Raw genomic sequence first — 55,688 nt, 5'->3', positions numbered from 1 at the left:
AGAGCCTCAGCAGCCCTGGCGGCGGTGGCTACAACGAGCTGCGCATCGAGGATCGCAAGGGCCAGGAACAGATCTTCGTCCATGCCCAGCGCGACTGGGACGAGAACATCGAGCATGACCAGAAGATCCGCGTCGGCCACGAACGCCACGACACCGTGGAGGCGAACAGCTACAGCGAGTTCAAGGCCGAGGAGCATCACACCGTGCACGGAGAGCGCAAGGTCGAGCTGAAGGCCGATGACCACCTGACGGTCGGCGACAGCCAGCACGTGAAGCTCGGTCGTGCCTACCTGGCCAGGGCCGGGCGCGAGATCCACCTGAAGGCCGGGCAGAAGATGGTGATCGAGGCTGACAGCGAACTGACGGTGAAGGCCGGCGGCAGCTTCATCCGGCTCGACGCAAGCGGCATCGCCATTAGCGGCCCGTTGGCACGGATCAATGCAGGCGGCGCGCCGGGAAGCGGCTCGGGGATCGCGATCAAGATGCCGCGGGTGCCGGGCATGGCCGACCAGGACAGCTCCGGCGCGCCACCCGAGGCGGTCGCGGCCAACCTGCCGCCGCGGCAACCGGTCTGCGAAGAGTGCCTGCTACAGGCGAAGAAAAGAGGCCAGGCGCTCGCCGAGCGCTGAGGAACCGCGATGACGCCGAACCCCCGCCATTGGGCCCGCGAGCTGTGGCAGCGCTCCCGCGATCGCGGCTTGCAGACCCACATCGATGTATTGGTCGATGCCACCGGGCTGGACGACTATCCCTTGCTCGCCGAGCATGCGCGGCAAAGCGATCCTCCGGCGCTGTTCAAATTGCTGGAGCAAACCCCGGAGGCCGCCCTGGCCGACGAGGGCCCGCTGCTGCTGCGCCTGGAAGACGGCCACGCGGCCTGGCTGGACGAACTGCTCGAACGCATCGACTGCCGCCGCCACCTGATGCTCCTGTTCAGCCCCTGGCCGTTGCCGCGCCTGGGCGAGCACCTGCGCAGCTGCACCCAGGCCGAGTGGAACCAGGGTCGTTCCAGCGGCGTACTGCGTTTCTACGAGCCGGGCCTGTTCATGGCCGTCAGCGACATGCTCGATCCCCGGCAGAGCCGTTATCTGCATGCCCCGGTTTCCAGCTGGCACTGGCTGGACCGCGACGGCCGGCCGAGGGCGCTGGCCGGTCATTACCAGGCCCACGAGACGCCGCCGCTGCAAGCGGCCCTCCGCCTGGAAGCGCACCAGGTCGCTGCCTTGCGCGCCTGGAGCGAGGCCGAAGCCTACCGCCGCGAATACTTCGTGCTGCCCCGCGAGTATGGACTGGGCAGCCAGGAAAGCCTGCTCCAGCATCTGGTCCAGGCGCACCTGGCCGCCGACCGCCAGGGCTTGCAGGACTTCGACCAGCGCGATGCCTTCGTCGCCCAATGGCTACGCGAACAGACCCCCGGCCCCGGCTTTTCCCCGGCGGGAACGAGTCGCGCATGAACGGGCGCGGCATCGGCCTTCCCGCCCTGCTTCCGGGGCCCCTGCTGGCCGCGGGCTGCCAGAGCGGGCCGGACATGCTGGCGGCGCCGGTGATGGGTTACAACCATACGTCCGCGGCGATCAATTGGTTTTCGGTGAATGGGGCGGGTGGACCGCGTTTAGGCCCTTATCAGGGGGATGGTAGCCAGGTTTGTTGCGGAGTGATTCCAAAGAAGTGGAATCCAAATTTGAAAGCTGTCGTGGAATGGGAGAAAGATCCCAAACCGCACGCCGCTATAAGGCGAGATAAATATGGACGGCTGGATAAAGATGATTACTTGAGAAATGCCTCAAGCTACACCCGACACAAGATGATCGTGGATGTACCTAGATATAGTGAAAAAATATGCCTGTTGCAGGTGCATTTCCTCCCGTGCTACCAGGTCGTGGTCTCAACAACCTATTACAGCCAGGGGCATCCAGAGTATCCAGATAGAAAGTATTTTCAGAAGAGAGCCTTCATGCAAAAGCTCTTGAATGCAAAGGGGTTAAGGACACCTGTTTGGCTGATTGCTTTACTGATAGGTTTTTTGTTTTTACAAGCGTGCCAGGCAGGCCCTGATATGGTGTCTACTCCTATCGGAGGATACAACCATAATTCGGCGGCTATTAACAGATTCAGTGTAAATGGTGCTGGCGGATTAAACCTTGGTCCATTTCAGGGGGAGCAGGGCAGGTATGTTGTGGTGTCGTTCCTAGAGTTTGGAAGTCGGGCTTGAAGGCAACCGTAGAGTGGGAGGTGGTTCCTGAGCCAGGGGCTTATAAAGACTGGCCGGAAAGATATTTTCAGATGGCTGGAGAAAACGTATGAGAGAGCATGGGCTCTTGTATGTTCGTCATAAGGAAGCCGTCGATATACCTCCTTGTGATAGTAAGGAGATTTGTTCGCTAAAAATGCACTTTCTTCCATGTGATAAGGTTGCTACTTCAGTTGCCTGTTATACGCCGTTTCATCCTGAATATCCGAATAAAGGTTACTTTTATATGAGGGGTATGTCATGCAGAAGTTGATGAACTTGATCTGTGTGGGAAATAAAAATTCCATTGGGCTGGTGGTTTTTCTCAGCACCTTCTTTGGGCTGGTGGCATGCCAGGCTGGGCCTGAAGTGCTGTCTACACCTATCATGGGTTACAACCATACTCCGGCGGCGATTAACGAATTTACGGTGAATGGTGCTGGCGGACCGAACTTAGGTCCTTATCAGGGAGATGGTAGTCAAGTTTGTTGTGGGGTAATTCCAAAGAGATGGAATCCAAATTTGAAAGTTATTGTGGAATGGGAGAAGGATCCAAATCCCCGTGCCGTTATAAAACGAGATAAATATGGGCGGTTGGATGAGAGTGATTATTTGAGGCATGCCTCAAGTTACACCCGTCACAAGGCGACTGTGAATGTGCCTAGGTATGATGAAAAGGTGTGCTTGCTGCAGGTGCACTTCTTGCCGTGTGACGAGGTGGCTGTTTCTACGACTTGTTATGGGCCAAATCATCCAAAATATCCTGATAAGGCCTATTTCGAGATGAGAAAGTCAACGATATGTCCGGCTAACTGAAGGCAGGTGGGAAGATGCCTAATTTTGGATTTCATATAGCACCCACCCATCCTGTGGCAGGGCGCCTGATTTATGATTCTAAAAAATTATCAGAAAATATATTAAAGCAGCAGAGTGATGAACGGGTTTTTTCAAGGGCGCAAGAGCAAAAAAGGCTTTCTGAAGGTGACGTAGTCGGTGGTGCGCCTTGCTGTAAAGCTATCCATATTACACTTGGTTTTGATGGGACTAATAATAACGATAAGGCTGATGGTTCATCGGTTTCTCCATCTTGCAGTAATGTCGCTAGGCTAATTCATGCAAGTATTGGGAGCGGCGATGATATAAACAGTAGGGGGATTTTTAAGTACTATTGCCCAGGTGTGGGTACGGTGTTTCCGGATATTAAAGAATTTACGCCTTCAAACATGGGGTTAATTGGTGCTGAGGGAGGCGAAAATCGAATAAACTGGGGGCTGGTTCAGTTAGTTGATGCTCTTTTCTATACTTTATTAAAAAGTAGGCTTAAACTAAATGAGGTTCAGGACCTAGTAGAAGAAATGTCCACTAACTGGACCGTCAGTACGCTCACTGGTGGTTTATTGGAAAACGGCGAGAAAAAACGCCGAGCTGCCTTGGAGCCAAAACTCAAGGAACTGGAAGAAAAGCTTCGACAGCGTCAGAACTCTGGACAGAAACCGCATATCCTGGCCATGCGCTTGTATGTCTACGGATTCTCCCGTGGGGCGGCAGAAGCACGAGCCTTTGCCAACTGGCTGCAGGAGCTAACCCGGGTCAGCGATGCCGATGGTCGGGTGGAATATCGCTTTGCCGGTCTGCCGATCTCGATCGAGTTCCTCGGCCTTTTCGATACCGTGGCGGCAGTTGGGCTGGCGGATAGTGCGCCGTTCGCTGCCGGGCATATGGATTGGGCCGATGACACCATGCGCCTGCCCGATGAGGCCCTCTCCCAGTGCCTGCCGACCATCCTGCCGGAAGACTGTTCTTTTCTGAAACGTTGCGTGCATCTGGTTTCCTGTCATGAGCAGCGTGCCAGTTTTCCACTCGATTCGATCCGCCGTCGTGACATGGATGCCAACGGACGTCGGACGGGGCCCTCCTGCTACCGGAAGTGGACGGTGGAATATGCTTATCCTGGTGTTCACTCGGATGTTGGTGGCGGTTATGGCGTCGGCAACCAGGGGAAAGCTGTGGGAGGTTCGGAATTTCTACTATCCCAGATAGCGTTGCAGCATATGTATGCGGAGGCTTTCGAGGCAGGTGCTCCTTTGCAAGTTCCAGCACCTGCCGTCCATCCAGACTTTCATGAAGATTGGCGGGTAATGGTGCCCAAGATTGAAGCGGAGTTCAGCGTCTCCGAAGAACTCGCCACCCGTTTCAACGCCTGGCAGGCCCAAGCCCAGGCCAAGGCCGGCCCCCTGGAAGAGGTGATCCGTCGCGAGACCGCGTTGATCACCGCCTGGCGCATCGACCGCTATGCCGGCGGGCTGCGCAACAAGGCGTTCTTCGCCAATGTCCCGCCGGACATGCCGGAAGCCCAGCAGAAGGCCTGGGAGGCCCTGCACAAGCGGCGTAGCCGGGAGTACGCGGCCGCCCAGCAGGGCGAGCCGCTCCCGCCGATGAGCGCCGCCGAACAGGCGGAGTGGGATCGCAACGTGGCGCTGATCGGCGGCGAGGACAAACTGCGCGACCTGCGGGTGGAGAAGCAGTTCGATCCGCCGCTGGACCAGCGCCAACTACTCGGCGCCGCCGCCGAATTCGCCCATGACTACAAGGGCGACTGGGGCGTGCTCGACGACGGCATGACGGTGGGCGGAGTGATCGACCTGCTGCTCGGCGGCACCGTATTCCTGATCAACGAGGAAGACGAAGCCGAGGAATACAGCCAGATCCACCGCGACGGTAGCGCGCGCTACCACCAGTTGTTCAGCGCTCCCGACCGGGTGGCGCCGGGCCAGGAAAAGCTGGTGGCGCTGTTCGACGAACAGGTGCACGACTCCCGCGCCTGGTTCATGAACACTTCGGCGATAGGCCCGCGAGAACCCTTCACCGACTACTTCCGCTATCGCCTGGTGCATTTCGATAACGAGTCGAACAAGCGGCTCTCGGTGCTGGCCACCGCCGGGCGGGTGGTGGGCGTCGGGGTGATGCTGGCCAGCGTCGGCCTCAGCGTCAAGCGCCGCGATCCGCGGATGCTGCTCGGGCTGTTCCTGCCATCGCTGGCGCGTCCGCTGCTGAGCGGCAAGGTCGGCCTGCCGGAGATCAGCGCCTTCGACCCGCTGACCGGGATCGCCTTGCCGATGGTCGGCGGGGCGGCGCTGGACAACCTGCGGGCCTTCACCCGCGAGCCTGGCGACAAGGTCGAGCAGATCGGCCAGTTGCCGCCACCGCCGCCGCTAGCGGTCGCGGCGGTGCAATCGCCCGCATTGCAGCAGGTGCTGCTGGCTCAGCAGACCGTGGAGGCGCTCAAGGCGCGCGACCTGGGCAGCCTGGCCGGGCTGGTGGCCAAGGCCGAACTCACCCAGGCGCCCGCGGCGGCGACCCCGGCCTGGCTCGCCGAGGCGAAGCAGGCCTTGCAGGACATGGGTACGGAGCGGGCGCAACCGCCGGGCCCCGGCTCGGCGCCGGGCTGGCTGCAGCGCGGCAAGGACCTGATGGAATCGCTTTGAACCTCGACCGGCGAACGCGGCCGACCTGTCGCCCCGGATCATTCGGTGCGGATGTCGAACCCGCTGCTGGCCTCGCTGACGATACGGAAGCGCGCGTTGCCGTCCGCGGCGATCCGGGTTCTCAGCTCGCGGTTCAGCAGGCCCTTGCCGCAGAGAGTGTCGTCCTGGGTATCGATGCCGATACCGACCACATGCTCGCCCGCCGGCACCTGGAAGCTGGCTTCCTCGCCGACGCCGATGCGCGCGGCGACCTGGCGGTCGATAAGGAACGCCACGTAGCAGCCGCCGCCCAGGTAGCCATAGTCGCGGTGGACTTCCAGCCGGCCGCCACCGCTCACCGGTTGCTGGTAGCCGAGCAGGCGTTCGGCGGGGATCGCCCGGGTCTTCTCGGCGGGAACCGAGGAACAGCCGGCCAGGAGGAAAAGGATCGCTACGGCGTACATCGGGCGCATGAAGGCTCTCCGTCGAAAGGTTCCCTCAGGCTAGCCCAGTTTCGCTGGAGCGCGGAGCGACGGGGCGGAGTGGGCTAGAATGCCTGGCCTGTTCTTCCGGAGCCGACTACCGATGCGCCAGGCCCTGCTGATCGTCGACGTGCAACCCTGTTTCGCCCCGCCGGACTGGCTGCTGGAAGGCATCGGCCAACTGCTCGGGCGGATGCCCTCGGTGGCCAGCGTCGAGCGCCATGACGAATCCCGTACGCCGTTCCAGCGCCAGCTCGGCTGGCGACCGCCGCTCGACGATGCCTGCCTGGTGGCGGCCGACCGGGTCTTCGTCAAGCATGGCTACCTGCCGACGGCGGAACTCGTCGACCATCTGCGTGCGCTGCGAGCGGAACGGGTGCTGGTATGCGGCATCCAGGCCGACACCTGCGTGCTCGCCGCCGGCTTCGCCCTGTTCGACGCCGGCCTGCAACCGACCCTGATCGGCGACCTGGTGCTCGGCTCCTCGCTGGATCGCTCGGGGGAGCTGGGTGTGCGCCTGTGGAAGCATCATTTCGGCCAGGTCGTCAGCCTGGCCGAGGTGCTGGCGGATTGAGGCTCAGTGGGGCCGGCTGAGCAGCGCGACCGTGGCCTCGGCATTCATCATCCGCGCCGCCGCCAGCGGCGTCAGCCCGGCGGCGTCCTGGGCGTCACGACGGGCGCCGTGGGCCAGCAGGCTGGCGGCGACCTCGGCCTGGTTGAACATGGCCGCCATCATCAGTGCGGTCTTGCCGTCGGCCGAGGCGCCCTCGACGTCGGCGCCGCCGGCGAGGAGCAGTTCGACCATCGCCAGGTCGCCCTTGAACGCAGCGCCGGCCAGCGGTGTCTGCCCGGCCAGGTTGCGCAGGTCCGGGTCGGCCTTGTAGGCCAGCAGCAGGCGTACCGTGTCGGCGTGGCCATGGTAGCTGGCCAGCATTAGCAGGCTGTCGCCCTTGTGGTTGCGCAGGTTCGGCGGCAGGCCCTGTTGCAGCAGTTGCTCGAGGCGCTGGCTGTTGCCCTGGCGGGCCAGGTCGAACAGCTGGTGGACGAACTCCTGGGTTTCCATATCCAGTTCTGGACGAGGGCTATCGGTCATGGGGCTGCTTCCTTGTGAATACCGGGTTTGCCGAATGATAGGCGGCCTTGCCGAGGTGGGCTGTTGAGCATTGCCTATGGGGCGGGTTGGCAAATTCAATCGATGGTTGGGGTGGGAAGGTGCCAGCCTGCTGTGACCGGAAGCCGGCCTGGTTGCGTCGTCTTTACAGTTCGATACGGATATCGGTGGCGAAAACGGGGAAAATAAACCGATCGTGCGCCTATCGGCTGTGCCCGGCGCGCACTCTGGAATATCCTTGGCGCCTTCGATACCACTGAGCGGTGCGCGCGCTTGCCGAAGCGAGGCGGTGGCACACTGCGCAATGGCCGACCTTGCCCGGGCCCTGTACGAAAGCGCGTCGCCAACGTCTTTTCGTAGAGCGCCCGGCATCGCCGCGAGCGAACCCGTTTCCGGTGCCGGCCCCAGGCGGGCACCGCTATGCCTAATCGGCCCCGTTCGACGGCGGCCCAGCGAGAGAAGAGGAACAACTGTGCATAAAGCCGTCATCAGCGGAACCGGTCTTTATACTCCGCCCTACAGCATCTCCAACGATGAGCTGGTGGAGAGCTTCAATACCTTCGTGCGCCAGTACAACGACCAGCACGCCGAGGCCATCGCCAAGGGCGAACTGGAGGCGCTGGCCGAGTCCAGCTCGGCGTTCATCGAGAAGGCGTCCGGCATCAAGAGCCGCTTCGTGATGAACAAGGAAGGCATCCTCGACCCGCAGCGCATGGTTCCGTACCTTCCCGAGCGCAGCAACGACGAGTGGTCGATCCTCTGCGAGATGGCCGTGGCCGCCGCCAGGGAGGCGCTGCAGCGTGCCGGCCGCAGCGCCGCCGACATCGACGGGGTGATCGTCGCCTGCTCCAACCTGCAGCGCGCCTACCCGGCGATCGCGGTGGAGGTGCAGGCCGCGCTGGGCATCCAGGGCTACGGCTACGACATGAACGTGGCCTGCTCCTCGGCCACCTTCGGTATCCAGGCCGCCACCACCGCGATCCAGACCGGCCAGGCGCGGGCGATCCTGATGGTCAACCCGGAGATCTGCACCGGCCACCTGAACTTCCGCGACCGCGACAGCCACTTCATCTTCGGCGACGCCTGCACCGCGGTGATCGTCGAGCGCGCCGACCTGGCCGTGTCGAAGCACCAGTTCGACATCGTCAGCACCAGGCTGCTGACCCAGTTCTCCAACAACATCCGCAACAACTTCGGCTTCCTCAACCGCGCCGACGAGAGCGGTATCGGCAAGCGCGACAAGCTGTTCGTCCAGGAAGGCCGCAAGGTGTTCAAGGATGTCTGCCCGATGGTCGCCGAGCTGATCGGCGAGCACCTGGCGGCCAATGAAATCCAGGTCGCCGAGGTCAAGCGCTTCTGGCTGCACCAGGCCAACCTGAACATGAACCTGCTGATCACCCGCAAGCTGCTCGGCCGCGACGCCGAGGCGCACGAGGCGCCGGTGATCCTCGACAGCTACGCGAATACCAGTTCCGCCGGCTCGGTGATCGCCCTGCACAAGCACCAGGATGACCTGCCCAGCGGCGCCATCGGGGTGCTCAGCTCGTTCGGCGCCGGTTACTCGATCGGTAGCGTGATCCTGCGTAAACACTGATCGTGGCGGCGCCTACCGACTCCGAGCTGCTGCCGCGCCTGCTGGCCGGCGAGCAGCGAGCCTTCCGCGAGCTGGTTGGCGCCTACCAGGGCGCCATGCGGGCCGTGGCCTGGGCGATCATCGGCAGATCGCATACCGAGGAAGTGGTGCAGGACGCCTGGCTCGCGGCGGTTCGCGGGCTGGACGGGTTCCAGGGGCGTTCGAGCCTGAAGACCTGGCTGCTGACCATTACCGCCAATACCGCCAAGAGCCGCTTGCGCCAGGTTCGCCGGGAAGTTTTCCTCGACGACCTGCCGGGGCCCCATGGTACGGTGGATGACCAGCGCTTTGCCGCCGACGGTCACTGGAGCCAGCCGCCGCACGCCTGGCACGAGGATTCGCCGGAAGCCCTGCTCGCCGAGGGCGAACTGCGCGATTGCCTGGACAAGACCCTCAACGGTCTGTCCGAGCTGCAGCGCAGCGTGCTGACCCTGCGCGAACGCCAGGGCTTGGAGCTGGAGGAAATCCGTGATCTCCTGGATATCACGCTTTCCAATGTCCGGGTGCTGCTGCATCGCGCCCGCCTGAAGGTCTTCGCCACCCTGGAGCATTTCGAGGAGACCGGCCAATGCTGAGTTGCAAGGAACTGGTCGCCCGGTCCAGCGACTTTCTCGATGGGCAACTGGACTTCCGCGGACAACTGGCGGTGCGCAGCCACCTGCTCATGTGCCGGCATTGCCGGCGCTTCATCCGCCAGATGCGCCTGACCCAGGCGACCGTGCGCCATCTGCCGGAGGGGCAGGGGCCGGAACTCGACCGTCTGGCCGCGCATCTCTCCGAATTGCGCAAGGACGCCGCGCGGCGCTGAGCCGGGGTATCCTCGACACCAAGCCGCCGCCCGCGATTCGTGGGCGGCGGCTTTTTCGTTTCCGCTATCCGGCGTGGGCGAACCGAACCCGGCCTGGCATGGGTGGCTCTCCCTTCCGCGTGACGAGGTCGAGGAGTGTGGCTGGGCTTGGCGGATATCGCTGCGCGATATGCACCCTACGGAGGGGCGGCAATCCGTTTCGCTGGGCGAGCATCCGAAGTTGAGGAGAACGCCTGGGACCTGGCGAATATCGCCGACCGATATTTCTCCAGCAGGGGCAATCCCTGAGTTCAGGCAAAGGGACGGGAAATTTTTTTCGACTCCGCTGTAACGCCGCCAGGGGTGCTCCGTCCATTGGAGCGAGGACGCCATACCGGCGCCCGCTACCAACTTCAGGAGTTACCCATGAAAAAGATTTCCCTCGCTTCTTCCGTCGTCGGCGCTGCTCTGCTCGGCGTAGCCAGTGTCGGCGCGCATGCCGCGCAGAATCCCTTCGCCGTGCAGGAGCTGAGCAGCGGCTACAGCGTGGCTGCCGCCGAGAAAGCCAAGGAAGGTTCCTGCGGCGAGGCCAAGTGCGGTGCCGACAAGGGCAAGCGCGAAGCCTCCAAGGCCGGTCATGAAGGCAGCTGCGGTGCGGATCGCAAGGCCAAGGAAGGTTCCTGCGGTGGCGAGAAGAAGGCCGGCGAAGGCAACTGCGGCGCCGACAAGAAGAAGTCGTAAGGCCTGAGGAGACGGACCATGCAACGGGAATTCGTCAGCGGCGCCGGGCTAGGCCTGCGTCGCGCGCTGCTGGAGCCGCTCGGCGCCGGCGATGGGGTCCGGGTCGACTTCCTCGAGGTCGCTCCGGAGAACTGGATCGGCATCGGCGGCCGTCTCGGCCGCCAGTTCCGCGAGCTGACCGAGCGCCTGCCGTTCCTCTGCCATGGTCTGTCTCTCAACCTCGGTGGCTACGCCCCGCTGGACATGTCGTTGCTGCGCGCGATCAAGGGTTTCATCGAGCAGCATGACATCCGTGCCTACAGCGAGCACCTGTCGGCCTGCGCCGACGACGGCCAGCTCTACGACCTGATGCCGCTACCGTTCAGCGACGAATCGGTGCGCCGGGTCGCCGAACGGGTCCGGGTGGTACAGGACGTCCTCGAGCGGCCGTTGATCGTCGAGAACGTCTCGGCGTATGCGCGCTTGCCGGGCGAGCTGGAAGAGGTCGATTTCGTCCGCGCGGTACTGGAGGAAGCCGATTGCCAATTGCTGCTGGACGTCAACAACGTCTACGTCAACGCCTGCAACTTCGGTTTCGACGCACACGCCTACATCGCCGCGATGCCCAGCCGGAGGATCGCCTACCTGCACATGGCCGGGCACGACGAACAGGGCGCCAGCCTGAAGATCGACACCCATGGCGCGCCGGTCTGCGATCCGGTCTGGGAACTGCTGGCACATGCCTATGCCTGCCATGGCGAACGCCCGACGCTGCTGGAGCGCGATTTCAACCTCCCGCCACTGAGCGAGCTGTATGCCGAAACCGATCGCATCCGCGAGCTGCAGCGGCGCAGCGGTGAAGCGCAACTGCGCAGCCTGGGGTACGGCACATGAACCACACGACCTTGCAACGGCGTTTCGCCGCACGTATCCGCGATCCGCAGCAGGCCTTGCCGCCCGGCATCGCGACGGAGCGCATGGCGATCTACGAGGAACTGTTCTTCAACAACCTGGACGGTTTCATCAGCAGCGGTTTCCCGGTCCTGCGCCAGTTGTTCGACGAGCCGCGCTGGCATCGCCTGGTGCGTGCCTTCATGCGCGAGCATCGCTGCCGCACACCGTACTTCAGCCAATTGGGCGAGGAGTTCATCGGCTGGCTGCAGGACGGCTACCGCGCGGAGGAGGGCGATCCGCCCTTCCTGCTGGAGCTGGCTCACTACGAGTGGGTCGAGCTGGCCCTGTCGCTGGCCGAGGCGCCTGTCGAGACGCTGCCGCAGGCCTGGTCGTGGTCGCCACTGGCCTGGCCGCTGGCCTATCGCTGGCCGGTCCATCGCCTGGGGCCGAGCCATCGGCCGATGGAGCCGCCGGCCGAGCCGACCTGCCTGCTGGTCTGGCGCGATCCGGCGGAGCGGGTGCGCTTCCTGCACCTGTCGCCATTCGCCTATCGCCTCGCGCAGCGCCTGAGCGAGGAGGGCGAGGCGCCGGTGGCGCTGCTGCCGTTGTTGCGCGAGTTGGCCGGAAGCTGCGGCCTGAGCGCCGACGTGGAGTATTTCGAAAATGCCTTCGCCTTGCTGGAGGACTGGCACGCCCAGGGCATCCTCATGGGCGAGGGCGCTCTGGAGTGATGATGAAGACTGTCTTCCTGCGTTTACAGCATGCCCTCGACGTCACCCGTCGAGCGGATTTCCTCGCCCCGCTGGCGCTGCGCCTGTACCTGGCGCCGGTGTTCTGGATGGCCGGCAGCCAGAAGCTGGCGGACATGCCGGCCACCATCGAGTGGTTCGGCAATCCCGACTGGGGACTCGGCCTGCCGTTTCCCGAACTGCTGGCCTGGCTCGCCGCGCTGAGCGAGGCCGGTGGCGCCGTGTTGCTGTTGTGCGGCCTGGCCGTGCGCTGGATCAGCCTGCCGCTGATGGTGACCATGCTGGTAGCGATCTTCGCCGTGCACTGGCCGAACGGCTGGCAGGCGATCGCCGATCCGTCCGCGCCGTTCGCCAACGCCCAGGTGCTGGAGGCTGGCGAGAAGCTGGCGCGAGCCCGGGAAATCCTGCGCGAATACGGCAACTACGACTGGCTGACGTCGAGCGGAAGCTTCGCCATCGTCAACAACGGCATCGAGTTCGCCGCGACCTACCTGGTGATGTTGCTCGCGCTGTTCTTCGGCGGCGCCGGCAAGTGGCTTTCTGCTGACTTCTGGATTGCTCGAAAATTGCGCTGAGATTTCTACCCATATCGAATAACCCGAAAGGCCCGTAGTAGAGGGCTTTTCGCTTTATTCGCATTGGAGATAAAAAGTTCCTCTGTAATGAAACATTTATCTCCATGCAATTTGGCTGCAATCTGCCATCGCCAAGATTCCCCCCAACACAAAGGGGCCGCCTTACGGCCAGCGCGGAACAAGGGGCGCGCTGTAGCCAGGCACTCGCGTGTTGCCAATGCACACACCATTAAGGGGAAATCTTCGATGATCCGTAAGCACTCGCTCGGCTTCGTTGCCAGCGCTCTGGCTCTGGCCGTATCTGCCCAGGCGTTCGCCGGCACCGTGACCACCGACGGCGCCGATATCGTGATCAAGACCAAGGGCGGCCTCGAAGTCGCCACCACCGACAAGGAATTCAGCTTCAAGCTGGGCGGTCGCCTGCAGGCCGACTACAGCCGTTTCGACGGTTTCTATACCAAGAATGGCAACACCGCCGACGCCGCCTACTTCCGCCGCGCCTTCATCGAACTCGGCGGCACCGCATACAAGGACTGGAAATACCAGATCAACTTCGACCTGTCGCACAACACCGGCAGCTCCGACAACGGCTATTTCGACGAAGCTTCGGTCACCTACACCGGCTTCAACCCGGTCAACCTGAAGTTCGGTCGCTTCGACCCCGACTTCGGCCTGGAAAAGGCCACCAGCTCCAAGTGGGTGACCGCTCCCGAGCGTAACGCCGCCTACGAACTGGCCGACTGGATCAACACCCACCAGGACGGCATGGGCGCCCAGGTCAACTCGACCTTCGCCGACATGGCCTACCTGTCCGCCGGCGTATCCGCCAAGGACGCCGACGACAGCGACGGCGACAGCGTCAAGCAGTTCAACTTCCGCGGCGTGTTCGCGCCGATGCACGAAGCCGGCAATGTTCTCCATGTCGGCGTGAACTATGCCTACCGCGACCTCGACGACACCGCCTTCGACTCGCGCATCCGTCCGCGCCTGGGCATGCGCGGCATCGCCACCAGCGGCGGCAACGACGCCGGTGACAACGGCAACCGCGCGACCTTCGGCGGTGTCTCCAACTCGCCGGCCGGTTCCTACAAGGACGATAGCGTCTGGGGCCTGGAAGGCGCCTGGGCGATGGGCCCGTTCTCGGCCCAGGCCGAATACCTGGCACGCAAGCTGAAGGCCGATGACAACGCCTACAAGGACATCAAGGCCAAGGGTTACTACGCGCAACTGGCCTACACCCTGACCGGCGAGTCCCGCCAGTACAAGCTGGAAGGTGCCAAGTTCGACTCCGTCAAGCCGGAAAACAAGGAAATCGGCGCCTGGGAAGTGTTCTACCGCTACGACAACATCAAGGTGGAAGACGACAACGTGGTCGCCGATACCGCCACTCGCGAAGTCGGCGACACCAAGGCCAAGGCCCACAACCTGGGCGTGAACTGGTACGTCAACGATGCGGTGAAGATCAGCGCGGCCTACGTCAAGGCGAAGACCGACAAGATCACCAACAACAATGGCGACGATGACGGCGACGGCTTCGTGACCCGTTTGCAGTACGTGTTCTAAGAAGCGACAACGATCTGCTCCTGTTTTCGGCCTCGCTCCGGCGAGGTCTTTTTAATCGCTTCCTTACCCGGTTGTGGCGATGTTGGCAGCCTGCAACCGGGTCTTTCTTTCGTTACAGGTCTACCCGCAGGTACTGGCAGGAATATCCGAAAGCCAGACGGTTATCGGCAGAAACTCTTGGTTTTCATTGCAGTCATGCAATCTTCGCAAGGTTGCCGCAATATATGAAACAAACTGTTACATCTGTCGCCCGGACCTGATGCCTCTAGGCTTGCGCCCTTATCCGACGGCCTCATCCAGGCGCTATCCGGCTGCCTGTCACAAAAGCTTTCGCGCTTTGCAGTCTCGCTGTCACAACCCATCCAGATGATCCCCCTCCAGCAGCGCCGGCCGGCGATAGAACCGGCCGTTTCCGCGCTGCTCAAGACCATTCGAAATCCGAACAGGGGACTTACCTGATGATTCGCAGACACTCGTGCAAAGGGGTGGGGAGCAGTGTTGCCTGGAGTTTGCTGGGCCTGGCGATTTCCGCGCAGAGCCTGGCCGGGACCGTGACCACCGACGGTGCCGACATCGTGATCAAGACCAAGGGCGGCCTCGAAGTCGCCACCACCGACAAGGAATTCAGCTTCAAGCTCGGCGGCCGCCTGCAGGCCGACTACGGCCGCTTCGACGGCTACTACACGAACAACGGCAATACCGCCGATGCCGCCTACTTCCGCCGCGCCTACCTGGAGTTCGGCGGCACCGCCTACCGGGACTGGAAGTACCAGATCAACTACGACCTGTCGCGCAACGTCGGCAACGACAGCGCCGGCTACTTTGACGAAGCTTCGGTCACCTATACCGGCTTCAACCCGGTCAACCTGAAGTTCGGCCGCTTCTACACCGACTTCGGCCTGGAAAAGGCCACCAGCTCCAAATGGGTCACCGCGCTGGAGCGCAACCTCACCTACGACATCGCCGACTGGGTCAACGACAACGTCGGTACCGGTATCCAAGCCAGCTCGGTGGTGGGCGGCATGGCTTTCCTCTCGGGCAGCGTGTTCAGCGAGAACAACAACGATACCGACGGCGACAGCGTCAAGCGCTACAACCTGCGCGGCGTGTTCGCGCCGCTGCACGAGCCGGGCAACGTGGTGCACCTGGGCCTGCAATACGCCTATCGCGACCTGGAGGACAGCGCGGTGGATACCCGGATCCGCCCGCGCATGGGCATGCGCGGCGTCTCCACCAATGGCGGCAACGATGCCGGCAGCAATGGCAACCGCGGTCTGTTCGGCGGCAGTTCGGCAGTCGAGGGGCTGTGGAAGGACGACTCGGTCTGGGGCCTGGAAGGCGCCTGGGCGCTGGGTGCCTTCTCGGCCCAGGCCGAGTACCTGCGGCGCACGGTCAAGGCCGAGCGCGACCGCGAGGATCTCAAGGCCTCCGGCTATTACGCGCAACTGGCCTACACCCTCACCGGCGAGCCGCGCCTCTACAAGCTGGACGGCGCCAAGTTCGACACCATCAAGCCGGAGAACAAGGAAATCGGCGCCTGGGAGCTGTTCTACCGCTACGACTCGATCAAGGTCGAGGATGACAACATCGTCGTCGACAGCGCCACCCGCGAGGTCGGCGACGCCAAGGGCAAGACCCATACCCTGGGCGTCAACTGGTACGCCAACGAGGCGGTGAAGGTTTCCGCCAACTACGTCAAGGCGAAGACCGACAAGATCAGCAATGCCAACGGCGACGATAGCGGCGATGGCCTGGTGATGCGCCTGCAGTACGTGTTCTGAGGCGCTCGGGCCCCGTCCGGCGGGCGGGGCTCGTTTCCGCAGGATGTTACCCGCGTCATGAAATTGCCTGGTGGATGTCCGGGCGGGCCGCCCAGCTTGACCCAGGGCACAGATCGCATGGCGGCATCTGGCTATGCTGGTCCCTCGGAAACGCTCTGGGAGGGACTGATGATCGGCTGGGGACGTGCCTGTATTGGCGTCGGGGGGCTGCTGTTGCTGGGCCAGTTGCTGGGGGGCGCCCTGCTGCTCGCGGACGACGGCGAAGCGACGCTGGCGGTCGAACACTTCTGGCAATTCGTCTTCCTGATCCCGGCGATCCTGGTGGCACTGGGAATGTTCGTCCTGCAGCATCACGTGGGTTCCTTCGCCCAGTTGTACCGCCGGCGTCTCGATGGCGCCTCCTACCTGCTGGTTTCCTGCGGCATCGCCCTGGTCCTGGGCAAGCTCTGCGTCCTGCTGCTCGCCTGAGCCCCTCGCGCGGCCCGGCATGTCCGGGTTTGCCCGAGGCATTCAGCTTCCTGATTTAGCCGGAGGGCGCTGAAACCCTTGGTTACACTGGCCTTCATCACACGAACAGGAAGGCAGGACCCCCTATGCAAAACCGCATGATGATCACCGGTGCCGGCTCCGGGCTGGGGCGCGAAATCGCCCTGCGCTGGGCGCGTGACGGCTGGCGCCTGGCGCTGGCCGACGTCAACGAGGCCGGCCTGGCGGAAAGCCTGAAACTGGTGCGCGAGGCGGGTGGCGATGGCTTTACCCAGCGTTGCGACGTACGCGACTACAGTCAACTGACCGCGCTGGCGCAGAGCTGCGAGGAGAAGTTCGGCGGCATCGACGTCATCGTCAACAACGCCGGGGTGGCCTCCGGCGGCTTCTTCGGCGAGTTGTCCCTGGAGGACTGGGACTGGCAGATCGCGATCAACCTGATGGGCGTGGTCAAGGGCTGCAAGGCCTTCCTGCCGTTGCTGGAGCGAAGCAAGGGCAAGATCGTCAACATCGCCTCGATGGCGGCGTTGATGCAGGGCCCGGCGATGAGCAACTACAACGTGGCCAAGGCCGGGGTGGTGGCGCTTTCGGAAAGCCTGCTGGTAGAGCTGGCGCTGGTCGAGGTCGGCGTCCATGTGGTCTGTCCTTCGTTCTTCCAGACCAACCTGCTGGACTCTTTCCGCGGCCCGAGCCCCGAGATGAAGCACCAGGTCGGCAAGTTGCTGGAGAGTTCGCCGATCAGCGCCGCCGACATCGCCGACTACATCCACGCCGAAGTGGCCAAGGGCAGTTTCCTGATCCTGCCCCACGAGCAGGCGCGGATGGCCTGGAGGATCAAGCAGCAGAACCCCCAGGCGATCTATGACGAGATGACCGCGATGGCCGGCAAGATGCAGGCCAAGCGTCAGCGCCAGGCCTGAGGGGAAATGGCTGCAGGCCAGCAGGGGCGCGGCTTTGCACCATTGCGGTGCGGCGCAGATAGTGCTTGCCCAAGGCGGTGCGATCGAGTAGCTTGAGTCACCGGCCTGCCTGCCGAAGTACGTTGGACCCCACAAGAAGCCTCGCTCATTTGCGAGGCTTTTTGCTTTTCCGGCCTCGCGCCCTGTGCTAGAAGGCTGCCTCTGCGAGTCCGTTCTGTTCTGGAGTACCCCTGTGGAGTCTGAATCCATCGTCTATGGCTGCATCCGCGACTGGCCGGGCGATTCGATGGAACGGCGCATGCGCCGTGCCGCCAACCGCCGCGTGCTGGACAGCCTGCCGGGCGGCGAGGCCTGGCCGTTCCTCGGCCGCGAGATGTTCAGCCGCTGCGAGCAGTCCGGGGCCGGGCTCTACCAGACCCAGATCATCCACTTCGGTGCCAGCTACCAGGCCATCGAATACGAGTGGAGCCTGTGGGTCGAGCAGTTCGAGGCGTTGCTCAGGCGCCTCTACTGGGCCAGCGCGGTGGTCCACCTGGAGACCGAAGTGAACGGCAGCCATACCTTTCGCTGGGAGTCCGAGCGTGGCTTCCATACCCCCCAGGAGAGCGACCTGCAGGTCCGCTGCGCCTGGGAGCGGGAGGGCGGGCGGCGGTGATCAACTACCTCTGGTTCGTCCTCGCGGCGTTCTGCGAGATCGCCGGCTGCTACGCCTTCTATCTCTGGCTGCGGCTGGGCAAGAGCGCCCTGTGGGTGCTGCCCGGCCTGCTCAGCCTGACCCTGTTCGCCTTGCTGCTGACCCGCGTGGAGGCCAGCTACGCCGGCCGCGCCTATGCCGCCTATGGCGGCATCTACGTCGCCGCGTCGCTGTTCTGGCTGGCTTTCGTCGAGCGCTCGCGGCCGCTATGGAGCGACTGGCTGGGCGTGGCCTTGTGCGTGGTCGGTGCCAGCGTCGTGCTGTTCGGCCCGCGCCTGTCGCAGTGACTCAGGCGGGGTGGGCGGCGCGCCCGTCACGGGCGTCGGACCCCGCCGTCCCGGGCCGCCGCACCCCGAACCGGCGGATCACTGCGAAGTGTTGCGCTGTACGTCACCTTTTTCCTGATCCAGTTCCTTGAGCATCTGCGCGTAGGCATCGCAATCGCTCGGCCGGTTCTGTTCCGAGCGGGCTTCCTGGCGCTGGCGCAACTGCTCGTTGAGTTCCCTGGCCCGTTGCGGGTTCTTCTGGGTGATCGAGGCGACCTTGGTGGCGACTTCCTTGCCCATCTTTTCCGCCTCCGCTTCGGAACAGGCGAAGACCGGCGTGGCGACCAGCAGGGCGCAGGCGCTGGCGAGGGCGAAAAGCGGTTTCATGGCGTACTCCTGTGGGGTGGTCCTGAGCGGTGGAGCCCGGTCGAGCCGACAAAGTTCAGCCGCAACGCCGGACGGCGACCGATTCGAACCCTCGCGGCGGGTTGCGGGTCGCACGCATAGAGAGGGTGCGAAGGACCCTCGTCGCTTATGACGCAGGAGGTATGCCATGACTCACGATTGGGATCTGGTCGAACGGTTGCTGCTGGAGGTCCGGCAGTCCGCCCATGAGAACTTCGCCCCGCGCGCCCATGCCGAACGCCTGGCCGAGGAACGCTCCCAGGCCGGGCAGCGGGTCGGCGACATGGATGCGTTGAAGCAGAAGGCCGCCGACTACGAGGCGATCCTGCTGGAGGGCGGCTTCATCGAGCCGCGTCCGGAAGAGCAGGGCGGCAATGGCGAGAACTTCGTCCTCACGCCGCGCGGCGAGCGCCTGCTCGGCCTGATCGGCGGCGAGACGCCGAAGGCCGCCGAGGCTCGCCGGCTGCTCGAGGAGAACGGCAGCGAAGCGCTGCACGCCGAGCGCTTCGACCGTTTCGTCGCCGGGCTCTGAAACTGCGCCCGACGGGCGATCGGCGGGGCTTGTGAGTCGCCCGCGGCGCCACCATAGTGCGGAGCATGATGCCTATTTCATCCTCTTCCGCCCGCCGCGCCGAGCCGGCTCCGCGGCCCCTGGCGGAGTTCCATCCCGCCGTCCGCCAGTGGTTCGAACGCCACTTCGCCGCGCCCACGCCGGCCCAGGTGGAGGCCTGGCCGGCGATCCGCGAGGGGCTTTCGACCCTGGTCGCCGCGCCCACCGGTTCGGGCAAGACCCTGACCGCCTTCCTCGCCGCCATCGATGCCTTGGTGGTGGAGGGGCTGGCCGCCGGCGGCGAGTTGGCGGATGCCACCCAGGTGGTCTATGTCTCGCCGCTGAAAGCGCTGTCCAACGACATCCGCATCAACCTGGAGCAACCGCTGGCTGGCATCCGCGAGGAACTGGCGCGTCTCGGCCTGCCCGACGTCGATATCCGTAGCGCGGTGCGCACCGGCGATACGCCGCAGGTCGAGCGCGGAGCGATGCGCAAGCGCCCGCCGCACATCCTGGTCACCACGCCCGAATCGCTGTACATCCTGCTCGGCTCGGAGTCGGGCCGGCAGATGCTTGCCGGGGTGCGCAGCGTGATCGTCGACGAGATCCATGCCCTGGCCGGCAGCAAGCGCGGCAGCCACCTGGCGCTGTCGCTGGAGCGCCTGCAGGCGCTGTGTCCGCGACCGCTGCTGCGGATCGGGCTGTCCGCCACGCAGAAACCGATCGAGAAGGTCGCGCGCTTCCTCGTCGGCGCCAGCGGCAATCCGCGCGATCCGGCCTGCCGGATCGTCGACATCGGCTATACGCGCCCCCGCGACCTGGGCATCGAGGTACCGCCGGTGGCGCTGGAAGCGGTGATGTCCAACGACACCTGGGAGCTGGTCTACGACCGCCTGGCGCACCTGGCCGGCGAGCACCGCACCACCCTGGTGTTCGTCAACACCCGGCGCATGGCCGAGCGGGTCACCCGCTTCCTCGCCGAACGCCTCGGCAGCCGCCAGGTGGCGGCCCACCACGGCAGCCTGGCCAAGGAGCTGCGCCTGGATGCCGAGCAGCGCCTCAAGGCCGGGCAATTGAAGGTACTGGTGGCGACCGCCTCGCTGGAGCTGGGCATCGATATCGGCGACGTCGAGTTGGTCTGCCAGTTGTCGTCGCCGCGCTCCATCGCCGCCTTCCTGCAACGGGTCGGGCGTTCCGGGCACAGTGTCGGCGGCACCCCCAAGGGCCGGTTGTTCCCGACCTCCCGCGACGACCTGGTGGAATGCGCGGCGCTGCTCGACAGCGTGCGCCGTGGCGAGCTGGACAGCCTGGTGCTGCCACGCCAGCCGCTGGACGTGCTGGCGCAGCAGATCGTCGCCGAAGTGGCCTGCCAGGAGTGGCGCGAGGACGACCTCTATCGGCTGGTGATCCGCGCCGAACCCTACGCCGGGCTGGAGCGCGAGCGCTTCGACGAAGTCCTGCGGATGCTTGCCGAGGGCTACCACTCACGCCTCGGCGTGCGCGGCGCCTATCTCCATCGCGATGCGCTCAACGGCCTGCTCCGTGGCCGCCGTGGCGCGCGGCTGACCGCGCTGACCTCGGGCGGGACCATTCCCGATACCGGCGACTACAGCGTGCTGCTGGAGCCGCAGGGCCTGCTGGTGGGAACGGTCAACGAGGACTTCGCGGTGGAGAGCCTGGCCGGCGACGTGTTCCAACTGGGCAACACCTCGTACCGGATCATCCGCATCGAGCCGGGACGGGTACGGGTCGAGGACGCCCAGGGCCAGCCGCCGAACATTCCGTTCTGGCTGGGTGAGGCGCCGGGGCGCAGCGACGAGCTGTCGGCCAGCGTGGCGCGCCTGCGCGACACCCTCGACGAGCTGCTCGGCGAAGGCCAGGCATTGCCGGAAGGGCAGCGGCTGGAGCCAGCCATCGCCTGGCTCGGCGCCACCCTCGGGCTGGACGATGGCGCCGCGCGGCAGATCGTCGAGTACCTGGCCCGCGCCCGCCAGGCCCTGGGTGGCCTGCCCGGGAGCCGGCGGCTGGTGATGGAACGCTTCTTCGACGAATCCGGCGGCATGCAACTGATTATCCACAGTCCCCACGGCAGCCGCCTCAACCGCGCCTGGGGCCTGGCGCTGCGCAAGCGTTTCTGCCGCAGCTTCAACTTCGAGCTGCAGGCGGCGGCCACCGAGGACGCGATCATCCTCTCGCTGTCCACCAGCCACAGCTTTCCCCTCGACGAGGTCTGGCGCTACCTGCATTCGGCGAGCGCCGAGCACCTGTTGGTACAGGCCGTGCTCGACGCGCCGCTGTTCGGCGTGCGCTGGCGCTGGAACCTGACCACCTCGCTCGGTTTGCCGCGCTATGCCGGCGGTCGCAAGGTGCCGCCGCAACTGCTGCGGATGAAGAGCGAGGATCTGCTGGCCAGCGTGTTCCCCGACCAGGTGGCGTGCCTGGAGAATATCGTCGGCGAGCGCGAGGTGCCCGATCACCCGCTGGTGGCGCAGACCCTTGACGACTGCCTGCACGAGGCGATGGATTGCGAGGGCTGGCTGGCCCTGCTGCGCGACATGGAGAGCGGCGCGGTGGACTTGCTGGCGCGCGACCTGCCGGCGCCTTCGGCGTTGGCGGCGGAGATACTCACCGCGCGTCCCTACGCCTATCTCGACGATGCGCCGCTGGAGGAGCGGCGTACCCAGGCGGTACAGAATCGCCGCTGGAGCGATCCCGAGTCCGCCGACGACCTCGGCGCCCTGGACCTTGAGGCGATCGAGGCGGTGCGTGGCGAGGCCTGGCCGGAAGCGCGCAACGCCGACGAGATGCATGAGGCGCTGAACAGCCTGGGTTTCCTCACCTCGGGCGAGGCCGAGGCCAATCCGGGCTGGGGGGAATGGCTTGCGCAACTGTCGGAGCAACGCCGCGCCGGACGCCTGGACTGCGCAGGCAGCACTCTCTGGCTGGCGGCGGAGCGCCTGCCGGCGATGCGCCTGGTGCATCCCGCGGCGAAGGTGCCCGACGCTTTCCAGGCGCCTCGCGGCTATCCGCCGCCGGACTCGGCGGAAGCGGCGACCGTGGAGCTGACCCGCGCCCGCCTGGGTGGCTTCGGGCCACGCACGGCCGGGCAGTTGGCGGCCGACCTGGGCATCGGCCTGGCCGACCAGCAGTACGCCTTGGCAGCCCTGGAGCGCGAAGGCTATGTGCTGCGTGGCCGCTTCAGTCCTGGCGCGACGGAAGAGGAGTGGTGCGAACGCCATCTGCTGGCGCGCATCCATCGCTATACGGTGAAGCGCCTGCGCCGGGAAATCGAGCCGGTGGAGCGCGCCGATTTCATGCGTTTCCTGTTCGACTGGCAGCGCCTGGCGCCGGGCACTCGTGGCCGGGGAGCGGAGTCCCTGGCTACGGTGGTCGAGCAACTGGAAGGTTTCCAGGCCGCGGCGGCCGCCTGGGAAAGCGAACTGCTGGCAGCGCGGGTGGCCGACTACGCCAGCCATTGGCTGGACCAGCTGTGCCGTTCCGGACGCATCGTCTGGGCGCGCCTGGCCGGACGCAGCAAGGCCGCCGGCGGTCCGCTGCGCAGCGCGCCGATCGTGCTCCTGCCGCGCCGCGAGCTGGGGCTCTGGAGCGTCCTGCAGCGCGACGCGCCGGAGCCGGAACTGTCGCCGCGCGCGGCCAGGGTACTGGAGGTGCTGCGCGAGCAGGGTGCATCGTTCTTCGACGAACTGAGCCAGGACGCCCACCTGCTGCGCAGCGAGCTGGAGAACGCCCTCGGCGAGCTGGTCTCGGTCGGCCGGGTCAACGCCGACAGCTTCGCCGGGCTGCGCACCCTGCTGATGCCGGCGGACAAGCGCAGCCGCCAGGAGCGCCGCTCGCGCGGCCTGCCGGGCGGCATGCAGGACGCCGGGCGCTGGGCGCCGCTGCGCCGGGCGAAGGCGGAAGAGGCGGGGCAGCGTTTGCCGGCGGAGGTTCTCGAACATGTCGCCCGGACCTTGCTGCGACGCTATGGGGTGGTCGCCTGGCGCCTGCTGGAGCGCGAGGCCGACTGGCTGCCGCCGTGGCGCGAGTTGCTGCGCGTCTACCATCGCCTGGAAGCGCGCGGCGAGATTCGCGGCGGGCGCTTCATCGCCGGCCTGGCCGGCGAGCAGTTCGCCTTGGCGGAAGCGGTCGGCCTGTTGCGCGAGGTGCGCAAGCGACCGCCGGATGGGGCGATGCTGGTGGTGTCGGCAGTCGATCCGTTGAACCTGGTCGGCGGCCTGCTACCCGGCGAACGGGTGCCGGCGGTGACCGGCAACCGCCTGCTCTATCGAGACGGAGCGCCGCTGGCGGCGCTGGTAGCCGGCAAGGTGCGGATGCTCGCGGAAGTCGACGGCGAGACCGCGCAGCAGATCCGTGCGCTGCTGATCCGCCGTCACTGAGGCCCGCTCAGCGCAGGCTCAGATGGCGGCTGAGCAGGGCCCGCAACGCGGCCGGCTTGACCGGCTTGGACAGGTAGTCGAGGCCGGCGGCGTGGATCTCCGCCACCAGTTCCGGCCGCGCGTCGGCGCTGATCACCACGCCCGGCACCGGCTCGCCCAGGCGCGTGCGCAGCCAGGCCATCAATTGCGTACCGGTCTCGCCGTCGTCGAGGTGATAGTCGATCAACGCCAGTTGCGGGCGCATCTCGCTGTCCAGCAGCGTGGCGCATTCCTCGCGGCTGCGCGCGGTCCAGACCTGGCAGCCCCAGCGGCTGAGCAGGCTGTTCATGCCGGCGAGGATGCTGTCCTCGTTGTCCACGCAGAGCACCTGGGCGCCGTTCAGCGCCTGCGCCGGTTCGGCCTTGTGGCCGTTGGCCAGGGCCGGCGGCGCCTGCCGTGCCAGCGGTACGCGGACGCTGAAGACGCTGCCCTTGCCCGGCCAGGAACGTACTTCCAGCGGATGGCCGAGGACCTTGCAGAGCCGGTCGGCGATCGCCAGGCCGAGACCGAGGCCTTTCTCCGCGCGGGTCTGGTGGCTGTCCAGGCGCTTGAACTCTTCGAAGATGACTTTCTGCTTGTCCGGTGGGATGCCCGGCCCCTGGTCCCAGACCTCCAGGCGCAGGTAGCCGTCCTCGCGGCGCACGCCGAGCAGCACGTGGCCCTTGGCGTAGCGGAAAGCGTTGGTCAGGAAGTTCTGCAGGATGCGCCGCAGCAGCTTGATGTCGCTGTCCACCCGCAGTTGGCTGCCGCGCAGGCGGAAATGCAGGCCCTGTTCCTGGGCCAGCGCCTTGAACTCGACGCCGAGGGCATCGTAGAGGTTGTTCAGCGGGAACGGGTTGCGTTCGGCGCTGACCCGGCCGCTTTCCAGGCGCGAGATGTCCAGCAGGTCGGTGATCAGGTCCTCGGCGGAACGCAGCGACGAGTCGAGGTGCTGCACCAGGTCGCGGACCTCGCCGGGCAGCGCGTCCTGGTGGGCGAGGGCGGCGGAGAACAGCCGCGCGGCGTTCAGCGGCTGCATCAGGTCGTGGCTGACGGCGGCGAGGAAGCGGGTCTTCGACTGGTTGGCGGCCTCGGCGTTGCTCTTCGCCTCGCTGAGTTCCTGGTTCAACTGCGAGAGTTCCTGGGTACGCTCCTGGACCCGCTGTTCCAGCGACTCGTTGGCGCCCTTGAGGCCCTGTTCGGCCTCGCGGTAGGCGGTGATATCGGTGAAGCTCATGACGAAGCCGCCGCCGGGCATCGGGTTGCCGATTAGCTCGATGACCCGGCCGTTGGGGAACAGCCGCTCGGAGGTGTGCGGAGTGCCCTGGCGCATCCAGTACAGGCGCTTGGCCACGTGCATGTCCGGATCGCCGGGCCCGCACAGGCCGCGATCAGCGTTGTAGCGGATGATGTCGGCGATCGGCCGGCCGACGTAGATCAGCCCGTCCGGGTACTCGAACAGCTCCAGGTAGCGGTGGTTCCAGGCCACCAGGCGCAGCGACTGGTCGACCACGCTGATGCCCTGGGTGATGTTCTCGATCGCGCCCTGCAGCAGGGCGCGGTTGAATTGCAGCACCTCGGAGGCTTCGTCGGCGATCCGCACCACGTCCTCCACCTGCATCTCGCGCCCTTCGATGGCGGCCTTCACCACCGCCCGCGCCGAGGACGCGCCGAGGACCCCGGCGAGCAGGCGCTCGGTGTGCGCGATCCACTCGTTGTTGGCGGTCTGGTTCGGGGTGAAGCCCTTGCCCTGGCGGTAGGCGAAGCGGATGAAGCTTTGCCGCGCGCGTTCCTCGCCGACGAAACGCGCGGCGAGCATCAGCAGGTCTTCCACCTGCACCGCGAGCATGAAGCGCGAGTTCTGCCGCTGGGAGATCTCCTGGCCGATGAAGCGGCTGGCCTGCCAGTGCTCGGACACGCGGGTGCGCGAGAGCACCGAGACCAGGCCGAACAGGGCGAAGTTGCCGACCAGCGAGATCAGCACGCCCTGGGTCAGCGGCTCGATCGGCAGGCCGAAGGGATTGCTTGCCAGCCAGGTCAGGCCGGGGATGCGCTCCAGCGGCCAGCCGAGGCCCTTGGCCACCACCGGCAGGACCAGCGTATAGGCCCACAGCAGCGAGCCGGCGGCGAGGCCGGCGAAGACCCCGCGGCGGTTGGCCTGTTTCCAGTACAGCGCGCCGATCATCGCCGGGCCGAGCTGGGCGATGGCGGCGAAGGCGATCTGGCCGATGGTCGCCAGGCTGGCGCTGGAGCCGAGCAGGCGGTAGGCCACGTAGGCGAGCAGCAGGATCACCGCGATGCTCACCCGGCGTACGGTCAGCAGCCAGTGACGGAAGGCCTCGAAGGGCCGTTCGGTGTCCTTTTCCCGGCGTCGCAGCAGCCACGGCAGGAGCATGTCGTTGGAGACCATGGTCGACAGCGCGACGCTGGCGACGATGACCATTCCGGTGGCGGCCGAGGCGCCGCCAATGAATGCCAGCAGGGCCAGCGCCGGGTGCGCCTCGGCCAGCGGCAGGCTGATGACGAAGGAGTCCGGCATTACCCCGGCGGGCAGGTGCAATTGGCCGGCGAGGGCGATCGGCACCACGAACAACGCGGCCAGCACCAGGTAGATGGGGAACACCCAGCGCGCCAGGTTGAGGTCGCGCGGCTCGATGTTCTCCACCACGGTGACGTGGAATTGCCGCGGCAGGCACATGATCGCGGTCATCGCCACGCCGGTCTGCAGCAGCATCGCCGGCCAGTGCACGGTCTCTTCCCAGTAGTCGGCCAACTGCGGCGCGGCGCGGGCCTGGGAGAAGAGATCGGCGAAGCCGTCGTAGAGGCCGAAGGTGACGAAGATGCCCACGGCGAGGAAGGCGGTGAGCTTGACCAGCGACTCGAAGGCGATGGCCAGGACCATGCCGCGGTGGTGTTCGGTGACATCCAGGCTGCGGGTACCGAAGACGATGGTGAACAGCGCCAGCACCAGCGACACGATCAGCGCCGTGTCCTGGGCGCGGGTACCGGTGGAGTCGGCGCCGGAGCCGATCAGCAGGTTCACCCCGAGGACGATACCTTTCAGTTGCAGGGCGATGTAGGGCAGCACGCCGACCATGCAGATCAGCGCCACCACCACCGCCAGTGCCTGCGACTTGCCGTAGCGGGCGGCGATGAAGTCGGCGATGGAGGTGATGTTCTCCTGCTTGCTGATCATGATCATCTTCTGCAGCACCCAGGGCGCGAACAGCATCAGCAACACCGGTCCGAGGTAGATCGGCAGGAACGACCAGAGCTGGTCGGTGGCCTGGCCGACCGCGCCGAAGAAGGTCCAGCTGGTGCAGTACACTGCCAGGGAGAGGCTGTAGACCCAGGCGCGCAGGCGGGGTGAGAGCGGGGTGCGGCGACGGTCGCCATAGAAGGCGATGGCGAACAGGATGGCCATGTAGACCAGGGCGACCACGGCGATCAGCCCGATGGACAGCGACATGCGAACTCCGATGATGTCCCCGCGTGAAGCTGGCGTGAGGCGGGGGTCTTGCTTTCGCGCCAGTTTCGCACTTGTCGGCCCGCGCGTCAGGCCGCCTGCGACCAAGGTCGCACGCATGCTTGAGCCGGACGCGCGGAGTTGGTAGCGTGCCGGGCTGCGTGAGCGCGGACGGCCCCGGCGGCCGGCTGTCCGTTCATCGTAGCCGGTTTCGGCTGCGGCACTAAACGCGGCCGCTACGCTCTGATGGGAGCGGAGTTTTGCGTCGATGTCGAGGAGGGCGCCCATGTTCAAGCCGCTACCGATCACCCTGCAGCGCGGAGCCTTGCGTCTCGAGCCGTTGGTGGAAGCGGACATTCCCGAGCTGGTGAGCCTCGCCGAAGCCAACCGCGAGGCGCTGCAGTACATGGACGGACCGACGCGGCCGGACTGGTACCGCCAGAGCCTCGCCGAGCAGCGCGAGGGCAGGGCGTTGCCGCTCGCCGTCCGCCTCGGCGTGCAACTGGTCGGGACCACGCGCTTCGCCGAGTTCCTTCCCGCCTTGCCGGCCTGCGAGATCGGCTGGACCTGGCTCGACCAGGCCCAGCACGGCAGCGGCCTGAACCGCATGATCAAGTACCTGATGCTCAAGCATGCCTTCGACAACCTGCGCATGGTCCGCGTGCAGCTCAGCACGGCGGCGAGCAACCTGCGCGCCCAGGGCGCCATCGACAAGCTCGGCGCGCAGCGCGAGGGCGTGCTGCGCAACCACCGGCGGCTGGCCGGCGGGCGGCTAGACGACACCTTCGTCTACAGCATCACCGACCACGAATGGCCGCAGGTCAAGGCGGCGCTGGAAGCCAGCTTCACCGGCTGAAGCCGGTTCCGTCGCTCCTGCGGTATGCTGGGCGGCCCGTCCGGACGGGCGAACGAGGAGACGGCAGTGCCGGACGAGACGAGCGGAGAACACACGCATTTCTGGCGCGCCGCCGAACTGGGCGGCGTCGAACTGCTGCACGCGCGCTATGTGGAGCAGCGCTTCGCGCCGCACGTGCACAGCAGCTTCGCCCTGGTCATCATCGAGCAGGGCGCGCAGCGCTTCCGCCATCGTGGCGGCGAGCACCTGGCCCCGCTGGGCAGCATGGTGCTGATCAACCCCGACGAAGTGCACACCGGCTCCAAGGCCCATGATGCCGGTTGGCTCTATCGCGGCTACTACCCGGAAATGGAACAGATCGACGGGATTCTCGACGAGCTGGAAATCCATCATGGCGGTGTGCCGCGCTTCGCCGACAGCGTGATCCACGACCAGCCCCTGGCACGCGCCTTCGTCCACTTGCACCGCCTGCTGGCCGAGCATGCCGGCAGCCTGGAAACCCAGACCCGCTGGCGCGAGACGGTGCTCGCCCTGTTCCGTCGCCACGCCCGCCTGCCAGAAGCGCCGAAGGCCGGGCAGGAGCCGTTGGCGGTGGCCCGTGCCCGCGAACTGCTGGCGGCGCGGTTGCTCGATCCGCCTTCGCTGGAGGAACTGGCGGCGGCGGTCAATCTGTCCCCGTTCCATTTTGCCCGGGTCTTCCGTCGCGCCACCGGCATGCCGCCCCACGCCTGGCTCAGGCAGCGCCGCCTGGAGCAGGCCAGGGCACTGCTCAAGAGCGGCCGGGCGCCGCTGGAGGTGGCCCTGGAGCTGGGCTTCGCCGACCAGAGCCACCTCGGTCGCCAGTTCAAGCAGGCCTACGGCGTGGCACCGGGTGAATACCGCTCGGCCTGCGCGCGCTCATCCTTGACGATCTACGAATAAGTCAAGCTCACATTTGCAAATCATTTGTATTTACGTTCTTTACGATTTGCCGTAATTTTGCGCCCCACTTTTTCCTGCGTCCCTGGGGGAGCCTCGATGTCGTCCGTGAGTTCGTTGTCGCGCCTGGCCGTCGCCATCGCGCTGGGTGTGTCCATGCAGGCGGCGCAGGCCGAAGAGGAAGCCAAGGAGCTGGGCACGGTCACCGTGGTCGGCGACTGGCTGGGCGAAGCCGACCAGGCGGTGGTGCAGAACCATCCCGGTGCGCGCAGCGTGGTGCGTCGTCGGGAAATGCTCGAGAGCGGTGCGCAGAACGTCCGCGACGTGCTGCGCAAGGTGCCCGGCGTGCAAGTGCAGGACAACAACGGTACCGGCGGCAGCGACATCTCCCTGAACGTCGGGGTGCGTGGCCTGACTTCACGCCTGTCGCCGCGCTCGACGGTGATGATCGACGGCGTGCCGGCGGCGGTGGCGCCCTACGGCCAGCCGCAGCTGTCGATGATGCCGCTGTCCATCGGCAACCTGGAGAGCATCGACGTCGTGCGCGGCGCCGGCTCGGTGCGCTACGGCCCGCAGAACGTCGGCGGGGTGATCAACTTCGTGACCCGGGCGATTCCGGAGAAGTTCTCCGGCGAAATCGGCACTACCATCGAGCATGCCGGCCACGGCGGCTGGAAGAAGCTCAACCAGGCGTTCCTCGGCGGGACCGCCGACAACGGCCTGGGCGTGGCGCTGCTGTATTCCGGGGTGAAGGGCGCCGACTACCGCGACGGCAACAACGACAACGATATCGACGACGTGCTGCTCAAGACCCATTGGCAGCTCACCGACAGCGACCAGTTGGCGGCCAACTTCCACTACTACGACGCCTACGCCGATATGCCGGGCGGCCTGACCCAGGCGCAGTACGACGACGATCCCTTCCAGTCGGTACGCGACTGGGACAATTTCCGTGGTCGGCGCAAGGACTTCTCGCTGAAGTACACCCGCCAGGTCGACGACCTCACCCAGTTCGAGGTGCTCACCTACTACAGCGACAGTTTCCGCGGCAGCAGCATCGCCGCGCGCAACCTCAGGACCATCACCTCGTACCCGCGCGACTACCATGTGTTCGCGGTGGAGCCGCGGGTCTCGCGGATCTTCTTCGCCGGCCCGACCACCCAGGAGATCGGCATCGGCTACCGCTACCTGAAGGAAGCGATGAACGAGCGTGCCAGCCAACTGGCACTGGTCGACAATGTGCCGACCGTGCGTCCCGGCTCGGACGGCCATACCTACCAGGACCGTACCGGCGGTACCGAGGCCAGCGCCTTCTACATCGACGACAAGATCGATGTCGGCAACTGGACCATCACCCCCGGCATCCGCTTCGAGAAGATCGACAGCGACTGGCGCGACCGCCCGGTGCTCGGCCTGAACGGCAAGCCGGTGCAGGAGAAGAAGCGCAGCAAGGACTACAACGAACCGCTGCCGGCGCTGAGCCTGATGTATCACTTGAGCGACGAGTGGAAGCTGTTCGCCAACTACTCCGAATCGTTCGGCAGCCTGCAGTATTTCCAGCTCGGCCAGGGCGGCAGCGGCAACGATACCGCCGCCGGCCTGGAGCCGGAGAAGGCCAAGACCTACGAACTGGGCACGCGCTACGACAACGGCAGCTGGGGCGGCGAGATCACGCTGTTCTACATCGACTTCGACGACGAGCTGCAGTACGTCAGCAACGACGTCGGCTGGACCAACCTCGGCGCCACCAAGCACCAGGGCATCGAGACTTCCGGCCACTATGACTTCGCCGCTCTCGATCCGCGCCTGGACGGCCTGTCGGTCTACGGCAGCCTCACCTATACCCGCGCCACCTACGAAGGCGACATTCCCTCCTTCAAGGGGCGCGACCTGCCGCTCTACTCGCGCCAGGTGGCCACCGCCGGGGTGCGCTACGAGGTCGACCGCTGGACCTACAACCTCGACGCCTTCGCCCAGTCCATGCAGCGCGCGCCAGGGCTGAGCACCGACAGCCAGGGCAACTTCACCCACAACTACATCACCGAGCCCAGCGCCGACGGCCAGTACGGCGACATTCCCGGCTACGTGACCTGGAATGCCCGCGTCGGCTACGACTTCGGCCCACAGGCGTCGAACCTGAAGCTCGGACTCGGGGTGAAGAACCTGTTCGACAAGCAGTATTTCACCCGCTCCAGCGACAACAATTCGGGAATCTACGTGGGTCAGCCGCGAACGCTGTTCATGCAGGCCAGCGTCGGTTTCTGAATATTCGGATGCGACTTGGCGCATCGTCCGACGACAGGCGTCCTGCGGTAACGCGGACGCCTGTTCTATGATGGGCGCGGAATTTCCATCGGAACGCTGTGGCCTGATCCGCGGTCCATGCAGTCCAATCGATGACGGGCTTCCTTTCGGCGGCCACGCAAGGTAACAAGGACGATGACCCAACATTCGCAATTCGCCCTGCTGGGCAAGCGGCGTTTCCTGCCGTTCTTCATCACCCAGCTGCTCGGCGCCTTCAACGACAACATCTTCAAGCAGTCGCTGATCCTCGCCATCCTCTATCACCTCAGCGTCAGCGGCGACCGCAGCCTGCTGGTCAACCTCTGCGCACTGCTGTTCATCCTGCCGTTCTTCCTGTTCTCGGCACTGGGCGGACAGTTCGGCGAGAAGTACAATAAGGACGCGCTGATGCGCGCGCTGAAGCTGGCCGAGGTAGGCATCATGCTGGTCGGCGCTGCCGGCTTCGTCTTCGGCAGCCTGCCGCTGATGTTCGTCGCGCTGTTCGCCATGGGCACCCACTCGGCGCTATTTGGCCCGGTCAAGTATTCGATCCTGCCCCAGCACCTGCACGAGGACGAACTGGTCGGCGGCAACGCGCTGGTGGAGATGGGCACCTTCCTGGCGATCCTGGCCGGCACCATCGGCGCCGGCGTGCTGATGTCCCATGCGCATTACGCGGCGGCGGTGGCCACCGCGGTGGTGCTGGTGGCCGCCTGCGGCTACCTGGCCAGCCGCGGCATTCCGCGAGCGGCGGCGGCGCTGCCGGGGTTGAAGCTCGACTGGAACATCTTCGCCCAGTCCTGGAGCATCCTCCGCCTGGGGCTCGGCCAGCGCCCGGCGGTCTCGCGCTCGCTGGTGGGCAACTCCTGGTTCTGGTTCCTCGGCGCGGTCTACCTGACGCAGATCCCGACCTTCGCCAAGGAATGGCTGCACGGCGACGAAAGCGTGGTGACCCTGATCCTCACCGTGTTCTCGGTGGGCATCGCGCTGGGCTCGATGCTGTGCGAGAAGCTTTCCGGTCGCAAGGTGGAGATCGGCCTGGTGCCGTTCGGCTCGATCGGCCTGACCGTCTTCGGCATCCTCCTCTGGTGGCACGCCGGCGGCATTCCCCCAGGCGAGGCGCCCTACGACTGGCTGGCGGTGCTGCGCCACCATGAGACCTGGGCGGTGCTGGCCGACATCCTGTTCATCGGCATTTTCGGCGGCTTCTACATCGTACCGCTGTACGCCCTGATCCAGGCGCGCACCGACGAAGACAAGCGCGCCCGGGTGATCGCCGCCAACAACATCCTCAACGCCCTGTTCATGGTCGCCGCGGCGCTGGTCTCGATCCTCTTCCTCAGCGTCGCCAAGCTGTCGATCCCGCAGCTGTTTCTCGCCCTGTCGCTGATGAACGTCGCGGTGAACGTGTACATCTTCAAGATCGTCCCGGAATTCACCATGCGCTTCCTGGTCTGGCTGCTCAGCCACACCATGTACCGGGTCCGGCATGTGAACCTGGAGGCGATCCCGGACGAGGGAGCGGCGGTGCTGGTGTGCAACCACGTCTCGTACGTGGACGCGCTGCTGATCGCCGGCTCGATCCGGCGGCCGGTGCGCTTCGTCATGTACTACAGGATCTTCTCGCTGCCGGTGCTCAACTTCGTCTTCCGCACCGCCGGCGCGGTGCCCATAGCGGCGCGCCACGAGGACGAAGGGATCTACGAACGCGCCTTCCAGCGCATCGCCGACTACCTGAGGGACGGGGAGCTGGTGTGCATCTTCCCTGAGGGCAAGCTGACCGCCGACGGCGAGATGAATGAGTTCCGCGCCGGGATCGAGCGGATCATCGAGGAAACCCCGGTTCCGGTGATCCCCATGGCGCTGCAGGGCCTGTGGGGCAGCTTCTTCAGCCGCGACCCGAACAAGGGCTTCTTCCGCCGCCTGTGGTCGCGGGTAAGCCTGGTGGCCGGCGAATCGGTGGCGCCGGGGGCGGTGGAGCGCCTCGACCTGCAGGCGCGGGTGACGAGCTTGCGCGGCGAAGCTCGTTGATCGATCCGCAGAAACGAAAAAGCCCCGGCGATGCCGGGGCTTTTTTTGGCGAACTACAAGTTAGATAACTTGTACTTCGTCGGCTTGCAGGCCTTTCTGGCCGTTGACGACCACGAAGGAAACCTTCTGGCCTTCCTGCAGGCTCTTGAAGCCGGTGCCCTGGATGGAACGGAAGTGAACGAACAGGTCGTTACCGCTTTCCGGGGTGATGAAGCCGAAGCCTTTGGCGTCGTTGAACCATTTTACGGTGCCGTTCTGACGATTCGACATGGTGTAACTCCTGAAACAAAGTTGATTGCGGCGACGGAAATATCCGAGCCGGTAGGTACTGAGTTGCAAAGAGTACGAGGAGCCGAGGCGATGAGCGGACCGAGATCTACCACACCAGGTCACGATTCACTGTGACCCAAGCAAGCACAGTGGTCGCAGAGTACGCGATAAAACTGCGGAAAGCGATACCCCTCGGAGCATATTCGATGGATGTCTAATGGCTCAGCTTGAGGCCGACCAGTCCGCAGACGATCAGCGCGACGCTGGCCAGGCGCAGCAATGCCATAGATTCGCCGAACAGGACGATCCCGGCGATTACCGTGCCGACCGCGCCGACCCCGGTCCAGACGGCATAGGCGGTGCCCAGCGGCAGGTGCTTCATGGCCAGGCCGAGCAGGCCCAGGCTGACCAGCATGGCGAGCGCCGTGAGGACCGTGGGAAGCGGCTTGCTGAAGCCTTCGGTGTATTTCAGACCAACGGCCCAGCCCACTTCGAACAGGCCGGCGAAAAACAGGATGATCCAGGACATGGCGATCTCCAGGGCAACGGGTGGCGGGGCCGTCCCCATTCGATCACCGGCCGGAGGCGGGTGGTGAGGTCGTCCTCACTGCGTGCGGTATTTTGCATGGTTCATCGGTCGGGACAAGGCTTCCCGACCGGGACCCAGTTCAACGCGGCGTATCTTCCATGCGCCGGAACAGGGCGGCCAGCAGCGAACCGGAGAGATTGTGCCAGACGCTGAACAGCGCGCTGGGCACCGCTGCCAGGGGCGAGAAATGGGCGTTGGCCAGCGCCGCGCCGAGCCCCGAGTTCTGCATGCCGACTTCGATGGCCAGGGCCTTGCGCTGTGCCAGCGGCATGCCGGTCAGCTTGCCGGTGAGATAGCCGAGCGACAGGCCGAAGCCGTTGTGCAGCATCACCACGGCCATGATCAGCAGGCCGGACTCGGCGATCCGCGCCTGGCTGGCGGCCACCACCGCGGCGATGATCACCACGATGCTGAATACCGAGACCAGCGGCAGCACCTCCGCCACCTGTCGGGTGCGCTCGCCGAGCAGGCGCTGTGCCAGCAGGCCGAGGGCGATGGGCACCAGCACCACCTGGAGGATCGACAGGAACATCGCCGCGAACGACACCGGCAGCCAGGCCGAGGCCAGCAGCCAGACCAGCGCCGGCGTGACCAGCGGGGCGAGCAGGGTGGTCACCGAGGTGATCGCCACCGACAGGGCGACATCGCCACGGGACAGCCAGGTCATCACGTTGGAAGCGGTGCCGCCGGGGCAGCAGCCGACCAGGATCACGCCCACCGCGATCTCCGCCGGCAACTGCAACAGGCGACAGAGCAACCAGGCCAGGCCGGGCATGATGACGAACTGGGCCAGCACGCCGATCAGCACCCGTATGGGGTGCCGGGCGACCTCGCGGAAGTCTTCGCCCTTGAGCGTCAGGCCCATGCCGAACATCACCAGGCCGAGCAGCGGCGCGATGGCGACGGTGAGCGGGAGGAACCAGGCCGGCCGGAAGAAGGCGAGGATGGCGAACAGCAGGACCCAGAACGGGAAGCTGGCGCTGACGAAACGGCTCAGGGCGGTCAGGGCACGCATGGGCTTTCCTTGTTATTGGACGGCCGCCAGTCTGCCATGCCGGGCGCGACTCTCCCAGCGGCGGGCGCCGCCGGGAGAGCGGGGCGTCAGACGCCCTGGGGGATTTCTTCGCCGCCGAGGGCCTCGAAGAGCGCCGGAAGGAATTCGGCGAAGGTCAGCATCATCAGGGTGAAGCTGGCATCGAGCTGGCCGAGGGCGTCTTCGCCGCCGTCCTTTTCCGCCTGCTCCTGCAGCAGGTCTTCGAAGCGCAGGCGCTTGACCGCCAGCTTGTCGTCGAGGACGAAGGACAGCTTGTCCGACCAGGCCAGGGACAACTGGGTGACCAGCTTGCCGGCGGTGAGATGCAGCTGGATTTCCTCGCTGGTCAGGTCCTGGCGCTTGCAACGGACCACGCCGCCGTCCTCGTGGGTGTCGCGCAGCTCGCATTCGTCGAGCACGTGGAAGTCGCCGGCGGCTTCCTGGGTCTTGACCCAGTCGGTGAGGGTCGCGGTCGGCGCGACCTTCACGCTCAGCGGGCGTACCGGCAGGGAGCCGAGCGCTTCGCGCAGCGTCGAGAGCAGGTCTTCGGCCTTCTTCGCGCTGGCCGAGTCGACCAGGATCAGGCCGAGGCTCGGCGCGATCGCGGCGAAGGTGCTGGAGCGGCGGATGAAAGCGCGCGGCAGCAGGGTCTGGACGATCTCGTCCTTCAACTGGTCGCGTTCCTTTTTGTAGACTTTGCGCATCTGCTGGGCTTCGATCTCGTCGACCTTTTCCTTCAGTGCGTCACGCACGACGCTGCCCGGCAGGATGCGCTCTTCCTTGCGTGCCGAGATCAGGAAGAAGTCCTGGCTGACGTGTACCAGCGGTGCGTCCGGGCCTTTGCCGAACGGCGCGGTGAAGCCGTAGGTGGTCAGCTCCTGGCTGGCGCAGGGGCGGGCGGGTTTTTCGCCGAGGGCTTTCTCGAGGGAATCGGCATCCAGTTGCAGATCCTGGGTGAGGCGGTAGACGAGCAGATTGCGGAACCACATGGGGTCGTTCTCTCCGGGCACAAAGGACCCATTATTCCGCCGCTGGCGGCTCAGGCCAACCCCGGTCCGTCGCTAACTCCTTGGAACGGCAGAAAATTTTTTTCATCGAGGGGCTTGCCAGGGGGCGAATCGCTCCGTAGAATGCGCCCCACTTCGAGAGTGAAGGGTGATTAGCTCAGCTGGGAGAGCATCTGCCTTACAAGCAGAGGGTCGGCGGTTCGATCCCGTCATCACCCACCAATCTCGCAAGTTACGCGCAGCGGTAGTTCAGTCGGTTAGAATACCGGCCTGTCACGCCGGGGGTCGCGGGTTCGAGTCCCGTCCGCTGCGCCATTTCCTTCCTTCGCTGTATCTCTTGCGCTTCCTTCCCGTTTCATAATTCGACGTTTTTCGACGCTTCCTTTCCGCTGTTCTTCTGTCCTCGTTCCACGCGTTCGTTCTGCTATCTCCTTCATTTTTCGGAAAGTTCGGCCTTGAACTTATCCGCGCGCACCTGTTCCTATTGCCCATAGCCACTGGTCGCGACAGCCTGCTAAGCTCGCGGCTTCATCGAATATGCCCGAGCGGCGAACAGATTAAAGGACTCAGCATGAAACAACATCGGTTGGCAGCAGCGATCGCACTGGTCGGTCTGGTTCTCTCCGGCTGCGATTCGCAGACCAACGTTGAGTTGAAGACCCCGGCGCAGAAAGCTTCCTATGGTATCGGCCTGAACATGGGCAAGAGCCTGTCCCAGGAAGGCATGGACGACCTGGATTCGAAAGCCGTCGCCAAGGGCATCGAAGACGCCCTCGGCAAGAAGAAGCAGCAGCTCACCGATGAAGAGCTGACCGAAGCCTTCGCCTTCCTGCAGAAACGTGCCGAGGAGCGCATGGCGGCCATCGGCGACGAAAACGCCAAGGCCGGCAAGAAGTTCCTCGAGGAAAACGGCAAGCGCGACGGCGTGACCACCACCGCTTCCGGCCTCCAGTACGAAATCGTGAAGAAGGCCGATGGCCCGCAACCGAAGGCCACCGACGTGGTGACCGTCCACTACGAAGGCCGCCTGACCGATGGCACCGTCTTCGACAGCTCCATCGAGCGCGGCAGCCCGATCGACCTGCCGGTCAGCGGCGTGATCCCGGGTTGGGTCGAAGCCCTGCAACTGATGCACGTCGGCGAGAAGATCAAGCTGTACATCCCCAGCGAGCTGGCCTACGGCGCGCAGAGCCCGAGCCCGGCGATCCCGGCCAACTCGGTACTGGTCTTCGACATGGAACTGCTCGGCATCAAGGATCCGTCCAAGCCGGACGCGGAGCCCGAGGCCGGTGCCGCAGCGCAGCCCGAAGCCAAGGCGGACGCGAAGAAGTAATTTTTCCGCCGCGATGCATGAAACGCCCCGTCCATGACGGGGCGTTTTCATTTGCGGATTCGGCTGAACCCAGGCGCTGCCGCGAGGGTCTGAAAACAGGTCGAGGGCACGGCCGGTGTTACCCTTATGCACACATTTGTCGCACGTCGACCCGACCTACGGTATTGACCTCGGGTTGTCCGTTGCGCTAGGTCAAACCCTTGATTTTCAATGCTTTTAGAGCATTGTCTAAAAAGTGTCCGATCTGTCGGAAAGCCTGTAGCGACGGGCTTCTCGCCGACGGAAGGGGGGGCTGTTCACAAGGTTATCCACAGTATGCGTGGATAACCCGGAGAGCCTCGGCGGCAAGCGCTTGAGCGAGGTGGAAGGATGGATGCACCACGAGGATTCAGTCGTTACCTGGGGATCGCGGAACGTTTCCTGGCCCGTGGCCGGGTGCCCGCCTTGTTGATTGCGGTAGCACGCAAGCGCTCGCGCCTGAAGCTGGTGAAGAGCGACCTGCGCCTGCTGCAGGAACTGCTGGTGGCCTGGGTTCGCGGCGAATACCGCGGACTCAGCCGCCAGGCGTTGCTCTCGGTGATCGCGGCGCTGGCCTATTTCCTTTCGCCGGTGGATATCGTTCCCGACTTCATCTTCGGTGTCGGCCTGCTCGACGATCTCGCCGTCCTGGCCTGGGTAGTGCGTCGCTGGCAGGCCGAGCTGGATGCCTTCAAGGTCTGGCGTGACGCCCAGGGCGTCGAGACGCAACAGGCGCTGCGAGAGCTGCCGGCTCCCAGGGCGGAGCGCGTTCAGGGTTCCTGAGGCGCTTGCAGGCTGTTTTCCAGCAGGCGCCCGATGCTGCCGTCCCTGACCATCTCGTCGAGCACCCGGTCCATACTTTCGACGGGGACCGGCAGTTGTCCGCCATAGATGCAGTGCATCCGATAGCTCTGCAGTACCAGCGGACTGACGCTCAGGCCCAGCTCGGGATGCTGGCGCGTCAGGTAGAGCAGCGGGCGGCGCATGTCCACCGCGGCGTCCAGGCGCGAACGCTTGAGCATCTGCACGCGACTGGCCAGGTCGCGGGTATCTTCGCGGCGAATTTCCCCGGCAGCGAAGGCCTGCATGAGATCGTCCGCGTAGACATAGCCTAGACTTGTACCCAGGGTCTTGCCGCGCAGCTCGGCGAAGTCGCGGATCGCCGGACGGTCGTCGCGCTGCAGGAGGACGTCCTGCTCTTCGAAGAGGGCAGGAGACCAATGGTAGCGTTCGGGTTTGCTATCCCATTCGGGGTTGGAGTTGCAGATCACGTGAATATGTCCGCTGGCCATGAAGCCGTCGATCCTTCGGTTCGGCGTTTCCACGAAACGCAGCGACAATCCCAGCCGCTGCGCGACCCGCTCCCCCAACTGGCGGGTGAAGCCGCCTTGCAGCTGGTGGTCGACGATGTCCACGTAGGGCATGCCGTCGGCGGGGCTGAAGCCCCAGCGCAGCTCGCCGGCGAAGGCCTGTCCGACTCCCAGCAGGATGCACAAACCAAGACTTCTCCGGCGCACCCGTGGGCTCCTCCACCAGGCAGACTGTGTGACCAGGGCAGCAGTATAGCCAGTCCGCAGCGGCGCGGTGCCTGATAAGATGGCGGCTTGCAAGGAGACCGACATGAATGTCCAAGTGATCACGCGAGACGGCGAGGCGGAATACGCGGTGTTGCCCTGGGCCGAATACCAGGCGTTGCTGGCCGCCGCCGGTCGCCCGGCCGCCAGTGTCGCGGTGGAGACGACCGCGCCGGCGGTGCCATCCGCGAGCCTGCTGGAGCGCCGCGAGGCGCGCGGCCTGAGCCTGGAACAGGTGGCCCGGGAGGTCGGTATCAGTCCTTCCTACATGGCGATGATCGAACGCGGCGAACGCGAGGCCAGCGAGGCCATCCTGTTCGCCCTGGAGCGTGTGCTGGGCAAAGCGACGGGGGCCTGACCTTGAGTGTGCTGATCAGCCGTAAACACTGGGATAGCCTGCTGCTGGAAATCGAGGATGCGCGTCGCCAGCGTCATCTGCTCACCTACCGGGCGCTGATCGAGCGCCTGCAACTGCCGACTCCGGCGATGACCACCCTCACAGCGGCTCTCGAGCACCTGGCATCGCTGGATGCGCGCTCGGGGCGTCCGTTGCGCAGTTCGCTGGTCATCAGCCAGGGCGCAAGCCGCTTGCCGCGCACCGGTTTCTTCGAGTGCGTGGAGCGCCTCGGGCGTTTTTCCGGTCCGCCGGACGGCCCGGCCGCGGCTGGCTGGCATGCGGCGGAAGTGGTCCGTGTCTTCGAATTCGAGTATCCCGATGAACTCTGAATGGATCTGGCGCCTGCGCGCCCGCCTCGGTTACGGCGTGGCCCGGCAGTTGCTGGGCTGGCCCTGGCTGGTCAAGCAGCCGCGAGCCTGGCAGTGGATGCAGGGGCAGTTCTCGCGCATGGCCAACCTCGGACACCGCGACGCCCAGGCGTTCTACGGTCACCTGCTGCTGTTCCGTGGACAGGGCTTCGGCGCGCGCGAGGAGGGCCTGCGCCTGCTGCGCCTGGCTGCCAGCGCGGGCGATGGGAAAGCGGCCTACCAGCTCGGCGTGCAGGCGCTCAAGGGCGACAGCCGGCAAGCGCCCGACGCGCTGGCAGCCAGCCGCCACTGGGCGCAAGCGGCAGAGGCGGGCCACCCGCTGGCGGCGCGCAAGCTGGCGGAACTCTACCGCGATGGAGGCCCGGGCCTGGCGCCGGACAGCGAGCGCGCCGAGCACTATGCGCAACGGGCGTCCGCGCTCGGTCTATAGCTGAACGAACGGTTCAGGCGGCCTCGATCAGGTGCAGGCTTTAGCCTGGCAGCGCCTTGGCCTGGCGCTTGGCCTCGGAGGCCAGCGTCGCCAGGTGCGCGGCATCCATTCCCTGGCAGGCTTCGGCCGGTAGATGCACCACGCCGACGGACAATGACAGCAGCGGGTACTCCTCGCGCTGGCCATGGCGATTGTGTGCAACGAAACAGCCGGCTTCCAGGTGCTCGCGGCTGTAGAAGCGTCGGCATTGGCTCTGGAAGGTTTCCAGCAATCGGTCGATCCGTGTGCGCCAGTCCTCGGGGCCGAGCACCAGCATGAAGTCGTCGCCGCCGATGTGGCCGACGAAGTCGCTGCCCGGGTCGATCCGTTCGCTCAGGCACTGTGCCAGGCACAGCAGGACCTCGTCGCCGCGGGCGTAGCCGTAGAGATCGTTGAAGGGTTTGAAGCTGTCGACGTCGATGTAGCAGATCACCGCCTCGCGCCTTTGTTGCAGCAGGCGTTCGAGGCATTGCTGGATCGGCACGTTGCCGGGAAGCAAGGTGAGCGGATTGGCGTGCCGCGCCTGCTGGAGCTTTTCCTCGGTGATCAGCCTGAGCACGTCGATCACCCGGCCCATGCCCGCATAGTGCCCGCCGCGGGTGACGATGAAATCTTCCTCGATACGCTGGCGTGCGCGGCTAGTCAGCAGGCGGCTGACCTGCTGCAGGGTCTGGCCGAGTTCCACGGCGAGAAAATCGTCGCTCATCAGGCGGCTGATCGGCTTGCGCAGGAACAGGTCGCAGGCGAAGGGCCGGAGCAAGGCGTCGGTGAGCGCGTGGCGATGGACGATGCCGATGGGACGCCCTTCTTCGTCGAGGATCGCCAGGGAGTTCAGGTTGGCCTGGTGACGGAAGATTTCCACCACTTCCTGGGTCGAGGTGCGAACGTCGACCGCGCGCTGTTCCAGCAGCAGCGCACGCAGGTCGCCGTGCTCGTCGCCGGATGACTGGCTGGGGGCGCCAGCGCTGGGCAGCATCTGTTGTACGTCGCTCGCCGGGTGTTCCTGCGGGCGGCCGAACAGATAGCCTTGCACCAGGTCGACCCCCATCTCGCTAAGCACCGCCAGTTCCTCGGGCAGTTCGATGCCTTCGGCGATGACCTGGGCGCGAGAGGCCCTGGCCATCTTCAGGATGGAGCCGACGAACTCGCGTTTCACGGTGTCCAGGTGGATGCCGTCGACGAAGTGGCGGTCGATCTTCACGTAGTCCGGACGCAGTTCCGACCACAGGCGCAGGCTGGAGTAGCCAGCGCCGAGGTCGTCGAGGGCGATGGAGAAGCCCATGGCGCGATAGTGGTGCAGCGCGGTGTCGAGCAGGTCGAAGTCGTCGATGGGGGTCTGTTCGGTCAGTTCGATCACCACCCGGTTCGGCGAGATCCCCAGCTGTTGCAGCAATTGCAGGGTGCGGCCGGGCGGATGGCCGGCTTCGAGGAGGGACTCCGGGGAGACGTTGAGGAACAGCATGGCGTCGCCCTGGATGTCGCGGAAGCGGCTGAAGGCGCGTTGTCGGCAGAGCAGTTCCAGTTCGCTCAGCCGTCCGCATTGGCGGGCCACGGCGAACAACGCCAGGGGCGAGTGCAGCGGGCTGTTGGACGGACCGCGGGTCAGCGCTTCGTAGCCGACCAGGCGCCGTTCGGAAAGCGAGAGGATGGGCTGGAACAGGCAGTGCAGGTCGCCGTGGGCCAGGATGCTGTCCAGGGCGCTCAACTGCTCGGTGACGGTCATGGAACGCTCTCGTCGCAATGAAAAAGGGCCGGTTGTGCAACCGGCCCCGTATTTCACGACAGTCCCATGACTGTTTTATGACGCTCCCGCTGAACTCAGTGCTTGGCCACCGCCGAGTTGAGGTTCAGGTAGTCCAGCAGGATGTGCCCGGACTCGGTGAGGTAGGCGTCGTCCTGCGGCTTGGTCTTGTCGTCCTCTTCCGGCAGGGCGTTCTCGTCCTCTCGCTTGAGTTCCTTCAGCGGCTCCTGGCCCTTGGACTTGCGCAGGGCGTTCTCCATGGCCAACTGGCGGTTCTCGATGCTGGTCTGCTGGGCGCGGCGCTTGGCCTCGTTCAGGCTGACGGTCTTCTCCTTCATCAGCTCCTGGGCCAGCGCCAGGCGCTCGCGGGCGTAGACGAAGTCGGCGTTGTTCTCGGTGCGTGCGTCGTGCTGGGCCTTGAGTTGCGCGAGGAACGGCTTGAACGGGTTGGCCTCGTCCTTCACCACCGGGCGGATGGTGTCCCAGGGCATCGAGTCGGGCAGGGCGCTTTCGCCGATTTCCTTGTCGTCGACGATGGACGGGTAGCTGATGTCCGGGATCACGCCCTGGTGCTGGGTGCTCTGCCCGGAGACACGGTAGAACTTCGCCAGGGTCAGCTTCAGTTCGCCGTGGTTGAGCGGCTGGATGGTCTGCACGGTGCCCTTGCCGAAGGTCTGTCCACCGAGGATCAGCGCGCGGTGGTAGTCCTGCATGGCGCCGGCGAAGATCTCCGAGGCGGAGGCCGAGAGACGGTTGACCAGCACGGCCAGCGGGCCGGTATAGAAGGCCTTGCCTTCGTCGTCGTTGAGCACGTCGACGCGGCCGTCGCTGTTGCGCACTAGTACGGTCGGGCCCTGGTCGATGAACAGGCCGGTCAGCTCGGTGGCCTCCTGCAGGGAGCCGCCGCCGTTGTTGCGCAGGTCGAGGACGATGCCGTCGACCTTGTCCTTCTGCAATTCGGCGACCAGCTTCTTCACGTCGCGGGTGGTGCTCTTGTAGTTCGGGTCGCCGGCGCGGTAGGCCTTGAAGTCCAGGTAGAAGGCCGGCAGGTCGATCACGCCGAGCTTGTAGCTGCGGCCTTCGTGGTCGACCTTGATGATGGATTTCTTCGCCGCCTGGTCCTCCAGCTTCACCGCCTCGCGGGTGATGGCGACGATCTTGCTGGTCTGGTCGTTCGGCGCGTTGCTCGCCGGAATCACTTCCAGGCGTACCTGGGAACCTTTCGGCCCACGGATCAGCTTGACCACTTCATCCAGGCGCCAGCCGACCACGTCGACCATTTCGCCCTTGCCCTGGGCGACGCCGATGATCTTGTCGGAGGTGGCGATCTGCTTGCTCTTCGCCGCCGGGCCGGCCGGCACCAGGCGTACGACCTTGACGTAGTCGTTGTCGCTCTGCAGCACCGCGCCGATGCCTTCCAGCGAGAGGCTCATGTTGATGTCGAAGTTTTCCGCGTTGTCCGGCGACAGGTACTGGGTGTGCGGATCGTAGGACTGGGCGAAGGCGTTGATGTAGGCCTGGAAGATGTCTTCGCTGCGGGTCTGCTTCAGGCGCGACAGCTGGTTCTTGTAGCGCTTGGTGAGCTGTTCCTGGATCGCCTTGTCGTCCTTGCCGGTGATCTTCAGGCGCAGGACCTCGTCCTTCACCTTCTTGCGCCAGAGGTCGTCGAGCTCTGCGGTGTCCTTCGCCCAGGGGGCCTTTTCGCGGTCGATCAGCAGGCTCTCGTCGACGCTGAAGTCGATCTTGTCGACGCCCTTGTCGAGCATCGCCAGGGCGTAGTCGAGCCGACCTTTCAGGCGGTCGAGGTGGCGCTTGTAGATGACGAAGCCGGGATCGAGGTCGCCGCTCTTGAGGAAGTCGTCGAACCTGTTGCGCCAGCGATCGAACTCGGCGATGTCGCCGGCGGTGAAGTACATCCGCGCCGGATCGAGCATCTTCAGGTAGCTGTCGTAGATCTTGGCCGAGCGTTCATCGTTCAGCGGCGGCTTGTTGTAGTGGTGCCGCTTGAGCAGTTCCACCACGTTGAGGCTGGCGATGACCTGCTCGCGGTCCGGCTGCAGGCTGTCCCAGGAATTCTGGGCGCTGCCGACGGAGACGGCGGTCGAGGCGAACAGCGGCAGCGAACTGGCGCCGAGGAGGAGCAACAGGGCGGTACGGGGCAGAAAACGCTTCATGCTGATTCGACTGATCGCGGAGTAATGACGCATATTAGGCCTTATTAGCCGGCGCCGGGTTCCCTTGGCGCAATGCAAAAAGCCCGACTCTGGGTGATCGGGCCGTGACAACCCCACTATGGAGGCAGCGTGAACGCATTGCAAGGTATCGAAGGTCGTGTCGAGTGGTCGGAAATCGCCGCCCCGTCCTGCGGTCAGGGCGAAATCCGCATCCGCGTGGCGGCCGCCGGACTCAACCGCGCCGACCTGTTGCAGAAGGCCGGGCTCTACCCGCCGCCACCCGGCGCCAGCCCGGCGCTGGGGCTCGAGTGTGCGGGTGTGGTCAGCGAGGTGGGCGCGGGCAGCACCTGGCAGGTCGGCGACCGGGTCTGCGCGCTGCTCGCCGGCGGCGGCATGGCCGAGGAAGTGGTGGTGGACGCGCGCCACGTACTGCCGGTCCCGGCAGGGCTGAGCCTGGCGGAGGCGGCGGGGATTCCGGAGGTCTACGCCACGGCCTGGCTGAACCTGTTCCAGTTGGCGGCGTTGCAGCCCGGCGAGAAAGTGCTGCTGCACGCCGGCGCCAGCGGCGTTGGTTCGGCCGGCATCCAATTGTGCAAGGCGTTCGGCAACCCCTGCTGGGTCAGCGTCGGTTCCGCCGAACGCCTGGCCTACTGCGAATCCCTGGGCGCCGCCGGCGGCGTGCTGCGCAAGCAGAGCCTGGAATCGCTGCGCGATTTCGCCCCGTTCGACGTGATCCTCGATCCGGTCGGCGCCCGCTATGCCGGGTTGAACCTGGAGTTGCTGCGGCGCGACGGGCGCTGGGTGATCATCGGCCTGATGGGCGGCCGCGAGGCGCAACTGGACCTGGCTCAACTGCTAGGCAAACGCATCCAGTTGACCGGCTCGACCCTGCGTACCCGTGATGCCGAGTTCAAGGCGCAGTTGATCGCCGAACTGGGGTTGAAGGTCTGGCCATTGTTCTCCGCCGGGAAACTCCGCGCGCAGCTGGAGCGAACCTTCCCGATCGGCGACGCCGAGGCGGCGTTCGAGGCGTTGGCGAGCAACCAGGTGCAGGGCAAGGTCGTGCTGGTGGTGGACCCGTCGCTGGCCTGAAGGGCCGCTTCGGCGAGGCGATGGAAAGCGCGATCCGCTCGCGCTTTCGCAGCGAGCCTGTCAGCGCCAGGTGTTGACCGGCCAGCCCATTTCCTTGGCGTAGGCGAGCAGGGTCGGGTCCGGATTGACCGTATTCGGATGGCCGACCAGCTTCAGCAGCGGCAGGTCGTTGCGCGAGTCCGAATAGAACCAGGCGTCGGCCAGTTGGCGATCGTCTCCTTCCAGCAGGTCGAGCAGACGCAATACCTTGCCTTCGCGATAGGTGAGGGTGCCGAGGGTGCGGCCGGTGTAGTGTCCGTCGAGCACTTCGAGATCGATGGCGAGGACTTCGTCGACGCCGATCCGCGCCGCGATCGGCTTGACCAGGTGCACCCCGGATGCGGAGACGATCAGCACCCGGTCGTTGGCGCTGCGGTGGCGCGCCAGGCAGGCGCAGGCGTCGCTGTAGATCAGCGGCTCGATGACCTCTTCGACGTAGGCTTCCACTTCCCGCTCGACTTCCCCGACGCTGCGACCGATCAGCGGTTGCAGGGTGTAGTCCATGTACAGGTCCATGGACAGCTTGCCCTCGGCGTACTGCTCCATCAGTTCGGCGTCGCGGCGGACGAAGGATTCGTCGACCCAGCCGAGACTCGCCATGCGCTGGCTCCACAGGCTGGAGCAGTCGCCGTGGATCATGGTCTCGTCCAGGTCGAAGATCACCAGGCTCATCAAGCTACCTCTCGAATACTGTTGCGATCGATGACCAGCGTCAGCTGACTGCCGGCCGGATACAGGCGGTCTGCGCTGCGGTTGAGGACGTCGACGGTGAGTTCCACCCCGGCGGCCTCGACGCGGTAACGGATCACGTTGCCGAGCAGACTGTGCGAGCGTACCAGCGCCGGCACGCCTTCGCTCGGTTCGTTGCCCAGGCGCAGGGATTCCGGGCGGATCGCCACCTGTTGCGCGCAGGGCTGGCCGAGCAGGCGGCTGGCCTGTTCGGCGTCGAGCAGGTTGTAGTTGCCGATGAAGCCGGCGGCGAAGGCGTTTTCCGGCGCGGTGTAGAGGGTCTCCGCGTCGCCGCTCTGGACGATGCGTCCGGCGTTCATCAGGACGATGCGGTCGGACAGGGTCAGCGCTTCCTCCTGGTCATGGGTGACGAACACCGTGGTCAGCCCCAGCTCCTGCTGGATGCGGCGGATCTGTTCGCGCAGGTGCTTGCGGATGCGCGCGTCGAGGGCCGACAGTGGCTCGTCGAGCAGCAGCAGGCGCGGGCGCGTCACCAGCGAGCGGGCCAGCGCCACGCGCTGGCACTGGCCGCCGGAGAGTTGGTGCGGGTAGCGTGCGGCGTACTCGCCCAGTTCCACCAGTTCGATGGCTTCGGCGACCCGCTGCTTCAGTTCCGCCGCAGGCACCTTCTGCATGCGCAGGCCGAAGGCGACGTTCTGTTGCACGGTCATGTTGGGGAACAGCGCGTAGCTCTGGAACACCATGGCGATCCCGCGCTTCTGCGGCGGCAAAGGCACCACATCCTCGCCGTCGATGAGGATGCGCCCGCTGTCGACCTCGGTCAGCCCGGCGATGCAGCGCAGCAGGGTGGACTTGCCGCAGCCGCTGGGGCCGAGCAGGGTGACGAACTCGCCGCGGGCGGCGGCGAAGTCGATATCGCGGAAGATGCTGGTGGCACCGTAGCTCTTGTCGAGCTGTTCGACGCTGACGAACGACATGATCAGGCCTTGTCCTTGTTCAGTCGATTGGCCGCCCAGGTCAGGACCAGGACGAACACGAAGTAGGAGACCACCACTGCGCTGGTGTAGTGGCCGCTGCTGTTGCGCATGTTGTTGAGGAACACCTGCAGGGTCTCGTAGCGGGTACCAACCAGCAGGTTGGCGAAGACGAATTCGCCGATGAGGAAGGAGAACGACAGCAGCAGGGCCACCATCACGCCCTTGCGCAGGTTCGGCAGCACGACCAGCAGCGCCGCCTTCCAGGTGCTGGCGCCGAGCAGGTGGGCGGCGTCCATCAGGTCGCGCAGGTTGATCGCCTGCAGGTTGTTGGTGATCGCCCGGTACATGAACGGCAGGGCGATGGTGAAGTAGCAGCCGACCAGCACCCAGGGCGTGCCGATCATTTCCAGCGGCCCGCTGGCATAGAGTTGCAGCAGGCCCACCGAGGAGACGATCGGCGGCACCGCGAAGGGCAGCAGGATGAGCACGTTCATCACGCCGTCCAGGCGCGGGAAGTGGTAGTGGATGACGAACATCAGCGGCAGGATCAGCAACACGCTGAACGCTAGGGCGCCGAAGCAGACCAGCAGCGAGCGGGCGAAGGCCAGCAGGAAGCGCTGGTCGCTCCACAGCGTCAGGTACCACTTCAGGGTCAGGCCGTCCGGCAGCAGGGTCGCCGACCACTGGGTGGCCAGCGAGTAGAGCAGGGTCGCCGCCAGCGGCAGGACCAGGATCAGGAACAGCGCGCAGACCACCAGGCGATGGTAGAGCGCGGCAGGACGTCGATCAGCGCGCGACATGGTAGCTCCTGCGCAGCAGCCATTGGTGGACCAGGGTGATCAGGGTCATCAGGCCGACCAGCACCATGGCCAGGGCGCTGGCCATGTTCGGGTCGGGGAACACGTCGCCGGCGACCAGCGCGCCGATGCGGATCGGGATCACGTTGAAGTTGCCGGTGGTCAGCGAGTACACCGTGGCGTAGGCGCCGAGGGCGTTGGCCAGGAGGATGACGAAGGTGCCCAGCAGCGCCGGGGTCAGCACCGGGATGCCGATGTGCCGCCAGTACTGCCAGCCGTTGGCGCCGAGCAGCGCGGCGGACTCGCGCCAGTCCTCGCGCAGGGCGTCGAAGGCCGGGTAGAGCAGCATCACCCCGAGGGGGATCTGGAAATAGGTGTAGAGGATTATCAGGCCGGTCTTCGAGTAGAGATTGAAGTCGTCGATCCAGCCGGCCTGCTTGAGCAACAGGGTCAGCGCGCCGTTGAAGCCGAGCAGGATGATGAAGGCGAACGCCAGCGGTACCCCGGCGAAGTTGCTGGTCATGTTGGAGAAGGCCATGACGAAGTCGCGCAGGCGGCTGTCGACGTGGCGCAGCGAATGGCTGCCGAGCACCGCGATGAGCAGGCCGAGCAGGCTCGACCAGCCGGCGATCTCCAGGCTGTGGCGGATCGCCTGGCGGTAGAAGGGCGAGCCGAACAGCTCGAGGTAGTTGGCCAGGCTCCAGGCGTCGCTGGCCTTCAGGCTGTTCAGCGCGACCCAGGCCAGCGGCGCTATCTGGAAAATCACGAAGAACGCCGCGAAGGGCAGCAGGAACAGCAGCGCCAGCCATTTGCCGGAGAGTCGTTTCATGGGGCGAGCAGCTCCCGGCAGACGGGTTTGTCGTGGGCGGCGCCGAGGATTTCGCAGAGCGTGCCGCAGAGGTCGGTCTGCAGCGGTTGCGCCAGGTCGTCGCGGCTGAAGGCGTCGCCGAAGACGAACAGCGGCACCTCGCGCTCCTCCTCGAGGATGCCGCCGTGGCTGCGGTCCTCGTTCATTCCGTGATCGGCGGTGATCGCCACCTGGTAGCCGGCCGCCAGCCACTGGTGCAGGTATTCCGACAGCAGTGCGTCGGCGCGCCGCGCGGCGTTGCGGTAGGCGGGGCTGGCGAGGCCGTGCCTGTGCCCGGCGTCGTCGATGTTCATCGAGTGGACCAGCATGAAGTTCGGTGCGTGCCGGCGGCGCAGGCTTTCCGCGTCGGCGAACAGGTGCGAGTCCGGATAGTGGTCGCTCCAGTAGAAGTGTCCGCGCTGGATCGGCATTGCGCTGTCGTCGGTGTGGCGGTCGCGGGCCGGGTCGAACGGCGCGCGGTTGTACAGTTCGCTGACCCAGTGGTAGGCCGCTGCCGCGGTACTCAGGCCGGCCGCGCGGGCGTAGTGGAACAGGCTCTGTTCCTGGCTCAGGCGGACCACGTCGTTGTGCAGGATGCCGCTATCGATCGGCGGCACTCCGGTGAGGATGCATTCGTAGAGCGGCCGGGACAGCGAAGGCAACTCGCATTCCAGGCGGTACGACTGGCCGCGGCCGGCGCCGCAGAGGGCCTGGAGATGCCCCATGCAGTCGCGGGCGACGCTGTGGTTGAGGCCGTCCAGCAGGACGAGGATGACGTCGTGGCGCATTCGGGGTATCCGTCGATGCGGGGCGGCCGCCGGGGAGGGCGGCCGCGCTCCGCGTCACTGCATGTTGATGATCACCGCTTCCTGCCACTGCCGCGGCAGGCGCTTGGAGGTTTCCTCCCAGGCCTTGGCGTCCTTGATCGGCTGGGCCTTGGCGTACTGCTCGTTGGGTAGCAGTTGGGCCTTCACGTCGTCCGGCAGGGTCAGGCTCTCGGCGCGGATCGGTCGCGCGTTGCCCTTGGCCAGGTTGATCTGTCCGGCGTCGCTGAAGATGTACTCGCGGGCAAGCTTGGCGGCGTTCGGGTGCTTGGCGTACTTGTTGATGATGGTGGTGTAGCCGGAGATCACCGAGCCGTCCGAGGGGATCAGCACCTCGAAGCGCTCCGGGTCGATCTGCTGGCGGTAGCTGAGGCCGTTGAAGTCCCAGACGATGCCGACTTCGACCTCGCCCTTTTCCAGGGTGGCGATCACCGGGTTGGTCAGCGACAGGCGGCCCTGCTTGGCGATCTTGCCGAAGAACTCCAGGCCCGGCTTGATGTTCTTCTCGTCGCCGCCGTTGGCGATGGCCGCGGCGAGCACCCCATTGACCGCCTGGGCGGCAGCGCTGACGTCGCCGATGGTGACCTTGTACTTGCCCTGCAGCAGGTCGGCCCAGCTGTGCGGTACGTCCTTCACCAGTTGTTTGTTGACGATGAAGGCGATGGTCCCGGTGTAGGCGAGTGCCCAGTGGCCGTCCTGGTCCTTGGCCCAGGCCGGGATCTGTTCCCAGGTGCTCGGCTTGTACGGCTGGCTGACGCCCTGCTGCACGGCGATGGGGCCGAAGGCGGCGCCGACGTCGCCGATGTCGGCGCTGGCGTTGTCCTTCTCGGCCTTGAACTTGGCCAGCTCCTGGGCCGAACTCATGTCGGTATCCATGTGCTTGAGCCCATACTTGCTCTCAAGGTCCTTCCAGGTGTCCTTCCAGTTCGCCCAGCTGTCGGGCATGCCGACGCTGTTGACCTGGCCTTCCTTGCGCGCGGCCTGTTCCAGCGCCTGCAGGTCCGCTTCGGCGGCCAACGCCAGGCCGCTGCCGAGGGCGATGGCGGTTCCCAGCAATGAAGCAAGCATGCGTTTCATTCGGTGCTCCTTCGTTCGAGAGGTTCGGTCGGGCAGCCTCGGGAGTTCTCGACGCTCCTTCGGGCGGGACTGCCGCGGGTGTGGTCTAGATCAGCAAGACCCAGGCCAATCTAGAGCCGCTGGATGACGGTTTCATGTCAGCTAGCCGCGCCTGGCATCGCCGCGGCTTGCATCCGCAGAAGCGTAGACCATGCTTAAGCCCTCGATTCCATGGGCGCCGGGCGCCTCCGGGAAGACCGTTGTCTTGTAGCTGTCACGTCCCGGTCATCTGGGTTTCCTAGCATCGGACGAGCCGGAGGCACAGGGCGGGCCGGCGGAAATGCCCCTTGTTGGGGCTGGACTAGACCAATAAGGAGGCTGTCGATGCGTGACGAAGCGCTACCCACCGTAACGGCGATCTGCCGGGCGCTCAGCGAGCAGATCGGCCATGGTCTGCTGCCGGCGGGTGGCAAGCTGCCGGCCGAGCGCAAGCTCAGCGAGCTGTTCGCGACGACCCGGATCACCCTGCGCGAGGCGCTGATCCAACTGGAGTCGCAGGGCCTGATCTACCGCGAGGAGCGCCGCGGCTGGTTCGTCTCCCCCGAGCGGCTGGCCTACAACCCGCTGGTCCGCAGTCACTTCCATGCGATGGTCAGCGAACAGGGCCGGGTGCCGGCGACCGAGGTTCTGTCGGCCCGGCAGATGCCGGCGAGCGCGGCGGTCTGCGAGCTGCTGGAGCTGCCGGCGCTGTCCAGCGTCTACCAGATCCGCCGGGCGCGGCGGGTGGACGGGCGGCTGGTGCTGTATGTCGAGCACTACCTGAACGCGCAGTACTTCCCCGGGATCCTCGGCCACGACCTGACCCGCTCGCTGACCGAACTCTATGCCAGCGAGTACGGCATCCACTATGGGCGGGTGCGTTTCGACATGGTGCCCACCGCACTGCATGCCGAGGCTGCGGCGCCGCTGAAGGTGGCGGTGGGCAGCCCGGCCCTGCGCATCAGCCGGATCAACCGCGACCAGCGTGGTCGGCTGATCGACTGCGACCTGGAGTTCTGGCGCCACGACGCCATCCATATCAGCGTCGAGGTACCGCAGTAACGCCACGCGTCGACGACCTGCGGCACCTTCTGCGAGGATGGGGCTCCGGGAAAAGGAGCCCTCGCATGTTCATACTGCCGATTTCGTCCGACCTGCACCTGGAGCTGCTCGACCAGCCGCGCGCGGAGGAACTGTTCCGCCTGGTACGTGCCAACAGCGAGCACCTGGCGCCCTGGATGCCGTGGGTGCCGCTGACGCAGAGCGTGGACGATACCCGCCGTTTCATTGGCGAAGGCCAGCGGTTGTGGGCGGAGCGCAGGAGCTGCCGCTGCGGGATCGTAGAATCCGGATGCCTGGTCGGCGTCATCGACCTGCACGACTTCACCGAGGACAGTCGCAGCGCCAGCATCGGCTACTGGCTGGCGGCGTCCGCGCAAGGGCGCGGGCTGCTGGCCAGGGCGTTGGGGAAGACGATCGAGCTGGGTTTCCTTGGCTACGACCGGCAGCGCCTGGTGATCCGCTGTTCCACCGAGAACCTGCGCAGCCAGCGCGCCGCCGAGCGCCAGGGCTTCCGGCGCGACGGAGTGATCCGGGCCAACGAGATCATCGCCGGGCGTGCCCACGACCATGCGATCTACACGCTGTTGCGCAGCGAATGGCACGCTGCGCACGCCTGAGTGGCCCCGGGCGAATGCCCGGGGCGTGAGCGCGCCTGGCGCTCAGGGCAGCTCGCTGCTGGCGTAGAAGGCGCCGAGCACCTTGACCAGGTGCGCCAGGTCATGGCTACCGGCCAGCTCGCGAATCGAGTGCATGGCGAAGGTCGGCAGGCCTATGTCGACGGTGCGCACGCCGACCTGGCTGGCGGTGATCGGGCCGATGGTCGAGCCGCATCCCATGTCGCTGCGGGTCACGAAGCTCTGCACCGGCACTTCGCTGTCCTGGCAGAGGTGGCGGAAGAAGCCGGCGGTTTCGCTGTTGGTGGCATAGCGCTGGTTGCTGTTGATCTTGATCACCGGACCGCCGTTCAGCGCCGGGCCATGGTTGGCGTCGTGCTTGTCGGCGTAGTTCGGGTGTACGCCATGGGCGTTGTCGGCCGAGACCAGCAGCGAGCGCTGGATCGCCCGGCTGAAGGCGTCGCCTTCCGGCAGCAGGCGGCGCAGTACCTGTTCGAGGAACGGACCGTCGGCGCCGCAATGCGAACAGGAACCGACTTCCTCGTGGTCGGTGCAGACCAGGATGCAGTTCTCGTCGCCTTCGGCGTTGAGCAGGGCTTCCAGGCCGGCGTGGCAGGACAGCAGGTTGTCCAGGCGCGCCCCGGCGATGAACTCGTCGTTGAGACCTACCACCGCGGCGGACTGGGTGTCGTAGAACGACAGCTCGTAGTCCAGTACCACGTCGGCGGTGATGCCGTGCTCGCGCAGCAGCTGTTCGTCGAGCAGCAGGCGGAAGTCGGCGGCCTCGCCCGGCGCCAGTTGGGCGATGATCGGCGGCAGTTCGTTCTGCGCGTTGATCGGCCAACCCTCGTTGGCGGCGCGGTTGAGATGGATGGCCAGGTTGGGGATTACCGCGATGGCCTTGCGGAAGTCGACCAGGCGGCTTTCCAGCTTGCCATTGGCGCGGAAGGTGACGCGCCCGGCCAGCGACAGGTCGCGGTCGAACCAGGGGGCGAAGAGGGCGCCGCCATAGACTTCGACGCCGAGCTGGAGGAAGCCGTTGCGAGCGATCTCCGGGTTCGGCTTGACCCGCAGGCAGGGGCTGTCGGTGTGCGCGCCGACCAGGCGGAAGCCGCTTTCCAGGGGCGAGCGACGGCCCAGGCGGATGGCGATCAGCGACGAGTCGTTACGGGTCACGTAGTAGCGGCCGCCGGTTTCGGTGTGCCAGGCGTCGCGCTCGTCGAGGCGGCGGTAGCCGGCGGCTTCCAGGCGGCGGGCGAGGCTGGCGGTGGCATGGAAAGGCGTGGGCGAGGCCTTGAGGAAATCGATCAGGCCCTGGTTGAGTTCTGCGCGCATAGTGGCTCCGGACGGCAATCCATGCAGTCTATCGTATTGTCCGACGGGGTTCAGGTCGTTGGCGGCGGGGCCGGCCAGAAAAAGCGGAAGCTGGTCGTTGTATGGCAAGACGGGGTACCGGAAATCGGCGGGCGGCGTCCCGGCGGGCCGGGACGCGGCGGGGAAGGCTCAGAACGGCGCCGGCGACTCGAAGCGCAGGCGTTCGCCGCTCTGCGGATGGGTCAGGCACAGCAGGCTGGCGTGCAGGCACAGGCGTTCGTGGGCGGCGAGGGCTTCGGGGTTGGCGTAGAGGCGGTCGCCGAGCAGCGGATGGCCGATGGAGAGCATGTGCACGCGCAACTGGTGCGAACGGCCGGTGATCGGCGTCAGCTCGACCCTGCTCCAGCGTTCATGACGCTCGATCACACGCCAGAAGGTCAGGGCGTGGCGGCCGTGCTCGAAGTCCACCACGTGACGCGGCTTGGTCGGCGGGTCGTAGCGCAGCGGCAGCTCGATGCGCCCGCTGTCCAGTTCCGGCAGGCCCCAGCAAAGGGCGGTATAGGCTTTCTCGGTCTCGCGGTCGTGGAACTGGCGGGACAGCTCGCGGTGGCTGTCGGCGTCGCGGGCGAGCACCATCAGGCCGGAGGTTTCCCAGTCCAGGCGGTGGACGATGCGGGCCTCGGGATAGCCGTTTTCCTGCAGGCGGGTGACCAGGCAGTCCTTGTTGTCATCGGCGCGGCCGGGCACCGACAGCAGCAGGGTGGGCTTGTCGACCACCAGCAGGGCGTCATCCTGGTGAACGATTCGGATCTGGGACAGCGGCATAGCGAACGGGCTCATCGCCGGGAGGCGGCAGGGAGCCTGGCGGGCAGGCTCGGTGAAACGACTGCGGCGGCCAATGGCCGCCGCAGTATGGACCCTGGGCGAATCAACGATCCGGCAGGGTGATGTTGAGTTCCAGGATCGAGCAGTTGCCCTGGTTCTCCAGTTCCACCTGGATCTGCTCCTGGTCGATCGGTACGTACTTGCGGATCACTTCCAGCAGGTCTTTCTGCAACTGGGGCAGATAATCCGGCTGTGCGCGCTGGCCACGTTCGTGGGCAACGATGATCTGCAGTCGTTCTTTCGCGATGGAAGCGCTGTTCTGCGATTTCCGACTGCGAAAGAAGTCTAAAAGGCTCATTCACGTCCTCCGAACAGTCTTTGCAGGAATCCTTTCTTCTGCACATCGAGGAATCGATGCGGTATTTCCTTGCCGAGCAGGCGGTCGACCGCATCGCTGTACGCCTGGCCGGCGTCGCTCTGCTCGTCGAGGATCACCGGCACGCCCTGGTTCGACGCCTTGAGCACGGCCTGGGATTCCGGGATCACCCCGAGCAGGCGGATGGCGAGGATCTCCTCGACGTCGTCGACGCCGAGCATCTCGCCCTTGGTGACGCGCTCCGGGTTGTAGCGGGTCAGCAGCAGGTGTTCCTTGATCGGCTCCTCGCCTTTCTCGGCGCGCTGCGACTTGCTTGCCAGCAGGCCGAGCATGCGGTCGGAGTCGCGTACCGAGGAAACCTCGGGGTTGGTCACGACGATCGCTTCGTCGGCGAAGTACATGGCCAGGTGGGCGCCTTTCTCGATGCCCGCCGGGGAGTCGCAGATGATGTATTCGAAATCCTTGCGCAGTTCGGCCATGACTTTCTCGACGCCTTCCTTGGTCAGGGCGTCCTTGTCGCGGGTCTGGCTGGCGGCCAGGACATGCAGGTTTTCGAGGCGCTTGTCCTTGATCAGGGCCTGGGTGAGGGTGGCCTCGCCGTTGACGACGTTGACGAAGTCGTACACCACGCGGCGTTCGCAGCCCATGATAAGGTCGAGGTTACGCAGGCCGACGTCGAAGTCGACGATGACGGTCTTGAAACCGCGCAAGGCCAGGCCGGTGCCGATAGCTGCGCTGGTGGTGGTTTTACCGACGCCACCCTTACCGGAAGTGACTACGAGAATTTTGGCCAAGGTGATTCACCCCAATGAAAAACGTAAGAATTCTGGTCCCTGAAAGTGGCGGCAGTATCCGTTAAAGGCGGGTGATGTTCAACACGTCAC

56 protein-coding genes, 2 tRNA genes and 1 pseudogene (1 of these 59 running past the window's edge) are annotated in these 55,688 nt (G+C 65.5%); 37 read left to right on the top strand and 22 right to left on the bottom strand.

Annotated features, from left to right (window positions below; translation table 11 throughout):
- From JHD77_RS24870 to JHD77_RS24845, 7 genes and pseudogenes are all read left to right on the top strand, one after another.
- Positions 1-629 (top strand): bacteriophage T4 gp5 trimerisation domain-containing protein (locus JHD77_RS24870; RefSeq protein ID WP_034069287.1); only part of this gene is annotated, 629 nt, incomplete at its 5' end.
- Between the two features lie 9 nt (positions 630-638).
- Complete coding sequence (locus JHD77_RS24865) at positions 639-1,454, top strand: DUF4123 domain-containing protein (RefSeq protein WP_031684418.1); 816 nt, start codon at positions 639-641, stop codon at positions 1,452-1,454.
- Positions 1,451-1,970, top strand: a pseudogene (locus JHD77_RS24860) (DUF3304 domain-containing protein). Before JHD77_RS24865 ends, JHD77_RS24860 begins: the two are co-directional and overlap by 4 nt.
- Positions 1,971-2,109: 139 nt before the next feature.
- On the top strand, positions 2,110-2,304 hold the full coding sequence (locus JHD77_RS32905; RefSeq protein WP_079384149.1) for a DUF3304 domain-containing protein: 195 nt from the start codon (positions 2,110-2,112) through the stop codon (positions 2,302-2,304).
- Positions 2,301-2,504: a DUF3304 domain-containing protein gene (locus tag JHD77_RS32680; protein ID WP_073658300.1), complete on the top strand. Its 204-nt coding sequence runs from the start codon at positions 2,301-2,303 to the stop codon at positions 2,502-2,504. The genes JHD77_RS32905 and JHD77_RS32680 overlap by 4 nt, the downstream gene beginning before the upstream one ends.
- Positions 2,492-3,046, top strand: coding sequence for a DUF3304 domain-containing protein (locus tag JHD77_RS24850; protein WP_031635490.1), 555 nt, complete (start codon positions 2,492-2,494; stop codon positions 3,044-3,046). The genes JHD77_RS32680 and JHD77_RS24850 overlap by 13 nt, the downstream gene beginning before the upstream one ends.
- Before the next feature lie 14 nt (positions 3,047-3,060).
- Positions 3,061-5,715 (top strand): T6SS phospholipase effector Tle1-like catalytic domain-containing protein, encoded by a 2,655-nt coding sequence (locus JHD77_RS24845; protein WP_073658301.1) that lies wholly within the window; start codon positions 3,061-3,063, stop codon positions 5,713-5,715.
- Positions 5,716-5,753: 38 nt separating this feature from the next.
- On the opposite strand, the gene JHD77_RS24840 is transcribed toward JHD77_RS24845, so the two are convergent.
- The gene (locus tag JHD77_RS24840; protein WP_003104441.1) at positions 5,754-6,167 is read right to left on the bottom strand and encodes a hypothetical protein; all 414 of its coding nucleotides are present in this window, start codon (positions 6,165-6,167) and stop codon (positions 5,754-5,756) included.
- A gap of 79 nt (positions 6,168-6,246) precedes the next feature.
- Between JHD77_RS24840 and JHD77_RS24835 the strand changes: the two genes are divergently transcribed.
- Positions 6,247-6,750: a cysteine hydrolase family protein gene (locus JHD77_RS24835; protein ID WP_003119669.1), complete on the top strand. Its 504-nt coding sequence runs from the start codon at positions 6,247-6,249 to the stop codon at positions 6,748-6,750.
- 3 nt (positions 6,751-6,753) lie between these two features.
- Here JHD77_RS24835 and JHD77_RS24830 read toward each other — a convergent pair whose 3' ends face one another.
- The gene (locus JHD77_RS24830; RefSeq protein WP_003091630.1) at positions 6,754-7,269 is read right to left on the bottom strand and encodes an ankyrin repeat domain-containing protein; all 516 of its coding nucleotides are present in this window, start codon (positions 7,267-7,269) and stop codon (positions 6,754-6,756) included.
- Positions 7,270-7,759: 490 nt separating this feature from the next.
- Here JHD77_RS24830 and JHD77_RS24825 point away from each other — a divergent pair, with 490 nt between their 5' ends.
- The 13 genes from JHD77_RS24825 (at position 7,760) to JHD77_RS24765 (ending at position 18,376) form a co-directional block, all read left to right on the top strand.
- On the top strand, positions 7,760-8,881 hold the full coding sequence (locus JHD77_RS24825) for a beta-ketoacyl-ACP synthase III (RefSeq protein WP_003104436.1): 1,122 nt from the start codon (positions 7,760-7,762) through the stop codon (positions 8,879-8,881).
- A 2-nt stretch (positions 8,882-8,883) separates the two neighbouring features.
- Complete coding sequence (locus tag JHD77_RS24820; protein WP_073658302.1) at positions 8,884-9,495, top strand: RNA polymerase sigma factor; 612 nt, start codon at positions 8,884-8,886, stop codon at positions 9,493-9,495.
- On the top strand, positions 9,489-9,728 hold the full coding sequence (locus JHD77_RS24815; RefSeq protein WP_003091627.1) for an anti-sigma factor family protein: 240 nt from the start codon (positions 9,489-9,491) through the stop codon (positions 9,726-9,728). Before JHD77_RS24820 ends, JHD77_RS24815 begins: the two co-directional genes overlap by 7 nt.
- A gap of 405 nt (positions 9,729-10,133) precedes the next feature.
- Positions 10,134-10,448, top strand: a complete 315-nt coding sequence (locus JHD77_RS24810; protein ID WP_003091625.1) for an HvfA family oxazolone/thioamide-modified RiPP metallophore — start codon at positions 10,134-10,136, stop codon at positions 10,446-10,448.
- A gap of 18 nt (positions 10,449-10,466) precedes the next feature.
- Positions 10,467-11,321 carry an HvfB family MNIO-type RiPP peptide maturase gene (locus JHD77_RS24805; protein ID WP_003114074.1) on the top strand — a complete coding sequence of 285 codons (855 nt, stop codon included), beginning with the start codon at positions 10,467-10,469 and terminating at the stop codon, positions 11,319-11,321.
- Positions 11,318-12,052, top strand: a complete 735-nt coding sequence (locus JHD77_RS24800; protein ID WP_003114075.1) for an HvfC family RiPP maturation protein — start codon at positions 11,318-11,320, stop codon at positions 12,050-12,052. Before JHD77_RS24805 ends, JHD77_RS24800 begins: the two co-directional genes overlap by 4 nt.
- A gap of 2 nt (positions 12,053-12,054) precedes the next feature.
- Positions 12,055-12,645, top strand: a complete 591-nt coding sequence (locus tag JHD77_RS24795) for an HvfX family Cu-binding RiPP maturation protein (RefSeq protein WP_003117603.1) — start codon at positions 12,055-12,057, stop codon at positions 12,643-12,645.
- 246 nt (positions 12,646-12,891) lie between these two features.
- A complete protein-coding gene (gene oprO / locus JHD77_RS24790; RefSeq protein ID WP_031632533.1) occupies positions 12,892-14,208 on the top strand; it encodes an outer membrane porin OprO in 1,317 nt (438 codons plus the stop codon).
- Positions 14,209-14,666: 458 nt separating this feature from the next.
- Positions 14,667-15,989, top strand: a complete 1,323-nt coding sequence (gene oprP / locus JHD77_RS24785; RefSeq protein ID WP_003119678.1) for an outer membrane porin OprP — start codon at positions 14,667-14,669, stop codon at positions 15,987-15,989.
- Between the two features lie 168 nt (positions 15,990-16,157).
- Positions 16,158-16,457, top strand: a complete 300-nt coding sequence (locus tag JHD77_RS24780) for a hypothetical protein (RefSeq protein ID WP_003091621.1) — start codon at positions 16,158-16,160, stop codon at positions 16,455-16,457.
- A 125-nt stretch (positions 16,458-16,582) separates the two neighbouring features.
- Positions 16,583-17,395, top strand: coding sequence for an SDR family oxidoreductase (locus JHD77_RS24775; RefSeq protein WP_003091619.1), 813 nt, complete (start codon positions 16,583-16,585; stop codon positions 17,393-17,395).
- Positions 17,396-17,627: 232 nt separating this feature from the next.
- A complete protein-coding gene (locus JHD77_RS24770) occupies positions 17,628-18,050 on the top strand; it encodes a hypothetical protein (RefSeq protein ID WP_003091617.1) in 423 nt (140 codons plus the stop codon).
- Positions 18,047-18,376, top strand: coding sequence for a YnfA family protein (locus tag JHD77_RS24765; protein WP_003091616.1), 330 nt, complete (start codon positions 18,047-18,049; stop codon positions 18,374-18,376). Before JHD77_RS24770 ends, JHD77_RS24765 begins: the two co-directional genes overlap by 4 nt.
- A 78-nt stretch (positions 18,377-18,454) precedes the next feature.
- Here JHD77_RS24765 and JHD77_RS24760 read toward each other — a convergent pair whose 3' ends face one another.
- The gene (locus tag JHD77_RS24760) at positions 18,455-18,742 is read right to left on the bottom strand and encodes a hypothetical protein (protein WP_003091615.1); all 288 of its coding nucleotides are present in this window, start codon (positions 18,740-18,742) and stop codon (positions 18,455-18,457) included.
- Between the two features lie 166 nt (positions 18,743-18,908).
- Between JHD77_RS24760 and JHD77_RS24755 the strand changes: the two genes are divergently transcribed.
- Positions 18,909-19,292, top strand: a complete 384-nt coding sequence (locus tag JHD77_RS24755) for a hypothetical protein (RefSeq protein ID WP_003091614.1) — start codon at positions 18,909-18,911, stop codon at positions 19,290-19,292.
- A gap of 68 nt (positions 19,293-19,360) precedes the next feature.
- Positions 19,361-23,707 (top strand): DEAD/DEAH box helicase, encoded by a 4,347-nt coding sequence (locus JHD77_RS24750; protein WP_003158328.1) that lies wholly within the window; start codon positions 19,361-19,363, stop codon positions 23,705-23,707.
- A 7-nt stretch (positions 23,708-23,714) separates the two neighbouring features.
- On the opposite strand, the gene JHD77_RS24745 is transcribed toward JHD77_RS24750, so the two are convergent.
- Positions 23,715-27,194, bottom strand: coding sequence for a PAS domain-containing hybrid sensor histidine kinase/response regulator (locus tag JHD77_RS24745; protein ID WP_003117605.1), 3,480 nt, complete (start codon positions 27,192-27,194; stop codon positions 23,715-23,717).
- A 265-nt stretch (positions 27,195-27,459) separates the two neighbouring features.
- Between JHD77_RS24745 and JHD77_RS24740 the strand changes: the two genes are divergently transcribed.
- The 4 genes from JHD77_RS24740 (at position 27,460) to JHD77_RS24725 (ending at position 33,279) form a co-directional block, all read left to right on the top strand.
- Complete coding sequence (locus JHD77_RS24740; protein WP_003119682.1) at positions 27,460-28,047, top strand: GNAT family N-acetyltransferase; 588 nt, start codon at positions 27,460-27,462, stop codon at positions 28,045-28,047.
- Positions 28,048-28,113: 66 nt separating this feature from the next.
- On the top strand, positions 28,114-28,968 hold the full coding sequence (locus JHD77_RS24735; protein ID WP_003119683.1) for an AraC family transcriptional regulator: 855 nt from the start codon (positions 28,114-28,116) through the stop codon (positions 28,966-28,968).
- A 96-nt stretch (positions 28,969-29,064) separates the two neighbouring features.
- Complete coding sequence (locus JHD77_RS24730; protein WP_003091606.1) at positions 29,065-31,230, top strand: TonB-dependent receptor family protein; 2,166 nt, start codon at positions 29,065-29,067, stop codon at positions 31,228-31,230.
- 174 nt (positions 31,231-31,404) lie between these two features.
- Entirely contained in the window at positions 31,405-33,279 is a 1,875-nt protein-coding gene (locus tag JHD77_RS24725; RefSeq protein WP_003091605.1) for an MFS transporter, read from the top strand.
- Positions 33,280-33,339: 60 nt separating this feature from the next.
- Here the strand turns inward: JHD77_RS24725 and JHD77_RS24720 are convergent, their stop codons facing one another.
- From JHD77_RS24720 to rdgC, 4 genes are all read right to left on the bottom strand, one after another.
- A complete protein-coding gene (locus tag JHD77_RS24720) occupies positions 33,340-33,549 on the bottom strand; it encodes a cold-shock protein (protein ID WP_003091604.1) in 210 nt (69 codons plus the stop codon).
- Between the two features lie 214 nt (positions 33,550-33,763).
- Complete coding sequence (sugE, locus tag JHD77_RS24715) at positions 33,764-34,078, bottom strand: quaternary ammonium compound efflux SMR transporter SugE (RefSeq protein ID WP_003091603.1); 315 nt, start codon at positions 34,076-34,078, stop codon at positions 33,764-33,766.
- A 139-nt stretch (positions 34,079-34,217) separates the two neighbouring features.
- Positions 34,218-35,153, bottom strand: coding sequence for a bile acid:sodium symporter family protein (locus tag JHD77_RS24710; protein WP_003452887.1), 936 nt, complete (start codon positions 35,151-35,153; stop codon positions 34,218-34,220).
- A gap of 86 nt (positions 35,154-35,239) precedes the next feature.
- Positions 35,240-36,160 carry a recombination-associated protein RdgC gene (rdgC, locus tag JHD77_RS24705; RefSeq protein WP_003091601.1) on the bottom strand — a complete coding sequence of 307 codons (921 nt, stop codon included), beginning with the start codon at positions 36,158-36,160 and terminating at the stop codon, positions 35,240-35,242.
- A 164-nt stretch (positions 36,161-36,324) separates the two neighbouring features.
- On the opposite strand from rdgC, the gene JHD77_RS24700 reads away from it, so the two are divergent.
- From JHD77_RS24700 to JHD77_RS24685, 4 genes are all read left to right on the top strand, one after another.
- Positions 36,325-36,400, top strand: a tRNA-Val gene (locus JHD77_RS24700).
- 16 nt (positions 36,401-36,416) lie between these two features.
- Positions 36,417-36,493: transfer RNA gene (locus tag JHD77_RS24695), tRNA-Asp, on the top strand.
- Positions 36,494-36,749: 256 nt separating this feature from the next.
- The gene (locus JHD77_RS24690) at positions 36,750-37,511 is read left to right on the top strand and encodes an FKBP-type peptidyl-prolyl cis-trans isomerase (RefSeq protein ID WP_003091600.1); all 762 of its coding nucleotides are present in this window, start codon (positions 36,750-36,752) and stop codon (positions 37,509-37,511) included.
- 369 nt (positions 37,512-37,880) lie between these two features.
- Positions 37,881-38,312: a YkvA family protein gene (locus JHD77_RS24685; RefSeq protein WP_003114790.1), complete on the top strand. Its 432-nt coding sequence runs from the start codon at positions 37,881-37,883 to the stop codon at positions 38,310-38,312.
- Here JHD77_RS24685 and JHD77_RS24680 read toward each other — a convergent pair.
- The gene (locus JHD77_RS24680) at positions 38,300-39,046 is read right to left on the bottom strand and encodes a substrate-binding periplasmic protein (RefSeq protein WP_003119685.1); all 747 of its coding nucleotides are present in this window, start codon (positions 39,044-39,046) and stop codon (positions 38,300-38,302) included. The genes JHD77_RS24685 and JHD77_RS24680 overlap by 13 nt on opposite strands.
- Positions 39,047-39,149: 103 nt before the next feature.
- Here JHD77_RS24680 and JHD77_RS24675 point away from each other — a divergent pair, with 103 nt between their 5' ends.
- The 3 genes from JHD77_RS24675 to JHD77_RS24665 are packed head-to-tail and all read left to right on the top strand — an operon-like array spanning position 39,150 to position 40,298.
- Positions 39,150-39,461 (top strand): helix-turn-helix domain-containing protein, encoded by a 312-nt coding sequence (locus tag JHD77_RS24675; RefSeq protein WP_003091597.1) that lies wholly within the window; start codon positions 39,150-39,152, stop codon positions 39,459-39,461.
- A gap of 2 nt (positions 39,462-39,463) precedes the next feature.
- On the top strand, positions 39,464-39,829 hold the full coding sequence (locus tag JHD77_RS24670; RefSeq protein ID WP_003114793.1) for a hypothetical protein: 366 nt from the start codon (positions 39,464-39,466) through the stop codon (positions 39,827-39,829).
- Complete coding sequence (locus JHD77_RS24665) at positions 39,819-40,298, top strand: tetratricopeptide repeat protein (RefSeq protein ID WP_003091595.1); 480 nt, start codon at positions 39,819-39,821, stop codon at positions 40,296-40,298. Before JHD77_RS24670 ends, JHD77_RS24665 begins: the two co-directional genes overlap by 11 nt.
- Positions 40,299-40,338: 40 nt before the next feature.
- Here JHD77_RS24665 and JHD77_RS24660 read toward each other — a convergent pair whose 3' ends face one another.
- Positions 40,339-42,060: a bifunctional diguanylate cyclase/phosphodiesterase gene (locus JHD77_RS24660; RefSeq protein WP_034007793.1), complete on the bottom strand. Its 1,722-nt coding sequence runs from the start codon at positions 42,058-42,060 to the stop codon at positions 40,339-40,341.
- 95 nt (positions 42,061-42,155) lie between these two features.
- Complete coding sequence (locus JHD77_RS24655) at positions 42,156-44,252, bottom strand: carboxy terminal-processing peptidase (protein ID WP_003091593.1); 2,097 nt, start codon at positions 44,250-44,252, stop codon at positions 42,156-42,158.
- A gap of 129 nt (positions 44,253-44,381) precedes the next feature.
- Here JHD77_RS24655 and JHD77_RS24650 point away from each other — a divergent pair, with 129 nt between their 5' ends.
- Positions 44,382-45,344: an NAD(P)H-quinone oxidoreductase gene (locus JHD77_RS24650; protein ID WP_003119687.1), complete on the top strand. Its 963-nt coding sequence runs from the start codon at positions 44,382-44,384 to the stop codon at positions 45,342-45,344.
- A gap of 60 nt (positions 45,345-45,404) precedes the next feature.
- On the opposite strand, the gene JHD77_RS24645 is transcribed toward JHD77_RS24650, so the two are convergent.
- Genes JHD77_RS24645 through JHD77_RS24620 form a run of 6 tightly spaced genes read right to left on the bottom strand, consistent with a single transcriptional unit; the run spans position 45,405 to position 50,595 of the window.
- Positions 45,405-46,055 carry an HAD family hydrolase gene (locus tag JHD77_RS24645; protein ID WP_034003487.1) on the bottom strand — a complete coding sequence of 217 codons (651 nt, stop codon included), beginning with the start codon at positions 46,053-46,055 and terminating at the stop codon, positions 45,405-45,407.
- Positions 46,055-47,050 carry an ABC transporter ATP-binding protein gene (locus tag JHD77_RS24640; protein WP_003109170.1) on the bottom strand — a complete coding sequence of 332 codons (996 nt, stop codon included), beginning with the start codon at positions 47,048-47,050 and terminating at the stop codon, positions 46,055-46,057. The genes JHD77_RS24645 and JHD77_RS24640 overlap by 1 nt, the downstream gene beginning before the upstream one ends.
- A gap of 2 nt (positions 47,051-47,052) precedes the next feature.
- The gene (locus tag JHD77_RS24635; RefSeq protein ID WP_003091589.1) at positions 47,053-47,850 is read right to left on the bottom strand and encodes an ABC transporter permease; all 798 of its coding nucleotides are present in this window, start codon (positions 47,848-47,850) and stop codon (positions 47,053-47,055) included.
- Positions 47,837-48,676, bottom strand: a complete 840-nt coding sequence (locus tag JHD77_RS24630) for an ABC transporter permease (protein WP_003091588.1) — start codon at positions 48,674-48,676, stop codon at positions 47,837-47,839. Before JHD77_RS24630 ends, JHD77_RS24635 begins: the two co-directional genes overlap by 14 nt.
- Complete coding sequence (locus JHD77_RS24625) at positions 48,673-49,482, bottom strand: alkaline phosphatase family protein (protein ID WP_015649204.1); 810 nt, start codon at positions 49,480-49,482, stop codon at positions 48,673-48,675. Before JHD77_RS24625 ends, JHD77_RS24630 begins: the two co-directional genes overlap by 4 nt.
- Positions 49,483-49,536: 54 nt before the next feature.
- Entirely contained in the window at positions 49,537-50,595 is a 1,059-nt protein-coding gene (locus tag JHD77_RS24620) for an ABC transporter substrate-binding protein (RefSeq protein WP_003091586.1), read from the bottom strand.
- Between the two features lie 363 nt (positions 50,596-50,958).
- On the opposite strand from JHD77_RS24620, the gene JHD77_RS24615 reads away from it, so the two are divergent.
- Positions 50,959-51,675: a UTRA domain-containing protein gene (locus JHD77_RS24615; protein ID WP_003091585.1), complete on the top strand. Its 717-nt coding sequence runs from the start codon at positions 50,959-50,961 to the stop codon at positions 51,673-51,675.
- Between the two features lie 65 nt (positions 51,676-51,740).
- The gene (locus tag JHD77_RS24610; protein ID WP_003114799.1) at positions 51,741-52,292 is read left to right on the top strand and encodes a GNAT family N-acetyltransferase; all 552 of its coding nucleotides are present in this window, start codon (positions 51,741-51,743) and stop codon (positions 52,290-52,292) included.
- A gap of 42 nt (positions 52,293-52,334) precedes the next feature.
- Here the strand turns inward: JHD77_RS24610 and JHD77_RS24605 are convergent, their stop codons facing one another.
- From JHD77_RS24605 to minC, 5 genes are all read right to left on the bottom strand, one after another.
- A complete protein-coding gene (locus JHD77_RS24605) occupies positions 52,335-53,624 on the bottom strand; it encodes a M18 family aminopeptidase (RefSeq protein ID WP_003119692.1) in 1,290 nt (429 codons plus the stop codon).
- Between the two features lie 168 nt (positions 53,625-53,792).
- Complete coding sequence (locus tag JHD77_RS24600; RefSeq protein ID WP_003114801.1) at positions 53,793-54,428, bottom strand: RluA family pseudouridine synthase; 636 nt, start codon at positions 54,426-54,428, stop codon at positions 53,793-53,795.
- Positions 54,429-54,531: 103 nt separating this feature from the next.
- Positions 54,532-54,786 (bottom strand): cell division topological specificity factor MinE, encoded by a 255-nt coding sequence (gene minE / locus JHD77_RS24595; protein ID WP_003091581.1) that lies wholly within the window; start codon positions 54,784-54,786, stop codon positions 54,532-54,534.
- Complete coding sequence (gene minD / locus JHD77_RS24590; protein WP_003091579.1) at positions 54,783-55,598, bottom strand: septum site-determining protein MinD; 816 nt, start codon at positions 55,596-55,598, stop codon at positions 54,783-54,785. The genes minE and minD overlap by 4 nt, the downstream gene beginning before the upstream one ends.
- Positions 55,599-55,659: 61 nt before the next feature.
- Positions 55,660-55,688, bottom strand: the 3' end of a protein-coding gene (gene minC, locus JHD77_RS24585) for a septum site-determining protein MinC (RefSeq protein WP_003114802.1). It continues 763 nt past the right edge of the window; 29 of the gene's 792 nt are visible here — the last part of the coding sequence; its start codon lies off the right edge, out of view — the gene reads right to left on this strand; it ends in the stop codon at positions 55,660-55,662.

The organism is Pseudomonas sp. P20, assembly GCF_016463925.1.
Classification (GTDB): Bacteria; Pseudomonadota; Gammaproteobacteria; order Pseudomonadales; family Pseudomonadaceae; genus Pseudomonas; species Pseudomonas aeruginosa.
Note: the sequence above shows the minus strand (reverse complement) of the source record. Positions and strands in the feature narration are given on the sequence as shown.

Coding starts and splice junctions, on each gene's coding strand:
- JHD77_RS24755 (WP_003091614.1), top strand. CDS start 18,909: ATGACTCACGATTGGGATCTGGTCGAACGGTTGCTGCTGGAGGTCCGG.
- JHD77_RS24710 (WP_003452887.1), bottom strand. CDS start 35,153: ATGCGTGCCCTGACCGCCCTGAGCCGTTTCGTCAGCGCCAGCTTCCCG.
- JHD77_RS24630 (WP_003091588.1), bottom strand. CDS start 48,676: ATGAAACGACTCTCCGGCAAATGGCTGGCGCTGCTGTTCCTGCTGCCC.
- JHD77_RS24815 (WP_003091627.1), top strand. CDS start 9,489: ATGCTGAGTTGCAAGGAACTGGTCGCCCGGTCCAGCGACTTTCTCGAT.
- JHD77_RS24610 (WP_003114799.1), top strand. CDS start 51,741: ATGTTCATACTGCCGATTTCGTCCGACCTGCACCTGGAGCTGCTCGAC.
- JHD77_RS24830 (WP_003091630.1), bottom strand. CDS start 7,269: ATGACCGATAGCCCTCGTCCAGAACTGGATATGGAAACCCAGGAGTTC.
- JHD77_RS24850 (WP_031635490.1), top strand. CDS start 2,492: ATGCAGAAGTTGATGAACTTGATCTGTGTGGGAAATAAAAATTCCATT.
- sugE (WP_003091603.1), bottom strand. CDS start 34,078: ATGTCCTGGATCATCCTGTTTTTCGCCGGCCTGTTCGAAGTGGGCTGG.
- oprO (WP_031632533.1), top strand. CDS start 12,892: ATGATCCGTAAGCACTCGCTCGGCTTCGTTGCCAGCGCTCTGGCTCTG.
- JHD77_RS24675 (WP_003091597.1), top strand. CDS start 39,150: ATGAATGTCCAAGTGATCACGCGAGACGGCGAGGCGGAATACGCGGTG.
- JHD77_RS24665 (WP_003091595.1), top strand. CDS start 39,819: ATGAACTCTGAATGGATCTGGCGCCTGCGCGCCCGCCTCGGTTACGGC.
- oprP (WP_003119678.1), top strand. CDS start 14,667: ATGATTCGCAGACACTCGTGCAAAGGGGTGGGGAGCAGTGTTGCCTGG.
- JHD77_RS24780 (WP_003091621.1), top strand. CDS start 16,158: ATGATCGGCTGGGGACGTGCCTGTATTGGCGTCGGGGGGCTGCTGTTG.
- JHD77_RS24865 (WP_031684418.1), top strand. CDS start 639: ATGACGCCGAACCCCCGCCATTGGGCCCGCGAGCTGTGGCAGCGCTCC.
- JHD77_RS24690 (WP_003091600.1), top strand. CDS start 36,750: ATGAAACAACATCGGTTGGCAGCAGCGATCGCACTGGTCGGTCTGGTT.
- JHD77_RS24760 (WP_003091615.1), bottom strand. CDS start 18,742: ATGAAACCGCTTTTCGCCCTCGCCAGCGCCTGCGCCCTGCTGGTCGCC.
- JHD77_RS24750 (WP_003158328.1), top strand. CDS start 19,361: ATGCCTATTTCATCCTCTTCCGCCCGCCGCGCCGAGCCGGCTCCGCGG.
- JHD77_RS24660 (WP_034007793.1), bottom strand. CDS start 42,060: ATGACCGTCACCGAGCAGTTGAGCGCCCTGGACAGCATCCTGGCCCAC.
- JHD77_RS24615 (WP_003091585.1), top strand. CDS start 50,959: ATGCGTGACGAAGCGCTACCCACCGTAACGGCGATCTGCCGGGCGCTC.
- JHD77_RS24800 (WP_003114075.1), top strand. CDS start 11,318: ATGAACCACACGACCTTGCAACGGCGTTTCGCCGCACGTATCCGCGAT.
- JHD77_RS24740 (WP_003119682.1), top strand. CDS start 27,460: ATGTCGAGGAGGGCGCCCATGTTCAAGCCGCTACCGATCACCCTGCAG.
- JHD77_RS24645 (WP_034003487.1), bottom strand. CDS start 46,055: ATGAGCCTGGTGATCTTCGACCTGGACGAGACCATGATCCACGGCGAC.
- rdgC (WP_003091601.1), bottom strand. CDS start 36,160: ATGTGGTTCCGCAATCTGCTCGTCTACCGCCTCACCCAGGATCTGCAA.
- JHD77_RS24775 (WP_003091619.1), top strand. CDS start 16,583: ATGCAAAACCGCATGATGATCACCGGTGCCGGCTCCGGGCTGGGGCGC.
- JHD77_RS24685 (WP_003114790.1), top strand. CDS start 37,881: ATGGATGCACCACGAGGATTCAGTCGTTACCTGGGGATCGCGGAACGT.
- JHD77_RS24745 (WP_003117605.1), bottom strand. CDS start 27,194: ATGTCGCTGTCCATCGGGCTGATCGCCGTGGTCGCCCTGGTCTACATG.
- JHD77_RS24655 (WP_003091593.1), bottom strand. CDS start 44,252: ATGAAGCGTTTTCTGCCCCGTACCGCCCTGTTGCTCCTCCTCGGCGCC.
- JHD77_RS24635 (WP_003091589.1), bottom strand. CDS start 47,850: ATGTCGCGCGCTGATCGACGTCCTGCCGCGCTCTACCATCGCCTGGTG.
- JHD77_RS24810 (WP_003091625.1), top strand. CDS start 10,134: ATGAAAAAGATTTCCCTCGCTTCTTCCGTCGTCGGCGCTGCTCTGCTC.
- JHD77_RS24640 (WP_003109170.1), bottom strand. CDS start 47,050: ATGTCGTTCGTCAGCGTCGAACAGCTCGACAAGAGCTACGGTGCCACC.
- minE (WP_003091581.1), bottom strand. CDS start 54,786: ATGAGCCTTTTAGACTTCTTTCGCAGTCGGAAATCGCAGAACAGCGCT.
- JHD77_RS24600 (WP_003114801.1), bottom strand. CDS start 54,428: ATGCCGCTGTCCCAGATCCGAATCGTTCACCAGGATGACGCCCTGCTG.
- JHD77_RS24720 (WP_003091604.1), bottom strand. CDS start 33,549: ATGTCGAATCGTCAGAACGGCACCGTAAAATGGTTCAACGACGCCAAA.
- JHD77_RS24835 (WP_003119669.1), top strand. CDS start 6,247: ATGCCTGGCCTGTTCTTCCGGAGCCGACTACCGATGCGCCAGGCCCTG.
- JHD77_RS24845 (WP_073658301.1), top strand. CDS start 3,061: ATGCCTAATTTTGGATTTCATATAGCACCCACCCATCCTGTGGCAGGG.
- JHD77_RS24805 (WP_003114074.1), top strand. CDS start 10,467: ATGCAACGGGAATTCGTCAGCGGCGCCGGGCTAGGCCTGCGTCGCGCG.
- JHD77_RS24620 (WP_003091586.1), bottom strand. CDS start 50,595: ATGAAACGCATGCTTGCTTCATTGCTGGGAACCGCCATCGCCCTCGGC.
- JHD77_RS24725 (WP_003091605.1), top strand. CDS start 31,405: ATGACCCAACATTCGCAATTCGCCCTGCTGGGCAAGCGGCGTTTCCTG.
- JHD77_RS32680 (WP_073658300.1), top strand. CDS start 2,301: ATGAGAGAGCATGGGCTCTTGTATGTTCGTCATAAGGAAGCCGTCGAT.
- JHD77_RS24605 (WP_003119692.1), bottom strand. CDS start 53,624: ATGCGCGCAGAACTCAACCAGGGCCTGATCGATTTCCTCAAGGCCTCG.
- JHD77_RS24795 (WP_003117603.1), top strand. CDS start 12,055: ATGAAGACTGTCTTCCTGCGTTTACAGCATGCCCTCGACGTCACCCGT.
- JHD77_RS24730 (WP_003091606.1), top strand. CDS start 29,065: ATGTCGTCCGTGAGTTCGTTGTCGCGCCTGGCCGTCGCCATCGCGCTG.
- JHD77_RS24625 (WP_015649204.1), bottom strand. CDS start 49,482: ATGCGCCACGACGTCATCCTCGTCCTGCTGGACGGCCTCAACCACAGC.
- JHD77_RS24840 (WP_003104441.1), bottom strand. CDS start 6,167: ATGCGCCCGATGTACGCCGTAGCGATCCTTTTCCTCCTGGCCGGCTGT.